Origin of the sequence: Lentzea sp. NPDC004782 (genome assembly GCF_040609115.1) — a bacterium.
Lineage (GTDB): Bacteria > Actinomycetota > Actinomycetes > Mycobacteriales > Pseudonocardiaceae > Lentzea.
The window spans coordinates 167,915-223,273 of record NZ_JBEXJN010000004.1 but is presented as its reverse complement, the minus strand read 5'-3'; the positions used below and the strand labels follow the sequence as shown (position 1 = coordinate 223,273).

The following is a 55,359-nucleotide window of genomic DNA, read 5'->3' as shown; positions in this document are numbered from 1 at the left end:
GCCGATGGCGTCCGCGCTGTAGTCCAGGTTGGTGTCGAGCTGCTCGTACCGCTCGCGTCGGGTGTGCAGATCGACGATGCGCACCGGGACGTTCGCCGGAATGCTGCCTCCCTGCTCGCCGACCACTGTCGTGATCCGCATGATGTCGAAGTCGACGTTCACCTGATCGGTGACTGCCTGCCGGTAGGTGTACTGGCTGACCAGGTTCTCGTGGAAGAAGCCGAACGTCTGGGCCACCGGCGTGGCGGTGAGACCGACCATGTGCGCGTCGAAATACTCCAACACCGCACGCCACTTGCCGTAGATCGACCGGTGGCACTCGTCCACGATCACCAAGTCGAACGTCTCTGGCGGCAGCGCGGCGTTGTACTCGACCTCGACAGCGTCGTCGACCTGGTAGTCGTCGTCACGCTCGTCTTCCGGCACTTCCTCGCCACGGAGCATCGAGTACAGCCGTTGGACGGTGCTGATCACGACGTGGGTCGAGTCGAGCACAACACCGCTGCGCAGCCGCTGCACGTTGTACAGCTCACCGAACGGCGTCCCGTCCTCTGGCGTCCTGAAGTTCTCGAACTCGCCCTGCGCTTGGCGACCGAGGTTGTTCCGATCCACCAAGAACAACACGCGCTTCGCCCCGGCGTGGCGGAGCAGCCGGTAGGTCTCAGTGACCATCGTGAACGTCTTGCCCGCTCCGGTGGCCATTTGGATCAATGCCCGCGGCTTGTCGTCTGCGAGGGACGCCTCCAGACCGGTGATCGCTTCTGATTGCGCGTTTCGCAGATCCTCCGCGATCAGTTCCGGCATACGACGGAGCCTGTGCCGATAGGTCGGAGCCTCCGCGTTGGCCTCGGCCTCCCTGATCCATCGCGCGATGGTGGTCGGCTGATGGAAGGAGAAGACCCGTCGCGGTCGGGCGACCGGGTCGAGGGTGTTGGTGAACCTGGTCTCCACCGCAGTCGACTCGTAGCGGAACGGCAGTGGTGTGCGCCAAGCCGCGAGTTGCTGGCCGGCATCTAGTCCGGACGCGTAGCGCTCAGTCTGCCAGTTTACTGCGCCCAGGCTCACGCCTTCCCGCTTCGCCTCGATAACACCGACCAGCTTGGCCCCGACGTACAGCAGGTAGTCCGCTCGGCCTGTAGCCGTCGCCATCTCCCTGACGGCAACACCCAACGTTGCGTGTACGTTCATCTCGGCGTGGTCCTGCACCACCCACCCGGCGGCGGCGAGCATCCGGTCGATAATCCGTCGAACCTGGGCCTCGCTGAGCAGTGGACGACTCGCAATCGCCGCACGCTCGACGTACTCATCCCGGAGGGCGGAGTCGATGGGCGCCGCGTCGGAAGCCCTCTCGTTGAGCTGGCGCTGCAGCTCGTCCACCTTGGTGGAAAGCTGCCGGACCAGATCCTGCAACCCGGCCTGTGCCTGCACCGTACGCAGAATCTCCTGGCTCGCAGCGGACTGAGCGGCCGCTTCGGCGGCGGCCCGAGCCGTCCGGTCGTCGATGGTCGTCTTCATCTCGACCAGCTCGGCGTGGTATTGGCTCAGTAGCTGACGCAACTCCGCCAGCGCTTCCGACTCCTCGGCAACCACTGGCTCCGGGGTGACGGGAGGTTGCGGCGGCACGAACGGCGGCGCTGCATCGCGGCTCCCGCTGACCGTACGACCGAACCAAGCGCCAAGTTCGTAGCACGCCCTGACCAGAACCAGGGCATCGCGCTGAGCGGCATACCCCTCATGTACTGCCTGGTTGCCGATGGTGCGAACTTGTTCAAACCAACCATGAACGCGTTGGTTGATGAATCCTTGGTCACTGAGCATCTTGAGGCGTTTGAACTGCTTGTCCGGCATATTGGGTATGCCGAACTGAATGAATGCTCGCGCCGCCAGCGCTTCGCCGAACAGTCGACATTTGAACATCGCTGTATTCGGATCGGCGAAGACTGCGGCCTCAGCAGCCGCGCCGTGCACAACCAACACAGGCTCATGAGTCAACAAGTGACCGAAGTTCGCTGACCGTTGAGCCAGCTCATGAACCTGCTGGTCCACACCCATAACGCCCCCTGCCTGACTCCGCGCTCCTGCCGCGCCTGGCTCAGCTAAAGATCATCGCGCAACGCGGCGACGATGTTACAACTCGAACGCACCAGTTCGCCGCGGAATAACGAGACGGGCATCGGCCAGCCACCCGACAGAGTGGTCAATAGTGCCACCACCTGTGGCTTAGCGTGCCTTAGCCGGACCTGCGCACCCCTTCACAGGCCCACAAAGTCCACAAAGGACATGCAACAAACCATTCGCCTATGGCTTGTGGCCGGCAACCCGAACCTGCTAAGCGATAGATGCTCTCGCCCCTTATCCAAGACACCGATAAGCACCGTGGCCGACACAGACGGCCACGCCAGCTAGCCTGACGCGGCGAGAGGTGCTGTTCAGGGCCATCAGCCAGGGGTACCTCAGCTGACAAGAGCTCTCCGACGAGAGGCAGGTGGCAGTGGACGAGACGCACGTCGGTCGGCGGGTACGTGAGATCCGTTCGTTCCGGGGAATGAGTCTGACCGCGACAGCGCAGCTCGCGGGCATGGCGCCGAGCTACCTGAGCATGATCGAGCGAGGGCTCCGGCCGGTGAACCAGCGGGCCACGCTGGAAGCGCTGGCCAACGCGCTGCGCGTGTCGCCAGCCGAGCTGACCGGCAAGCCCTACGCACCGACCGATGCGGCCTCTGAAGAGGCTCACAGCCACATCTTCGAGGTCGAAGACGCCATGACCGCTTGGCGGATCGGCGAGGTACCCGACGCGCCGGCTCGGCCGTGGCAGCAGGTGAGCGCTGAACTGGACCTGCTCAACCTCACCCTGCGGCCCAACGCTGACTACGCCGCCCAAGGCGCGTTGCTGCCCTCGCTGATCCGGGACCTGCTCGTCGCAGCGAACGACCCGAAGCGGCGCATGGCTGCCCTGGTGGGACTCATCGCGACCTATAAGGCGGTGGCCTACTTCGCCCACGACCTCGGCGTGGCGGGGCTACCTGTGCTGGCGGTGGAACGCATGCGTGAGGCTGCCGAGGAGCTCGACGACCCGGTCTGGTTGAGTTATGCCGCCTACCAGCGCGCACAGCTGATCAGTGGCACCAACCGATCTCGCCAGTACGACCTCGCCGTGCAGACCGCGCAGCTTCCTGGTGCGCGGGTAGAGGTGCACGGCCTCGCGCACCTCACCGCAGCCCTGGCGTGCGCGTCGCGGGGAGACGCCGACGCCGCCCAGACCCACCTGACCGAGGCCACGGCGCTCGCGGATCGGATCGAGCCGGACGTCAGCCCGTGGATGCAGACCAACTTCGGCCGCACCAACGTCGGCATCTGGAAGGTCTCCATCGGCCTAGAGCTCGGCGCGGGCGCGAAGGTCCGCGAGATCGCCTCCACCGTGCGACCAGCCGGTGTGTCCAAGTCGCGTCAGGCCCAATTCTGGATCGACGTGGGCCGCGGTCTGCTGACCGAGCGCAAGCATCGCGATCAGGGCCTCGCCGCAATTCTGGAGGCGGAGAAGCTGGCTCCGCAGAAGGTTCGCAACAACGTCTTCGTCCGCGAGTCCGTGACTGGTCTGCTCGCTCAGGCCAGGCGAGAGGCCGGCGGCCGTGACCTTCGCGGCCTGGCCTACAGGGTCGGTGTAGCCCCATCCGGGTGATCCACGCCGCCCGTTCACAAGTTGTGAAATAGCGATCCAGGGTCCCACCTAGCGTCACTTTCCAGATACGGGAGGTGACACCAGGTGGGATCTTCGCTGTTGACGAGGTTGCGGCATCAGGTCGCGCAGGTCCTCACCTTCCGTTCGCATGCTGCGGTGTCACGACCGGTTGCTCCCCGACGCTCCGGCCGTGACGCCGCGTCCACCGCATCCTGCGCCCTTCTCAATGCCGACACCGTGCTGATCTGGTCGGCCATTCCGGCGCAGAGCCCTACGAGCAGCGACCCGCATCCCTCTTTCTCGGGTATGCGGGGCGCGCCGTACGTGAACGGAGACGCCGACCATGTCCTTGCCCAACGCCGATCCCGCTCGATCGCCCGGTGGCGGCGGGGCACTCGAATCGCTCGCCACCGATCCGAGCTGGCTGGCCGCCCGTGACCGGCTCGCCGCGTCGATCCGCGCAACCAGCCTGCCGACCTACGGCGGGCAGGCTCGCCTTCGCGTTGCTGCGCGCCAGGAGAACCGGTGAGCGGCCACGTCTGGTGGACCTCGCCGCTGGACAACCTGACCCACGCGATCGGGGACAGCACCGGTCCTGGCGACGGCACGGTGGACACCGAGTGCGGCCGGGTGCTCGACATCGAAAAGGCGGCCAAGTCGCCGAGCGGCAGCTTCTGCGACGACTGCCTGCAGAAAGTCGGGACGAAGGTGGACGACAGCAGCCGCTGGCGGTGAGTGCCGTGGCAGCTCAGCACGCCTACCGCGAGGGCAACCAATGGGGCATGACGGTTCCCGAACTGCTGGAGGACGCCGTCGCCGAAGGACGACCGCTGCATCTGGAGTGGAGCGAGGACGGCACCACGTGGGACTGGCCGGGCAACAACTTCGACACCATCGAGATGCCCGTCATCACCCCCGAAATGCTCGCGGCCACAACGCCAGAACCGGCGCCCGACACGGACGGTGACACCGAGGAACTGGCCACCGCCACCGCCGTACTGCAGGTCGACCAGAGCTGGTGGTTTACCGGCCCAGCGGGGCCGCGATGACTTCCGGGTGCTCACCCATGAGTTCATCCGGCAAGCCCTGACTCGAATGCCGTTGCACCACAACGCCTTCTAGTCAGGTTGATGTTGAACCGACGAACAAACAGGGGATGCCATGTCATTGATCATGCTCGACGGGCCCGTCGCCGCAGACGATCTGTTCGCCTTGGAGCACTTGGAGTTCATCACCGATATCCCGGCTGACGCCGCGATGAACCCCTGCACCAACGGAACCGACGACGGCTGCGACCCGACCTGCGCGTCAGCGTGTGTCACCGGAGGGGTGTGACACCAGAAGTTCCCGATGTGCCTTGGGGACCAGGCGGCCCTGGTCCCCAAGGCACTCATTCTCGTTGTCACGTCTGGAGGAACGGATGCGTCACGCTGACCACAAGCCGCTGTATCGGCACACCGGAGTCGCGCTGCTGCGAGCCTCGGCTACACCGCTGAGCAGCGCTCCCGACCAGTGGCCCGACCTGACCGACATCGCTTCCTGCCGGGCATGGCTGGACCGGATGTGGGCACGCGATGGCTTGGCCGCGGCTGTGCGGCAGGCCAGCCCGTCGCTGGCCGACCGCGTCGACGACATCTGCGCCGGGCACGCCGTGTCCGACAAACAGGTGCGCAGCGCCACCGTGTCCGCCGTGCGCTACGTGCTGCGCAGCATCGGACGGCCCACGCCCTTCGGGCTGTTCGCCGGCGTCGCTCCCGTGACGCTGGCAGAGGCCGGGCATGTCGAGTTGCGAGCGGGGCACCGGGCCGCGGCAAGGACCGACGCACAGTGGCTGGCCGACATCATCACGCGGGCCGAATCCTGCCCGCAGTTGCTGGAGCGCCTGCACGTCACGGTCAACGACCTCACAGTGCGCCGGGGTGACCGGCTGGAGCTCCCGCAGGGAACGGACCGGGCAAGGGTGCTGTGCACCTCCGCGATCCTCGCCGCGTGGCAGGCCGCTGCAACACCGATGCGCTTCGGCGACCTCATCGACAAGCTGGCCAACGACTTCACCACCGACCGCCTCAAGGTCCGCGACAACATCACCGCGCTACTTGTGCGGCCGGGGTTCCTGCTGACCAGCCTGCGCGCGCCGTTCACCATCACCGACCCGTTCACCCACGTGTTGAACGTCTTGAACGACGCGGACGCCGCCGAACTGCCCGAGATCGCAGACTTGCTGCACGATCTTGACGCGATACACGCCGAGTTGCGCCACCACAACGCCCCCACGACTTCGGCCATCGAACAGCACGAGACCCGCACGGCACTGATCAGCCACATGCGCACGCTGTCTCCGGCAGGGCGAACGCCCATCGCCGCGGATCTGTTGCTGGACAACACAATCGAGCTGCCGAGCAAGATCGCACAGGAGATGGCCGCCGCCGCGAGCGTACTACTGCGCACCACCCGCCACCCTGCCGGTGACCCGGCCTGGCACGAGTATCAGGCCGAGTTCACCGATCGCTACGGCGTTGGGACGCTGGTACCGCTACTTGAGGTCGTGTCGCCCGATGCCGGCCTCGGGTTTCCCGCACGCTTCCATGGCAGTCTGCGCTCCGCTCCCGCCGTCGCGCTCGGACAACGCGACGAACGGCTGCTGGCAATGGCGTGGCTGTCGATAGCCGACGGCAGCCGCGAAATTGTCTTGTCCCACAACGACGTCGCTGCGCTCACCGACCCGGAGCTCGACGAGCGTTTCATCCCGCCGCACGTCGAACTGGCAGCGCGCGTGCACTGTTCCAGTGTGGACGCGCTGAACCGGGGCGAGTTCACGCTCACCGTCGCTCCCGCCCGCTCAGCCGGAACCCTCACCAGCCGGTTCACCCCGATGGCCACCGGGTCCGGTCTCGCCGAGGCCTACCGGGCGCTTCCAGCCTCGACTGAGGGCGCGCTTCGTGCGCAGCTGAGCTTCGGCCCGAAGTTCGTGCCCGCCGAGAACGTCTGCCGGGTACCCGCCTACCTCGATCACGTGATTCCGCTGGGTGAGCACCGCGGCCACGATGACCCCTCGACTTTGATTCCACTGGAGGACCTGGCCGTCTGCGCGACCCGTGACCGGCTCTACCTGGTCAGCCGATCGCGGCGCCGGGTGGTTGAGCCGCAGGTATTCCACGCTCTCGCCCTGGACAAGCAGCCGCATCCGCTGGCGCGGTTCCTGGCCGAACTGCCGCGCGCGTTCAGCGCCTCCTGGTACCAGTTCGATTGGGGTCCGCATGTGACGCTGCCGGTTCTGCCTCGGGTGCGCTACGGCCGCACAGTGCTGTCCCCGGCGCAGTGGCGTCTGTCCACTACCGACTTGCCGCCAGAAGGCACCGGCCCGCGGGGCTGGCGCGCGCTGCTCGCCGCTTGGCGGACACGCTGGAACTGCCCGGACGTGGTGGAACTGCGCGACGCCGACCGCACACTGCGGCTGAGTCTCGACGAGCCTGTCCATGCCACGCTCCTGCACACCCACCTCGTAAAGCACGGCCAGGCCATCCTCTACGAAGCCACCGACGTGGCCGATTACGGCTGGATCGATGGCCACGCCCACGAGATCGCGCTGCCACTGGTCACCACCCGTCCAGCTGCTCCCGCCCCGTTGTGCGGTCCGCTACCCGAGGTGACCAACCAGCACGGGCAACTCCCCTGTTACCCCGGTACCACCTGGCTCACCGCGAAGATCCACACCCACCCAGAGCGTCTGGACAGCATCCTCGCTACCCGCCTTCCGCAGCTGGTCAACACCCTTCCCGAAGGCACCGCATGGTGGTTCGTGCGATACCACAGCCACCACGAGCCCGATCACCTCCGGCTGCGCCTACGCCCCACGCCCGAGCACTACTCTGCGTGCACGATCACGGTCGGGGAATGGACGCAGCGGATACGGCAGGCAGGCTTGATCACGGACGTGCGGTTCGCTTCTTACCAACCCGAAATCGGCCGCTATGGGCCCGGCGCAGCGCTGGAAGCGGCCGAGGAAGTCTTCGTCGCCGACTCGCGGTTGGTCGCCGCCATGCTCCGTACCCTGCCCGCCAAGTTGGTCAACCCCACTGCGCTGGCCACTGCGAACATGGTCGGCATCGTCCGCGGATTTCTCGGCACGCCTGGCGCCGCAGCCAACTGGTTGATCAACCGCACTGCGCCCGCGGTCACCATCGCTCGGCACATCCTCGACGATGCGATGCGGCTCTCGGTCGACCTGACCGCCCTACGGCAGCTGCCGGGCTGGACGGAACCGGTCGAGCAGGCCTGGCAGGCCCGCGCCGAGGCCCTGGCCGCCTACCGAGGGCACCTGCGCCCCGGCACCGGCATCGACATCAACTCCGCGCTGGAGTCGTTGCTGCACATGCACCACAACCGGGCCATCGGCATCAACCCCGACCACGAGCGCCTGTGCAAGCGCCTCACCAGGCACGCCGCGTTGGCCTGGCGGGCACTGCACCAAGGCGGCGATTCCCAATGACGCCAATAACCTCACCCACCGCGCCGCCACAGCACGACCCCACTCCCGCCTGGGGACAGTCACTGTCCTACGGCGCGGCCGGGACCGCACTGTTGCGCGTCGGCCAGGCCCGCGCCGGCCTAATCGGCTGGCCAGCGGCACGCCAGTGGATCACGACGATGACCCGCAGCCCGCTCGCCGCCCACCCCGACGCGTGCCTGTTCAACGGCGCGCCCGCGGTCGCATTCGTGCTGCGCACCACGGGAAACCCTGCCTATGCCCGCCCGCTGCACACTCTCGACGCACACATCTCACGCCTGACGCGGCGTCGCCTCGACGCAGCACACCAGCGCATCGACGACGGACTCCCTTCACGTCTACGCGAGTTCGACCTGATCAACGGACTGACCGGGATCGGGACCTACCTGCTGCACACCGGCCACGACGCGCTGCTGCACGACGTGCTGTCCTACCTCGTGCGGCTGGTGTGCGAGCCGATCACGTTCGACGATGAGCAGCTGCCCGCCTGGTGGACCGGCAACGAACCTGCCGACAGTCCTTGCCCGCAGTGGCCTGGCGGACACGCGAACCTTTCGATCGCTCATGGTGTCACCGGGCCGCTGGCCTTGCTGGCGACTGCCAAGATCAACGGCATCTCCGTACCAGCACACGCCGAGGCGATCGAGAACATCTGCGGGGTGCTCGACCGCTGGCAACTCGGCACCCGCACCACACCGTGGTGGCCTGGCACCATCAACCTGCACGAGTGGCGCACGGGCACCACCAGCCAGGTTGGTCCGCAGAGGCCGTCGTGGTGCTACGGCACGCCCGGCATCACCCGCGCACAGCAGCTTGCGGGAATCGCCCTCGGCGACCAACAGCGGCAGCGCGCCGCCGAGAACGCGCTCGCGTCGTGCATCACCGACCCACAGCAGCTCGATCAGCTCGACGGCGCGTCGCTGTGCCACGGCTGGGCCGGACTGGTCCAGACTGTCCGCCGCGCCGCGGACGACGCCGGACCCGGAAGCGAACTCGCCACGCTCCTGCCGCGGCTGCACAAAGACTTCCAACAGCACCTGCGCGATCACCGGCCACCGGCCGGGGACGGCCTGCTGGAGGGCGCGACCGGAGTCGCGCTGGCCCTGTACTCGGCGACCGAACCCGCGTTCCACTGGGATGCGTGCCTGCTCCTCGCCACACCTGACCGCAGTACCGAACTTGAGAGGAACGGGATGACCACCACGGAAACCCAGCCCGAAGACCTGCGCAACCGGATGGTCGACCACATCGTGGAGAACAGCCAAGCGCTGTCGGCCGAGGTCGAACGGGTCCTGCGCAAGGTTCCCCGCCACCCGTTCGTGCCGGACGCGAGTATCGAGGACGCCTACGCCAACCGGGCCATCACCATCAAGCCCGGCCCTCCCGGCGGCAGGCCCGCCAGCTGTATCTCCGTACCCACCGTCGTCGCGATGATGCTCAACCAGCTCGACGCCCGCCCCGGCCAGCGCGTCCTGGAGATCGGCGCCGGCACCGGCTGGAACGCCGCCCTGCTCGCCGAACTCGTTGGCGAGACCGGCCACGTCAGCACCATCGACATCCATCCAGACGTCACCGAGCACGCCCAGCGAGCGCTCGCCGCCACCGGCTACGACCGCGTACACGTCATCACCGGAGATGGCGTGCTCGGCGACCCCGAGAACGGCCCGTTTGACCGGATCATCGTCACCGTCGGTCCCTGGGACCTGCCCCCGGCCTGGTTCGACCAGCTCGCTGCCGGTGGTCGGCTCGTCGTCCCGTTGACCTGGCGTGGCCAGACCCGCAGCGTCGCGTTCGTCAACGACAACGGCGTACTGCGCGCCACCGACAGCCAGCTGTGCGGCTTCATCCCGATGATCGGCGACGGCCAGAACAGCGAACAGAAGGGCAAGATCGCCGACGACGTTCTGCTGTACTGGGACCCTGACCAGCCCGTCGATCTCGATGTCCTGCAGGGGGTTCTGGCAAAGCCTGCGAGCACCGTGTGGTCCGGCACGTCGATCGTGGCCATGGAGTCCACCGACCTCATCTGGCCGCTGGTCACCGCCGTTGAGCCGGGGACGGTGCGCTTCTGCGCCGGTAACGACGCTGTGGAGGCCGGACTGGCCAAGCCCGCCTTCCGGTACAGCAGCGTAGCCCTCGTCGAGGGCGAATCGTTGGCGTACATGACGTTGAAGAACCCCGAGCCTGACGCGCAGGACAAGCGCTGGGAACTCGGAGCGATCGGCCACGGCCCTGCTGGAGAGCAGCTCGCCGAACGGCTGTGCACCGTGATCCGTGCCTGGGGCGAGGATCGCGCCGCTCAGCCGACTATCGCCGCCTATCGCGCGGGAACACCGGACGACGCGCTTACCGCCGGCCAGGTCATCGACAAGCAGTTCATCCGGCTCGTCATGTCACGCTGATCACCCTTCGGACGCATCGATACGGCCCCGCCTTCTGCTGGACACTGTCCCGCAAGAGTCGGGGCCGCTCCACGTGCTCGACCTTCTCCACGTCATGCCGACGACCCCGATGGCCACAGCACGGCCTGGCGACCGATCGAACAATGACTAGTGAGTCAACTCGCCGAACACAAGCCCCTGAACTGCGCGTTTCATGCTACATGCACACTGAGAGGAGCCAGAGTGTGGACATCGTTCACATCAACACATAAACTTCGTGAACGTTATCCACAGCAAGAGGAGATGGCTTGGACCTCCCCGAAGGGCAGCTTGTCGGCCTGGCCGAGATCGCCGAGATGGCAGGCGTTGGGCGGACCGTGGTCGCCAACTGGCGGGTCCGAGACCTGAAGTTCCCACGCCCGGTAGCGGATTTGCGCTCCGGTCCTGTGTTCCGCCTTGATCAGATCGAACGCTACTTGGCACGAAGGAGAAAAAGCATGACGTACGTCGTCTCAACGATCAACCTCAAGGGAGGGGTCGGCAAGACCACCACAACCGTCGCTTTGGCGGAGTTTCTTTCCGGCGAGTTCGGCCAGAAAGTCTTAGTCGTGGACTTGGATCCGCAGACGAATGCCACCACGATCCTTATCAGTGAGAAACGTTGGTCTAAGCTGAACGAGAAGGGCCACACTCTGGCGACGCTTTTTCAGGACGCGCTACGTCCGGATAACGAGCCTGAGAAGTTCGATCTGAAGGCCACGCTACAGAAAGGCGTTTCCCCGGTCAGCGCGGTCGGCACGGTAGATCTTCTGCCGTCGTCTCTTGATCTTATCGATGTCCAGGATCGACTCGCGACTATGCCATCAGGCCGGTTCTATGCGTCAAGGCCGGTAGACCTGCTGCACAAGGCGGTGCGCCCACTCCTCCCGAACTACGACTACGTCCTAATCGACTGCCCCCCGAATCTCGGCATCGTCACCTTGAATGGCTTGCGCATCTCTAGCGGTTATATCATCCCCACGATCCCAGACGTGCTGTCGACGTACGGCATCCCCCAAATTCAATCGCGGGTCGCAGATTTCGCTCGGGACATCGGCGAAGATATCGTCGAACTCGGGATCGTGGTGACGAAATACCGGACGGGCACGACAGTGCACGAAAACACGCTTGCACGGATGAAAACTGATGAAAACTTGCCAGAACTCTTTGATGAAATGATCCCCGAAGCGAATCAGGTGGCATCGGCGGCTGAGCATGTGGCCGTGTCCACCCTGCGGCAGAAGTACGGGTATGCGGGTATGTTCCCGTTGCTACGGAATCTGACCGAGGAGTTCATCAAGCGCGCCGAGGCGTCGTTGTGACCGCCGAAGAGACGGCGAGCCGAATCGACGCGACAGGACGCACTCCAATGAACAACGACGACGGGACCGTAACTTTCGCCGTGGAGTCCGCGGCAACAGCCCTGCTCGACCTTGCCCACCGTGACGCCTCCCTTGCAACGCGACTAGCGCGCTTGGTGGGCGTCATCGCCAGCGAGGCTGCCGAAAATAATCGTCTAGCCCATTCCCTGACTAATGCACTCGATACCGCAAGCGACATCACAGACACCCCGCACGCTGCGAGGTCACGGACCACCGATAAGCCGTCACGTACACACACCAGGCGGACAAGATCGAATCGCCGTAATCCTGGCCCGTGGGATCCGTTCGCCGTTTTCAACGAGGTAGGTGCCGATGGACTACGTGAACGCCTCCTGAAACTAGATCTGGAACAACTCCGCGATATCATCGCCGAGCACGGAATGGATGCAGACAAGCTCGCTATGAAGTGGAAGGACACCTCACGTGTTGCCGACCGCATCGTGGAGCGCGTGATGTCCCGTTCCGAGAAGGGGTCCGCGTTTCGCGGTACTGAGTGACCTTGTGGATCGACCACGTCGGGGGGCACGCACCCTCAGCGGCAAGCGGTAGGTTCGCAGACGAACCACCATTTTGACTGCTTGGACAGCCGACCTCGACTGTAAGGGCACAGCGGGTGCGGAGTCGTTGAGTGACTGAGTTACAGAGGCGGGCGGCGCCGCTGAAACTTTGTCCGGCACGAATCCAGCCATGGCAACGCCTAAATACCACCGCCAGACGATGCACGGAGCCACGCCGCGGCCATGATCAACAAACATCAGAAGCCTGCTGATCCATATCCGAGCAAGAAACATGCGAGCGGGCGAAGGTTTCAACGGTCCGGTTTGCAGACGACGAACTTGATCTTAAGTTCGTCTGTGCGTGCGATCGCTCCTCACAGAAGCCGATTGACGGTTTGGGAGCGATCCGAGCAAGGGTCTCGTGGCGAGTTCTCGACGTAATCTCGAGGGCGCAGCCACTGGCGGCGTGAGACCTTGCGGTGGCACGCGGTTTACTTGCCCTGCCACCATCTGATCCAGCACACCGCGGGTCGCCCGCGCATGCCGAGCCGCGACGTGGCGCTGATGTGCCTCATGCCACGCCGCGATCTCGGCGACAAGCGTCGCCACCGCTATCAAGAGCACGATGAACTGGTCGGGTGTGGCCCGTTGGCGTGCTGGACCACGGACAGACGCTCTGATCAGCTGGTTGGCAGCTGAGCGCAGATCGCGCGAAACCTTCGCCCATCGACGTGGCAAGACCTGCTCGGGCACACGGCCGGCCCGCGCGTATGTCTCCCATGCGTCGATCAGCAGTGCCACTCGATCCGCATCCGCGACAACGACAAGAGCCAACAACATGTCGCCTGTCGCATGAGCGATGCCCTGCATCGCCTGCTGTCCGAACTCGGTCTTGTTCAATGGTCCGCGGTGCCGCATCCGCTCACATGCAGGCAGAACAACCTCATCGACGATCCCCTGCACCGAGGCGGGCACGGTCGTCTCCACCGATTCCCACCGGCTCATGAGCTTCGAGTAGGTGAGATCCGGACCGAGCTTTCCTCCGGCGAAGTACAGCGGATCACCCGAGGCGGTGCGGCACGCCGGGTCGGAGGCGTCCGTGACCGAGTAGCCGAGAATCTGGCCGTGGTGACCTTGACGGACGCGTACCGTCGCATTGGCCAACGCCAGGTACTCCACGAACTCGTCCCAGTTCCGCGCGGCAGCAGCGGCGCTGGAGACCTGGCGACGCAGCTTGTTGCGAACCGCGACGTCCGTCTGTCTCTGGCCATCGGCGTAAAGCCTGGAAGCCTTCTCGTTCTCAGCGCGAGTCGGACGAGGCGTCGCCGTCCGATCCGCGGCACCGGTGCTTGTGAGGCCGTACTGGTCCTCGGCCGCGTTGCACACCTCCTTCACACGCCGGAAGTCGTAATTGCGGTGAGGGTGCACGAGTTCGCCGGTGTCTTGTCGAACCAGCACTGCGGCGATGTGCACGTGGTCAGGCGCGTGACGGATCGCGACCCATCGGCAGCCGCCAGGATCATCGCGCTCGGCGATCCCAGTGCGGTGCAGTACGTCCCCCACCACGTCTGCCCACTGCTCGTCCGTCAGCAGCGGGTCGTCAGGATGGTTGCGCAACGAGCACTGCCACACGGGGCCTTTCGGGATCCGGCTCACAGTGCCTGACCAGTCATCCTCACGCGGACGGCGCTTGGGCATCCCGGCGAGCGCTGCAGGTGCCCGAAGAGCTGCGACCAAGGCACCGACGTCGAACCGGTCGGTTCCGAGTTGCTCGGGCTGGTGCGCCTCGGGACGACCGTCCCACGTCGCGAAGACGTGCTGATCCGTGTGCGCCGACTGCTCGGTGCTTCCTGGTCCCATCAGGTAGCGGATCAGGCCATAGACGTTCCAGCCGCGCGTCACCTTTCCGATCATGTCGACTCGAAGCGATCGACGATGCGCGCGAGGAGTGCGTCGACTGCGGAAAGGCGCTCATCCAGTTGAGCCACGACTCGATCGATGTTCGCGATGACGCGAGACGAAGCGATGCCGACTTCGCCGGTCGTGTTCGCCGCAGCCGCCAACTGGTTCAGGTTGTTGCCGTGCAGGACGCTCGCGCGACGCAGCTGCTGAAGCTCCGTCTGCACCTGCATCAGCTGCTGCCCGATCTCCTTCGCGGCTACTCGCCGCGGGTTGTTGTCAGCGAGTGCCGCTTCAACGGCTGCCTTTGCGATCCACGCACCGACTCGGAGCTGTGCTCGCGCTGCGGCCGAAACGACTGCACTCATCTCGGGCTCGTTGAAGCGTGCTGTCTTCGCGATGTCACGTCTCTGCATAGCGTGCGGTCGGTATCCCCCGGTACTTCCGTTACGCGCCATGCCATCCCCCCGGATGAGCCAAGCTTGGCGGCCGCCGGCCAGCAAGGCCAAAGGCTGCTTTTTGTCTACCTTGCTCCTGTCGCCACTCCTGCTGGGAGCGGCGGGGTGCCGGTGTCACAACGCGCACCGGCACCCCGAAAATCAAGCCGGTCAACGACATCCGCCGCGCGGACTTGAGTCGTCGCCGGTCGACAAGATCGCGGCAATCCTCAGCCGCTGCCGCGCGCTGAACGGCGGCGCGCTACGCACGATCTCTTCGACGTAGTCGTCGATGTGGCGGGCGGGTTTTCCACGTGTCCTTCTACTGCGGGTCACGGGTCACCCCCGCTACCCGATGGGCCGCAGCGAACGCGTCGAGGTCGTCGACGGCGACTCGCACGAGCCGTCCAAGACGGATGTGCGGGAGCTTGCCGGCCCTGATCGCCCGGCGGATCGTGACCTCGGAGACGGACAGATGTGCGGCCGCCTCTGACACAGGGAGGTAAGCAGGTGGAGTCTTGTCTGCCACGGTGTGGCCCTTCCTGAACAGGAAGGCCAGCGACGCGCTATGCGGCTACAGCGTTCCCCCGAACGCGCACAGCCCATCCCGGCCCTCGCTGCAACGAGCTGCGAGGGACGCGGCGTCCTGGAGCACGGGCAACGCGCGGCCCGGCGACGACAAGTCGACCTGGTGGACGCGCTCGACGCGTGGGTGGCGCGTTCTGCAACGGCTCGGTAGCCGGCGGCGCGACGAACTCACCGGCGAGGAGGTCAAGCAGCCACAGCAGGACCGACACAGGAAACTTCTGCTCGGCAGCCCTGGACAGCAACACCAAGAGCCGGATGAGTCGCACCGCCGCGTCGACCTCAAGCGCGATCGCCGGTCGATCCGCAGGCTTCACGCCGAGGCCATACGCACGGCCGAAGTCGCGGCTGACGGACCGCTTGAACGGGTCATGTTCGCTGAGGATCATCAGCTCTTGGTGGACCGTGAACGGTAGATCCATCGCCTTCGCGAGCAACCTGAGTCGCTTCGGATGACTCGCGGCAACCCTCGTGTTCGCCGCGTCGATGCGGTCGGCGAAGGCCTCGAAGCCCGCGAGCAGACCGCGCGGCAACGCTGTCTCGATGCCCTGCATCTCTTCAGGAGGGAGGGACTTACGCAACTCGCGAACGAGGTGCACTCGTCGATGGATCTCACGAGCGGAGTAGCACTCGGCACGAGCTGCGGGCGCGGTTACCTGACGCACCACTGCGTCCCGCTGTGCCTCTGAGCTCCCCCGAGTACTCATGTGACCACAGTAGACAGCTCAGGAACGGGCTTCCAAGAGATTTGCGGGCAGATTGCGAACCGCTTCGGGCGTGGCTCGATCGTCGTCCCGTTCGAATTGGATTTTGACCGACTCGGGCTTGAAGCCTGGGCCACCTCGGGACGGCATGATCGTGACCGTGACGCCCATCGCCGTGAGGAGTGCCCGGCGCTGAAGAACGGTCAGTTGCTTCCAACGCTCCTGCGCTTGAGGCCCAACCATCTCGGTGACCATGTCGCTGGGAACACCCACAACCAGCCGCATGGCTTCTCGGTCAGCCTCCTCCAGGGCCGGCCGAAGCTTCGCGTTGATCCTGTGGAACTGATCGCGGTCAAGGAGGTCATCCGCGTAGTCGTCGGCTGCGGCCTGGAGCCGGGCACGGATGCCAGCGGCATGCTCTCGCGCGGCCTGCGCGGCGACGTCGTCCCGAGTAAGCAGGTCGCGGGCATCTGGTTCCTGGAGCCGCCGCACGACCACGCGCTCCACCAAATCGTCCACCCACTCCTGACGCCGCCCGACGCACGAGGACGCCGCATCACAGACGTAGAGCGGTGTCTTGCCGAGCTCCTTGCGGCGCTGGTTCACCCACCTGTTGGAGACTCGAAGAGCTGAACCGCACTTGCCACAACAGCCGATTCCGAACGTCAGGAGGTGCTGTCGGGCACCGCCACGCGTCTGCACTCGCGAAGGATCGGTGAGAAGAGCGACGACCTGATCGTGCTTGTCCTGATCCACGATCGGCGGCCACGCTGCTGGCCCGAAGTCCTCTCCTCCACGCTTCCGGCGAGCGATGTTGGACAGCCGAAGCGCCAACTTCCGGACTGAGCTTGTGCCCCACGATCGGTCGCCGCCGTACGGCGTGGGTACCTGGCGGGCGTTCAGATCCGCGGTGATGACGTTCAAGGACTCGCGTGCGAGCAGGCGATCGACGATCTCGCGCACGATGGCCGCTTCGGCCTCGTCCACCTCGTCGGTGAAGCCCAAGACACGACCGTTTTTGTCCTGCTCGTAGATCCGCCGCCACCCATATGCCACCGCACCGTTGGCACGGCCCTCCTCGGCGCGCTGCAGGGCGGCACGGGCAACGCGTTCGCCCTTGAGCTCCGACTCCAACGTGTCGGCTTCGCCGAGGATGCCCGCGACCATGCGGCCGGCTGCGCTCGTGAGGTCGATGTCGGAGCCCTTCACCAGCGAGATGGATACGCGGGCGGCTGCCAACCGCTCGATCGCGTCTACGCGTTCCTTGCGATTGCGCCACAGCCTCGCCATGCCGTAGGCGACGATGCGGGTGATCTCGCCACGCGAAGCCGCTTTCATGAGCGCCTCGTAAGCAGGTCGCGGTCCCCCGCGCAGTGCGCTGAGGTCGTTGTCGACCCACTCGTCGAGAACGGTCCACCCACGGGACTGCGCGAGTGCGCGGCCGTCCTCAAGCTGGCGGGTGACGCCCTTCTCCAGCTGCAAGGGGTCCTCACTGATGCGCGCGTAGATCCCCACGACCTCGGTCATGAGAAGACCCTACCGATGTTCACCGCTAGTGTGATTTACTCTTTCCGGGGGGTGTGGGAAAGACCACGTCGACCGACAACTTCGCATCCCTGATCAACGACGTGGAGGACCGCCTGTTCGCCGTCCTGCCCGACGACACGTGGTTCTACCCCGGCCACGGCGACGACTCGACCCTGGGCAAGGAGCGCCCGTCCCTCGCGGAGTGGCGCGCCCGCGGCTGGTGAGCCCGGCCGACCGCGGGAGCCCGGTCACAGCGGGCTCCCGCGATCAGACTTCGATGACCGTGGCCATGTCGTCGAGCCCCAACTCCGACGCTTGCCGCGACGTCGTCGCGATGGCGGCGAATCGAGATCAGAGGCCCCGGCGGACGGACCTGATGATCGCCGCCGTCGCGTCATCGCGAGGAATGCCACAGGGCCACACACACTCGGTGCACGAGCCGACAGCCGTTCAGCGCACCGCTCGCTCCACCAGCGCGGCGATCTTCTTCTCCACGGCAGGTGTCACGTCGGTCAGCGCGAAGCCGGTCGGCCACATCGGGCCGTCGTCCAGGGCGGCCTGGTCGCTGAAGCCCAGGGTCGCGTAGCGCGACTTGAACTTCTCCGCGCTCTGGAAGAAGCAGACGACCTTGCCGTCGAGCGCGTAGGACGGCATGCCGTACCACAGCTTCGGCTCCAGAGCCGGCGCGTGAGCCGTGACGACCGCGTGGACGCGCTCGGCCAGCACCCGGTCCGCCGGGGCCATCTCGGCGATCTTCGCGAGAACGTCCCGCTCCGCCTGGGCCGCCTTGTCGGCCTGGGAGGCGCGCCTGGCGGCGGTCTTCAGCTCCTTGGCGTGCTCCTTCATCGCGGCGCGCTCTTCGGCCGTGAAGGTGCTCATGTGGATCCTCCTCGCACTTTTCGGCACGGTGCGTGCCGTTAGGCGGCCATCATGATCGGCGGCCGGTGGAGTGTCAATGGCACGGTGCGTGTCGATAAGGTCGGGGCATGGCCGAGGAACCGCGGCGGCGAGGCGCCGCCCGCACCGACGAGCTCCTCCGGACGACGCTGGAGCTCGCCACCGAGCGCGGCTACACCGGGCTGAACATCGAGACCGTCGCGCGCCGGGCGGGCGTCGGGAAGCACACGATCTACCGGCGCTGGCCGTCGATGGCGGCGCTGCTGCTGGACGCGCTCAGCCGCGTGTGGACCACCGACCTCGACTACCACGACACCGGCGACGTCCGCGCCGACCTGCGCGAGCAGTTCCTGCGGTCGGTCCCCGCGCTCGCCGAGCCGCCGATCGGGCCCGTCTACCGCGCGCTGATCGCGGAAGCCCAGGCCGACGAAACCCTGCGGGCCACGCTGCACGACCGGTTCCTCCGCACCGTCGAGGAACGCACGCTCGCCCGGATCGTCCAGGCCCAACGGGCCGGAGAGCTCGTGGCCGACGTCGACCTGACGTTCCCGGCCGAAGTCCTGTGCGGCACGTTGTACTACCGCTACCTGCTGTCGACGCGTGTCGCCGATGAGAAGACCGTCGACGCGTTGCTGGACATGTTCATGGCCGCATACGGTCGTCAGCCGAGCGCGTCCAGCAGGTCCAGGTAGCCCGTGGTCGTGCGCCACAGGGCGTCCGAGTACGGGGTGAGCTTGCCGGGACTCCAGCGGCGGTCGGTGTAGTCCTGGTTGGCCCGCCGCAACGCCCGCAGGCTCACCGCGAGCTCGTCCTCGAGCCGCCTCCGCAGCTCCTCCGGCGTCGGCGCGGCGGTTCTGACCAGCTCACCCGTGCCGTCGCTGACCGCGACCAGTGCTTCCTCGTGGATCCCGTCCGCCGCGCTCCAGATCAACGCAGGTCGCTCGATCCGGTGATTCCAGACCGGTGCCTCGCTGGACCGCCACACCGCCGAGATCGGGTTGCGCGACAGCCGCGTGGAGTTCGCCCAGTGCTCAGCGCCGGCCGGTTCGCTCAGCCACGGCACCTCGTCCACCGGCAGGTCCGTGACCAGCGCGACCTCGATGACCTCGACGTCGCGCGGCACGTCCAGCAGCTCGCCGAACGCCCAGAGCTCGACCACCTGGAACCGGAAGAACGAAGCCGGCAGGTCGCCGCACTTCTCCGCGAGCTCAGCCAGGTGGTGCACCGCGCGAGTCCATTTCACGGGTGGATCATGCCTGATCCGATGCTCACGTGACGGGGGAGGACGACATGTCGCAGCTGACCGAGGCGCTGGCCCGGCTGCACCAGGTGGAACCCGTGCTCTGCGCCTTCCACGAGGTCTTCTCGACGTTCCCCGAGGTCGATCCCGCCCTGCCTCTCGCAGGCATGCCCATCGCGGTGAAGCGAGGTGAACGCCGCAGCCACCGCGCCGCCCTGACGGCCCTGGGCTGCATACCGATCGGGTTGACCACCACACCCGACGGCACCACCCCCTGGCAGACGTGGGGCCGCAACGCTCGGGGCGTCACACGGAACCCGTGGAACCTCGACCGGACACCCGGCGGCTCGTCCGCGGGCTCCGCGGTCGCGGTGGCCGCGGGGATCGTGCCGCTGGCCACGGGCGTCGACGGCGCGGGCTCGATCCGCATCCCGGCCGCGTGGTGCGGGGTGCTCGGCCTCAAGACCACTTCGTCCGAGCGCGCCGCGGTCGGCGTCTTCACCCGTGACCCCGCGCTGCTCGCGAGCTACCTCGGCACGTCGGAGGTCAGTTCTCCCACCGCGCTCTGGTCCGCGGACCTGGGCTTCGCGGCGGTCGACGCCGAACAGGCCGAGATCACCCGGCGAGCGGCGTCAGCGTTGCACCCGCGCGACGTCTCGCTGGTGCTGCCGGATCCGGCGGAGGACTGGTTCGCGGGCCGCTGCGGGCCGAACCCGGTGCTGGACGAACTGTTCGAGACGACGGACCTGCTGCTCACCCCGACAACGCCTGGGCCGCCGCACGGGCACGACGGACCGGGCTCGCGCATCAACACGTCGCTGACCTGGGCGTTCAACCTGAGCGGGCATCCGGCGATCAGCATCCCGGCCGGTTTCGACTCCGAAGGCCTGCCGGTCGGCCTGCAGGCCGTGGCGCGGCACGGCAGGGAGGCGGACCTGATCGCCGCCGCCCGCGCGGTTCTCGGAGCTACGCCGCCACCAGCTCGTCGAGCATGGCGTTGAGCTCCTGTTCCTGCTGCTCCTGCCGGAGGACCTGACGGCGTTCGGCAGGGCCATGGCCGCCCAGCAGGGGCACGCCGAGCTCACCCACATCCCCGCGGACGCGATCGAGGTGTGGCAGGAAACAGGGCCACGGCGGGTGCGGCAGGCCCTCGCAGCGGAGCTCGAGAAGCTCGGCTTCCAGAACCCGCGGCTCGCGGCGATTCACCTGATGGTGCTCACGCAGCGGGTGTCCGCGGCTTTCTGCACGGGCACGATGTCGAGAAACGGCAAGGGGCTGCGACATAGGGCTATGCACACCGACACGCGCGTTGACGACTACATCGCCGGGCTGCCCGAGTGGCAGCAGGACATCTGCCGCGAGGTCCGCAGGCTCGTGCACGAGGCCGACCCGGACGTCGAGGAGACGATCAAGCGCACGAACCGGCCGTACTTCGTGCTGGACGGCAACATCTGCGCGTTGCTCGGCACCAAGGACCACGTGAACGTGATGCTCTACGACAGGGCGATCGTGCCGGACCCGCAGAACATCATCACCAGCGGCCACGGCAACAAGACCGCGCGGATGATCTCCGTGTACCGCGACCAGCCCATCGACGCGCCGGCGTTGGTCGAGTTGTTCCGCCACATCATCGCCGACAACCGCCTGCGGAAGAGTGTCGGACCCCGTCGGTAGCCTCATGTCGCATGGAGGTCGAGATCTACACCGACGGCGCCTGCAGCCCCAATCCCGGTCCGGGCGGCTGGGGCGCGGTGCTGCGCTACGGCGAGCATGAGAAGGACATGTACGGCGGTGACATCGGCCCGACGACGAACAACCGCATGGAACTGATGGCGCCCATCGTGGCGTTGGAGAGCCTCACGCGACCGTCCACCGTGAAGCTCTACACGGACAGCACCTACGTCCGCAACGGCATCACCTCGTGGGTCCACGGGTGGAAGGCGAACGGCTGGCTCACGAAGACCCGTGAGCCGGTCAAGAACGCCGACCTGTGGCGCCGCCTGGAAGAAGCGGCCACCAGGCACGAGGTGGAGTGGCACTGGGTCAAGGGCCATGCGGGCCACCCGGAGAACGAGCGCGCCGACCGGCTGGCCGTGCGCGGAGTCGAGGAGGTGACGGGGCGGGAGATCACGCAGCCCCGGGCAAAACCGAAGAAGGCCAAGCCGAAGCAACCGCGTGAGCTGACCGGCGAACCGTGCGGCGCGCCCACGAAGAAGGGCACGCCGTGCCCGATCACCGCCGGGCCGAGCGGACTGTGTCACGTGCACGACCCGGCGTTGCAGTGCGGTGCCCTCACGAAGAAGGGCACGCCCTGCACGATCGCGACCGGCGGCGGCCGGTGCGAGTACCACCAGGACTCGCTGGAGCTGTTCACCTGACGGGCGGGGTCGCAACGCCTCTCGGCGACCTCACCCGGCCACGCGGGGACAGCGGGACCTGCAGCCGCAACCCGGCTACGTGACGGCGAGCGAAGCCAGCAGTCGCAGGGCTTCCTCCGACGGGCTGCCGGGCGCGGCCACGTAGGTCACCAGCACCTGCCCCGCGTCCGACCTCAGCGGTTCCGCGGCCAGTTCCAGCGGCCCGAGCTGCGGGTGGTTCATTCGCTTGAACCTGGGTTCCCGCTCGCGCACCGGATGCTCGGCCCAGAGCGTGCGGAACAGCGGTGACGCCGCGGACAGCTCGTCGACCAGCGCGAGCAGCGCCGGGTCGTCCGGGTGCACGCCGTAGTCCGCGCGCAGGTAGCCGACGTTCTCGCGCGCGCAGTCCATCCAGCCGACGAACAGCTCCTGCGCGGCCGGGTCGGTGAACATGTACCGCACCATGTTCGACTGCTCGCGGAAGTCCGTGACGAGCGCGGCGGCCAGCGGGTTCCACGCCAGCACGTCGAGCCGCCGGCCGAGCACCATGGCGGGCACGCCGTGCAGGGCGTCGAGCAGCCACCGCAGTGCCGGGCGCACCTCCTCCGACGAAGCCGCGACCCGCGCGGGCCGGGCCAGCCGGTAGAGGTGCGTGCGCTCGGCGCCGTCGAGGTCCAGGGCCTGTGCCAGCGCGTCGAGGATCGAGTCGGACGCGTTGGCGGCGCGCCCCTGTTCCATGCGCGTGTAGTAGTCGACGCTGATTCCGGCCAGCTGCGCCAGCTCCTCGCGGCGCAGGCCGGGAACGCGCCGCCGGGACGCCCGTTCCGGCGGATCCAGTGCCGCGCGGCGGGCGCGCAGGAACTCCCCCAATTCGTTCACGGCTCCCATCATGCCGGGATCGCCCCGACCAGGCCGCCGTCGACCACGAAGTCCTGCCCCGTCACGTACCCCGCGCGGTCGGACAGCAGGAACGCCACCACGTGCGCGACGTCCTCCGGCTCGCCCAGCCGCCCCATCGGCACCTGCCGACGGAACGGCTCGGCGTCGTCGACGTTCGACCGGAACATGTCCGTCGCGATGTAGCCGGGGCTCACGGTGTTGACGCGAACACCGTCGCTCAGCTCCGCGGCGAGTGTGCGCGCCAGGCTGTGCACGGCTGCCTTGCTCGCCGTGTAGAGCGAGGCGCCGGGGAACCCGCGGTGGACCGTCCACGACGCGTTGATCACCACTGACGCGCCGGGCTTCAACCGCGCCCGCTGCACGGTGAAGTAGACGCCCTTGAAGTTCGTGGCCAGCACCCGGTCCACGTCCTCCTCGGTCACCGTCCCGAACTCGGTGAACACCCCGACGCCCGCGTTCGCGAAGATCCCGTCGACCTCGCCGACCTGTTCCATCAAGGCCTCGACGTCGGCGAGCTTCGACACGTCCGCCACCACCGTCTCGACGCCGAGCTCCTTGCGCGCCAACGCCAACCGCTCCTCGTTGCGCCCGGTCACCACGACCCGCGCACCCTCTTCGACCAGCACCCGCGCCGTCGCCAGCCCGATACCGCTACCGCCACCCGTGATCAGAAACGTCTTCATGGCCCAAAGCCTGCGGTGCCCGCCGCAGGTGAACCAGACCCGCTGTTTCCTGGGTCTGCCAAGACCAGGCTGAACCCCGCGAACCGGCGTAGCGTCACGGCCATGCTTCCTGAATCCGCCAGGGCAGTGCTGGAGTCGAACGCGCTGGCCCACCTCGTGACGCTCGGCAGCGACGGTGCGCCCCAGGTGACCATCGTCTGGGTGGGCCTCGACGGCGACGAGATCGTCTCCGGTCACCTCGCAGAGCACAAGAAGGTCCGCAACATCCGCAACGACGGCCGCGTGGTGCTGTCCCTGGAAACGCCGAACGTCAACGAGCACGGCCTGCAGGAGTACCTGGTCGTGCACGGCACCGCGCGCATCACCGAGGGCGGGGCGCCGGAGCTGCTCCAGCGCCTCGCGCACACCTACCTCGGCCCGGACGTGAAGTTCCCGCCCATGGACAACCCGCCGCCCGGGTTCGTCACCCGCATCAAGGTCGACCGCGTGACCGGCGTCGGCCCCTGGGCCTCCTAGTCCGAGTAGCAGGAGTGGACGGCGGGCTGGCCCGTGTAGTTGGGGCCGACCCGGTCGTCCGCGCCCAGATACGTGAACGGCAGCCGCGGCCGTCCCGTACCGGCGTGACCGATGCGGCGCTTGCGGTTGTCGTAGGTGAAACCCGCCTCGCGCAGGGCTTTGGTCAGCGTGCGGCCGAACGGGGTGCCGTCGGCGCGGCGCACGCTCGCGACGTCGAAGCTCGCCACGAACCGCCCGCCCGGTGCGAGCCACGACGCGGCACGTACCAGCAGTCCGAGCTTGTCGCCCACGTAGTGCAGACCGTGCACACAGGTCACCAGATCGACGGGCGCGTCCGGTTCCCACTCCTCCACCGGCGCGTTGACGAAGCTCAGGCCGGGCGGGGCGGCGACGTGGTGGTCGACGAGGTCCACCCCGACGATCGTCACGTCCTCCCGCGCCGCCTCGGCCAGCGCCCTGCCCGCGCCGCAGCAGAGGTCCACCCACCGCGTGCCGGGGCGCAGGACGAGATCGAGGCCCAGCTCGCGGCGGTAGCTCGCCAGGCCTCGTTCGCGGTTCATGTCGCAGTTCGCGACGACCGACGAGCGCCACAGCGACTCGTCGTCGAGCAGGTTCACCGCAGGACCTTCGCCAGGCGTGCCATGCCTTCCACGATCTCCGCGGGCGTGTTGGTGGTGAAGGACATCCGGAACGTCGCCCGGTCCGGCGTCGTCGCGAAGAACGGTGCACCGGGGACGAACGCGACGTAGTGGGCCAACGCCGACTTCAGCAGCTCGGCGGTGTCCACGTCACCTGGCAGGCGCAGCCACACGAACATGCCGCCGTCCGGATCGGTCCACGTGGTGCCGTCGGGCACGGTGCCGGGCAGCGCCGCGATCATCGCGTCACGGCGCGCCCCGTACTCGACGCACAGGCGGGCGACGTGCGCGTCGAGGTCGTTGTGCGCCAGGTAGGCCGCGGCGGCCGCCTGGTCCACAGTGGACGTGTGCAGGTCGGCGGCCTGTTTCACGATCACCAGGGTGCGCAGCAGGTCCGCGGGCGCCCGCAGCCAGCCGAGCCGCATGCCGGGAGCGCCGATCTTCGAGAAGCTGCCCAGGTAAAGGGTTCTGTCGCTGATCGATGCGAGCGGCGCGAGCGCCGCACCCCGGTAGCGGAGCTCGCCGTAGGGGTCGTCCTCGACGACCCAGAACTCGTGTTCGGCGGCCAGCGCGGCGATCTCGGCGCGGCGTGAGGCCGAGAGAGTCCGCCCGGTCGGGTTGGCGAACGTCGGCACGAGGTACAGCATCGTCGGGCGCGAGGCGGCCACGACGGACCGCAACGACTCGACGTCCAGGCCGTCGGCGTCGCTCGCGACGGGCACGATCCGGGCTCCCGCCATCTGGAAGCACTGCAGTGCGGCCAAATAGGTCGGTTCCTCCACGGCCACGACGGCTCCCGGCTCCAGCAGGGCGGTGGCCACCAGGGTCAGCGCCTGCTGCGAGCCCGTGGTGACCAGGACGTCCGAAGTGGGCAGTCCGCGACCGGTCAGCCGGTCGCAGATCAACGACCGCAGCGCCGGATTCCCTTCCGTGGGGGCGTATTGCAGCACCGAGCGGTCCCGCAGGGCGAGGTCGTAGGCGGCGCGCAGACCGTCCTGGTCGAACAGTTCGGGGGCGGGAAGCCCACCCGCGAAGGAGATCACCTCGGGACGCGAGGTCAGCGCGAGCAGGTCGCGCACCGGGGAGCTGGCCACGGAGAGGGTGCGGTGCATGAACTTCACGTTAACCGGCAGGCGTTCCAGCCGGACGCGGATTTCTCGGGCGCGCCGTTCTTCCGGTATCCGCGCGTCACGGGCGACGAGAGCCTGGCGTTCGACCGCGCCGGCGACCGGTGGGGTGCGCGGCTGGAGACGTACTTCACCGACCCGTCGGTCGAGCCGGCCCCCTCCAGGCGGACGACGGAGGTGGCCATCAGGCTCGCCGACTGAGGTCGACCCTATATGCCGAGTGGGCTATATTGCTGGTATGGCATCTACCTTCGCCGTGCTGGCGGACCGGAGTCGCCGGGAGATCCTCGACCTGCTGCGTGAAGGCGAGCGGCCGGTCGGTGACCTCGTCGACCGGCTGACGCTCACCCAGCCGACCGTCTCGAAGCACCTCAAGGTGCTGCGCGAGGCCGGCCTGGTCGAGGTGCGCACCGACGCCCAACGGCGCTGGTACCGGCTGTCCCCCGGTCCGCTGGCGGAGATCGACGCCTGGCTCGCGCCCTACCGCGGCATGTGGGAGAAGAGCCTGGACGCGCTCGAACGACGACTCGACGAGATCGAAGGAGACTGACCCGTGGACGCCGAACTGCGGATGATCGAAGGCAAGCCCGTCCTGCGCTTCGAACGCAGGCTGCGGCACTCGCCGGAGAAGGTCTGGCGAGTGGTCACGGAACCCTCCGAGATGAAGCACTGGTTCCCGGCCGAGGTGACGATCGACGGCCGCCGCATGCGCTTCACCTTCCCGGACACCGCACCGGTCGACACCGACGGCGGCGAGGGCGAGCTGCTCGAGTCCGACCCGCCGAGGGTCTTCGCGTTCCGCTGGATCAACGACGTCCTGCGCTTCGAGATCCTGCCGCGCGAGGACGGCTGCCTGCTGGTCTTCACCGCCGTGGTCACGAACCGGCTCTCCGTCGGCCGCGACGCACCCGGCTGGGCCACCTGCCTCGACGCCCTGGTCGCCCGCGCCGACGGCACGAAGTTCGAGCCGCCGACGGAGTGGTTGTCGCGCATCGAGCACTACGTCGCCGAGTTCGGACTCGACGAGGGCACCGACGAACCCGAAGGCGTCAAGTTCGTCCGCGACCTCGTCTGGAAGCCGCTCGACGAGGTCTGGCAGCTGCTCACCGAAGGCACCGAGGACGCGGTCCCCGTCCGCGCCGCCCACCCCGGCCTCACTCCCGGCAAGCTCACGAAGGTCGAGGCACCACACCTGCTGGAGTACGAGTGGCTCCAGGACGGCGCACCGAAGGGTGTCGTGCGCTGGGAGTTCGACCACGTGCCGTTGCAAGGCACCACGGTCACGTTGTTCCAGGAGAACGCTCACGGCCCCGAGGCACTCGCCGCGTGGCATGTGCACATGGAACTGTTCTTCGCCGCCACCCAGGGCGAGATCCGTTGCCCCTGGCCGAAAGACCGAGAGGAGGAACTGACGAAGCGCTACGCCGAACGCTGACCTCAGAGCGTCGCGAGCCGGTCAACGCCCACGCCGCTGATCAGCAACCGCTCCTTGCGGTTGCCCGTCAGCCGTTGCGTCCAGTCGGTGAACCCGCCGTCGCCGATCTCCTCGCCGTGCAGGTAAACCTTGTAGCACAAGCCTTGGTAGTACCCGGTCCGCCGCGACGGGTCCGAGGGGAGCTCGCCGCGCACCACCTCGAACCGCGGATCCAGGACCGTCACGCGCACCTCGACGTCCCCGCACGCCTCGCGCAGGAACGCCACGTGCTCGGCGAAGTGTTGCCGTTCAAAGGCGAGCGAGCCACGATCGCGTCCGGCCGACACAGCGGCGAACAACGTGAAGTGCGCGAAACGGCCGGCGCCCTCGAAGAGCTGAGACCGCACCACGCGCTGCACCGCGGCGAGCCGCACGTCCTCAGCAGTTGCCTGCCTGCGCACCGCTGCTTCCAGAGCGAGGGAGTTGGTCACGTCCGCCGCGACCTCGGTGCCGCGAATCGTGGACAGCACGTTGTTCTGGTCCAGCTCGGCCACCGCGGAACACGTCCCCAGCGGCACCACCGGCGCCAGCCCCACCACGTCGAACGCCGGGGGCAACGCGCCGAGCAGCCGGTCCTCCACGGCCCGCAGCACCCCGAACGGCACCTGCGCCGGGCCCACGAACCGGTCAACCTTGTACTGCCGCAACACGTCCGGTCCGGTCACCGCGCCCGCACGCCGCCGCGTCAACGCGAGCAGCAGAGTCGTGAGGTCACTGCCGGACAACTGCGCGAGCCGGTCCAGCACGTCCTCGCCGCCCACCGCCCGCAGCACCCTCGCCAACACACCCATGCCCATCATGATCCGAGTACCGGCCAGCGGTTTTCCGTGAGCGCGCCGGTGGATCCCCTGGTTGGAGCGCATGGCCGAGGCGGTCAGGGCAAGCCGGGACCACGAGATCGTGTGCGATTGGCACCCGGACCACCCGAGCCGCCCGAGAAACTCTCGATCGACATTCGCAGCACCACCCCGATGAGGACACGATGCCGCGCGCCTTCTTGAGCACACGCGGTTACCAACGGCTCATCAAGAGCGAGGTGAAGAAAGTATCGCGGAGAAGATCAGGGCCGCGGCCGAACCGTTCCGCAAGAACGAGATCCCCAGAATGTGAATCAGGCAGCGGCGAGCAGCGCGTAGCCGGCCGTGGTGAGGGCAGCGGGGCCCGGACGGGTGCTGATCAGGCCCGCAGTCCTCAGGCGCAGGCCGGCGAACTGGTCGGCGCAGCACAGCCCGTCGACGAGCAGGGTGCTTCCGGTGATCTCGCAACGGCCGTCGGCGACGGCTTTGAGAACCGCGCGGTCGCGGTGGGTGAGCGATGAGGCGGTCATCTTCTTCTCCTAGCGGTGAAGCTTGTACTTACTGATACGTCGAAGGAGAAGGCTTCGGTTCGACATCATCGGCAGAGAATTCTGCGCGTACCCCCAAAAGACGTACGGCGCGCCCGTGTTCGAACCGGTCCAGCACGGTCAGCGCGGCCTCGGCCAGGTCGTCGGCGGACGACGTCGGCGCAGGCAGCTTCATCAGCCGCACCTTCGTGAAGAACGGCACGAACCGCACCTTCACGCCCACGCGCACGACCGGGCGTCCCTCGGCGACGACGTCCTCCGCGACCTGGTGGGCCAGCGCCACGACCTCGCGCCGGAGGTCCTCCAGCGACACCAGGTCCTGCTGGAACGTCTTCTCGTGCGACCGGGACTTCACGACCCACGGCGTCGCGCTCACGACCGTGTCGCCCGCACCCTGCGCGACGGTCCGGTAGTACGGCCCCATCCGCGGGCCGAACCGGGCGGCGAGCACGCCCGCGGACGCCGACGCCAGGTCCGTCACGGTCGAGATGCCGAGCTCGGCCAGCTTGCGCTCGGTCTTCGCGCCGATGCCCCACAGCGCGGACGTCGGCCGGTGTCCCATCACCTCGACCCAGTTCTCGCGGGTGAGCTGGAACGTCCCGGCGGGCTTGCCGAACTCGGTCGCGATCTTGGCGCGCAGCTTGTTGTCGCCGATGCCCACCGAGCAGTGCAGACCGGTCTGCGCCAGCACCGCCGCCTGCAACGACCGGGCGAGAGCCAGAGGATCGTCGACGGACGCCCCTACGAACGCCTCGTCCCACCCCATCACCTCGACGACGACCGGGAACGACCTCAGCACGGCCATCACCTCTGTTGACGCCGCCTCGTACAACGCGTGGTCAGCGGGCAGGAACACCGCGTCCGGCAGCTTCTTGAACGCGGTCCGCAACGGCATCCCGGAGCGCACGCCGTGCTCGCGTGCCTCGTAGGACGCCGTGGCCACGACCGCGCGCTCGGTCGGGTCGCCGTTGCCGCCCACCACCACGGCCTTGCCACGCAACGACGGGTCGCGGAGGACCTCCACGGCCGCGATGAACTGGTCGAGGTCCACGTGCAGGACCCAGTCCGCCATGCTGGACAGTATGAAACGCAGCGCCGGAATTCTGCTGTTCAGACGAACCACCCAGCTCGAAGTGCTGCTGGGGCACATGGGCGGCCCGTTCTGGGCCCGCAAGGACGCCGGTGCGTGGTCCGTGCCGAAGGGCGAGTACGCCGACGACGAGACGCCCGAGGTGGCCGCGCGGCGCGAGTTCACCGAGGAGCTCGGGCTGCCGGTGCCCGACGGCGAGCTGATCCCGCTCGGCGAGGCCAAGGGCTCCGGCAAGGTCATCACGGTCTGGGCGCTCGAAGGTGATCTCGACCCGGAAACGGTCGTGCCCGGCACGTTCGAGCTGGAGTGGCCGCCGAAGTCCGGGCAGAAGAAGACGTTCCCCGAGGTCGACCGCGTGCAGTGGTTCAGCGTGGAAGAGGCGAGCGCGAAGATCGTCTCCGCGCAACGCCCCTTCCTCGAACGACTCACGGCCAGATAGCGGCGACCCACTCCGCCACGGTGAGCGGACCTGCGGCAACAGCGGCGGTCGACCCGTACAGGCCGACCGCCGCGAACAAACCGACGACTAACGCCAGTGGACTCCACCGCGCCACGCGCTCTCCCCGATCGCATGAAAGTTGCGCACACGATCGGTGTACATGGTCAACGCGCGGTTACGGCACCAGGACGACCTTGCCCGTGGTCCTCCTCGACTCGACGAGCTCGTGCGCCTTCGCGGCGTCCGCGAGCGGCACGATGTGATCGAGCTGCACCCTGAGCTGCGGCAATGCCGTGAGGTCGGTCCCGGACGCGGCCACACTGCCGAAGAGCTCGAACCGGACGCCGAGGTCCACAGCTCGGTCAACGTCAAAACCCGGATTGCTCGGGATGATCGACACAAGCACGCCACCGGGCTTCAGCACCTTGGCGGAACGCTCGGCGTACTCGCCGCCGATCAGGTCGAACACGACGTCGACCGGGTCGATCTCGGTGAAGTCCTGGTGCCGGTAGTCGATCACCTCGTCCGCGCCGAGCGAGCGCAGGAAGTCGTGCTTGGCCGCCGACGCCGTGCCGATCACGTACGCACCGCGCGCCTTGGCGATCTGCACCGCCACGTGCCCGACACCGCCCGCCGCCGCGTGGATCAGCACGCGCTGACCAGCGGCGACACCGCCCCGTCCGACGAGCGCCTGCCACGCCGTCAGCGCCACCATCGGCACCGCGCCCGCCTCCTCGACGGTCAGGTGCTCCGGCCGCGCGGCCAGGTCGGAGGCGTTCGCCACGACGTACTCGGCGTAGGCACCGCCCGTGCCGGGGAACGGGAGCAGCCCGTACACCTCGTCGCCCACCGCGAACTCCGCGCCCTCACCGGCCTGCTCGACGGTGCCCGCGACGTCCCAGCCCAGCGTGAACGGCGGCTCGCCGAGCGCGGGGAAGCCACCGGCGCGGATGTAGGTGTCGACCGGGTTCACGCCGGCCGCACCCACCTTGACCAGCACCTGGCCCGGTCCGGGCACCGGCTTCGCGACCTCCGCGACCTCCAGCACGGACGCGGCCCCGACGGTCTTCTGCGTGATGACTCGCATGATGGTGATCCCCTTCGATGTTCTCGATGGACACCATCTTGCAGTTAGCGCCAACTCATAGAAAGTAGGCACTTTCAGGTAACTAGCTCTCCCTCAGATACAGATCACGCAGCAGTGAGATCTCCGCACCGTGGTGAATGACCTCGCGGTTGATGTGCAGCACGAGGGTCGCCATCGGTTCCTCTGCGAACAGACCCTCGGCAGGACCGACCGCAAGAGAGAGGTCAGCCTTGCGCACACCTTCCGTCCACGCCGCATAGGCGTCATCCAGCTGTTTCAACGCCTCGTCCGCGCCCACCGCGTACTGCCACGTCGTGTAGTCGGCCGGCGGTCCACCGAAGTGCGAGGCCACCCGCATGCTCAGCACTCCCACGATGATGTGCGCCATCCGCCACGCGATCGTGGTGACCGGGGCCGGGGTCGGCTGCGGGTACTCCCAGTCGATCGAGCCGTCCCGGTGCACGTTCCAGGCGCCGGGCACGGGCTCCCAGAAGTACTCGTCGTCGGTCAGTCCCTCCAGCCGCGGCCGCAACTGGGCGTTCCAGTGGAAGTCGAGCTGGTCGGTCAACTGCTTGTTCCAGTCCATGCCGACGACGGTAAAACCCTTTGCGGACAACCACTGCCCTGGAAACACTCGACCGGTGGAGATTCGCACCTCGCGGCCGGAGGACCTCGACCGGATCGAGAAGCTCGTCGTCTCGCGCATGGACCCCAGCGACGGCGTCGACGCGCGTCTGCTGATGACCGACCCGGACGCGGGCTGCGAGTGGGTCGCGGTGGCCGTCGACGGCGACCGGATCGTCTCCACGGCCACGCTGATGGACGAGACCTTGACGCTCGCCGGACTCGACCTCCCCGCCGGGCAGGTCGAGCAGGTCGCCACCGACGTCGAGTACGAGGGCCGCGGCCTGGTGCGGCAGCTGATGGGCTGGGCGCACGACCGGTCCGCCGAACGCGGTCACCTGGTCCAGGTGATGATCGGCATCCCGTACTTCTACCGGCAGTTCGGCTACACCTACTCGATCCCGCTCAAGCAGGCCCGGTCGCTGGTCGTGAAACCGGAACGCGTTGCGGGGCACACGATCCGGCGCGCGACCGAGGCCGACATCCCAGCGCTCGCCCGCCTCCAGGACGACGCCCAGCAGGGCGCCGACCTGCGCATGGGCCACAGCACGCCGTGCTGGCGGTGGTTGGTCAACCGCACCGGCTCCACCACGTGGGTCGTCGAACGCGACGGCGTCCCGGTCGCCACCGGCCGCAGCACGCCGCCGGAAGAAGGCGAGGTCGTGCTGGGTGAGGTCGCGGGCGACGACGACGCCGTCACAGCGCTGGTGCACCTGGTGAACCCGGACCACGTCGTCGAACGCCTGCCGGTGCTGGAGGAGTACCTGGAGGCACGGCGGCCCGGCCTGGGGCAGTACCTGGTGCGGATCCCGGACGTGCCGAAGCTGTTCGAGCACCTGCGTCCGGTCTTCACCCGACGCCTGCAGGGCCAGGAACCCGCCGACGTGCTGCTCGGCTTCTTCCGCACCCACGTCCGCTTCCGCTGGGACGGCGCGGAGATCGGACCGTACCGGTGGGGCGGCACGATGAACCCGGCCGGGGAGGGCGGAGCGGGCATCGCCCCGGACCTCCTCGCACCGCTGCTGTTCGGCCCGCACGGCATCGACGGGCTGCGCCGCCTGCACACCGACGTCTTCCCAGGCCCGGACTTCGACCTGATGAACGCGTTGTTCCCGCCGGTGACCAGCGACCTGTTGACGTTCTACCTGCCTTAGGGCAAGCCCCAGAACCGTTTCGTGTTCGCCCCGGACGGCCCGATCACCAGCTCCGGTGACGTGCCACGCGTCGTGATCACCACGTCGTCGTTGCGCGCCAACGTGATCGTCAACGTCCCGTCGGCGTTGGCCTGGAACGGAACCGCGGTGCCGTCGAACCGGCGCACGTCGAACGGCCCGGGCAGGTTGCCGGGATGCAGCCGCAACGGCTCCCCCGCCAGCGACTTCACCCGCACGAACTGCCCGCGACCGGCCTTGCGCACCGCGCTGACCAGGAACGCGCCCTCGGTGCGGACGTTGTGCACGGTCACGCTCGCCCACGCCGCCGGCACGGCGGGGAAGACCCGCACGACCCCACCCCAGCTCTGCACCAGCATGTCGTGCACGGTCTGCGCGCCGGACAACGGTGTCTCGATGACCGGTCCGGACTCCTTGTACATCGTGTTGGGCTGCACGTACTTGTCCAGCAACGTCACGAGCTGCCCGCGCGCCTTGTCGCCGTCGCCGAGCAGCGCGTACATCGAGCCGGAGCCCGTGAAGGTGTAGCCCTGCAACGCTCCCGTGAAGCTCAGCCAGTGCTGCAACGACTTCTGCAACGCGTCCCGGTTCGCCGGCACGGCCGGATCCAGGTTGTACAGCGGGTAGAACCACAGCAGGTGCGAGTAGTGCCGGTGCGACTTGGTCAGCTTCAGGTCGGCGCCGATCCAGAAGCCCTGCGTGGCGTCCTGCGGCGGCTTGACCAGGTTGTCCAGCACGTCACGCCACTTGGCGAGCAGCGGATCGTCGAGCCCCAGCCGTGCCTGAGCCCAGATCAACGTGCGGCAGCCCCAGTGCAGCAGCGCGAGGTCGTAGTTGCAGTCCTTTGTGGACCCGTACTCCGGCGAGAACGTCTTCGGCAGGTGGTAGACGCCCTTCGCGTCCTTGGTGAGGAAGTGCAGGTGGTAGTTGACGGCCCGGCGCAACAGGGGAAACACCAGGTCGCGCAGCACGGCGTCGTCCATCTGATGGCGGTAGGCCAGGAACGCGTTGTGCAGGGCCCACAACAGGTTCCCGCACTCCGGATCGCCGTCGGCGCCGGGCTGGGCGACACCGCCTCGGAGGTCTTCCTGCGTCGTGCGGGCGATGCCGGCCGAGTCCGACCGGTACTGCGACGGCGCGTTCTGCACCAGCGCGTCCTGGCTGCGGTCCAGCGACGCCGTCAGCGAGTCCAGCTCCCAGTGGCTCGTGGCGTTGAGGATCCAGTACTCCAGCTGCACGTTGAGGTTCCACCACGTGCCCGGCCACGGCGTCGGCTCCAGCCACGGGCCGCACGTGCCGAGCACCGGACGGTCGCGGCGGGTCGCGCAGGCCAGTTTGTAGAGCTGGATCCAGTAGAAGCTCTCCAGGCGGGTGTCGGCGACCGACACGAAGCTCTTGGGGTAGAAGGAGTTCCACCACGCACGGTGTTCCGCGCGGAGCTGGTCGTCAGTCAGCGCTGAAGCGTTGGTGAGCGTCGCGGACGCCATCGAGTCGGCGTTGCGCGCCGGGAAGCTGTGCGCGACCGTGACCAGCAAGGTGCCGGACCGGCTCTGCCACCGCGTCGCGGTCTGCCCGCCCGCCGCCAGGTCCTGGGTGCAGGCGGTACCGTCGACCTGCGGATCCGGGTTGGTCTTCAGCCCGGACGGCGCGGGCTTGAAGTCGAGCCGCGGACTGCGCGCCTTCGCCGGCACGAACGTCCACCGCACCCGTTCCGCACCCGAGCGGACCGATGCCGAGACCAGCAGGACGTCCCGCGTGGCGTGCACGAACGCCCGGACGTCCAGCACGCCGGCGGAGGTCGTCACGGTGCCGGTGAGCTCCGCGTTCCACAACGAAAGACGCAGGTCAACACCGGTGATGTCGCCGGCGGTGTCGAAGAGGAAGTGGCCGATCGGCAGCCGCGCGTTGCCGAAGTTCGTGCCGCCGGTGCCCTGGTGGTCGCGCACGCGGGTGTCGCCGATCTTGAACGCCAGCCGCTTGCCGATCCGGTACACGGCGGCGCCCAGACCTCCGTTGCCGAGGAACGGACCCTCGTAGAAGGTCGTCGGCACGGACGCCCACACCGGGTCGAGCCCGCCGAGATACGACGGCCAGTCGACCCGATCCTCCAAAGCGATGAACGGCGCTTTTGTCGACCTGAGGTGGACAAAAGCGCCGTTCATCGCAGTTGCGGCGGTGGCTGACAAGAGGGTGCGACGGGAGAACAGCACGACGACTCCATCCCTCGACATCGGAGGCGGCGGCCGATTCATCGGATGTCTAGTCCTCCACAGCGTTTCCTGTCAACAAACCGGACGGTTGATCCTTTCCCGTTTCGCCGGTGCTCAAGCACCATGAGGGCATGGCTTACGACGTCGCAGCGGTCCGCGCCCACTTCCCCGCGTTGCGCGAGGGTGCCGCGCACTTCGACGGACCGGGCGGCTCGCAGACCCCGGACGTCGTCGGCGAGGCCGTTCGCGAGGCCCTGACCTCGGCGATCTCGAACCGCGGCAGCGTGACGGCCTCGGAACGGCGGGCCGAGGAGATCGTCCGGACCGCGCGCCGCACGATGGGCGAGTTCCTCAACGCCGGCAGCATCGTGTTCGGCCGCAGCATGACCCAGCTGACCTACGACTTCTCCCGCACGCTGGCGAAGAACTGGCGGCCGGGCGACGAGATCGTCGTGACCCGCCTCGACCACGACGCGAACATCAGGCCGTGGGTGCAGGCGGCCGAAGCGGCACGGGCCACGGTGCGATGGGCGCCGTTCGACCGCACGACCGGCGAACTGCCCGTGGAATCCATCACGAACCTGCTGTCCGACCGCACGCGGGTCGTCGCGATCACGGCGGCGTCGAACCTGCTGGGCACGCGTCCGGACGTGGCGACGATCGCGGCCGCGGCGCACGAGATGGCGGCATTCGTGTACGTCGACGGCGTGCACTACACACCGCACGCACCGGTCGACGTCGAAGCGTTGGACGCGGACTTCTTCGTGTGCTCGCCGTACAAGTTCCTCGGCCCGCACCTCGGCGTGCTGGCGGCCGCGCCGGAGCTGCTGGAGACGTTGCGGCCGGACAAGCTGCTGCCGTCGACGAACGCCGTGCCGGAACGGTTCGAGCTGGGCACGCTGCCGTACGAGCTGCTGGCCGGGACGACCGCGGCGGTGGAGTTCATGCGCGGCCTGGAGGGGCTGGAGGAGCACGAACTGGGCCTGCGCGACCGGCTGGAGAACGGGCTGCGCGAGCTGGGCGTGCGGATCTACAGCAAGGCGTCGCTGCGCACGCCGACCGTGCTGTTCTCGGTCGACGGGCTGGACCCGGCGGAGGTCTACCGCAGGCTCGGCGCCGAAGGCGTCAACGCCCCCGCGGGCCACTTCTACGCGATCGAGTGCTCGCGGTGGCTCGGTCTGGGCGACAAGGGCGCCGTGCGCGCGGGTATCGGGCCGTACACCGACGAGTCCGATGTGGACCGTCTGCTCAAGGCCGTCGCGAAGCTCAGATGAGCAGCAGGAGCAGGACGTAGGCGAGCCCGACGAACACGCTGACGTTGAGCTTGCGGCTGACGTGCTCGCCGGGGTGGTCGGCGATCAACGACCGGGCACGCGCCCACATCAGCTTCTCGCCCGCCTGCCGGTCCGGCAGCTGCGGTGTCGTGATCACGTCGCCGTGCGGGCCGAACGCGAGCATGAGCTGTGGCCCGGCGCGGCGGACCCCGTGCAGCTGCGCCCACGGCACGCGGTAGGTCCAGATGCCGGTGTAGAGCACGACCGACCGGTGGTCGAGGCGCAGCAGCGGCTGGAACCGCGTCACCGCCGACAGCACGCACTGCACGCCGATCAGGCCGAGGATGAGCAGGTCCGGGTAGTACTTCAACGCGACCAGCGCCCCGGCCGCGCCGAGCAGGAGCAACACGCCCTCGCTGCGCCGCCGGTCGCCCGGCCAGATCGCGTGCGGCAGCTCGACGGGCGTGCCCGCGGTGACCGGTTCGCCCGGCAGATGTGCACTGTGGACGGTGTGCCGCGGGCGCACCCGGGACAGCGTGCTGGTGGCCACGACCTCACCCTCCACCAGCAGCGCGACCTGGCCGCCGTGGTGCCACTCGCCCGCCACGAGGATCTCGGCGGGGTCGAGCTGCACCGGCGGGTCCTCCTCGCCGCGCCACACCCGGCCGAACTGCTCGGTGTCGTGGTAGAGCGGCTCCTCCAGCCCGAGGTCGGCGAGCGTGGCGACCGTCGCGATGTTCTCCTTGTGGTGCCGCAACAGGATCCGTCGTGGCCCGACCGGGTGCGCCTGCAGCCTGATGGCCTTGACCGGGCCGGTCCACAACGCGCGCCGGCGGCGTTCGCGGACCGCCAGCAAGATCGCGAGGAACACCGCCGCGCCGCCGAGCGTGAGCCACCACGTGACGTCCTCGGGCTCGTTGACCATCTGCACCCACGAGCCGTCCGCCAGCACCGGCACCTTGTCGCCGACCCGGTACGTCTCCGGGGCGAGCGGCTGGAACGAGGTGCGCTGCCGGTCCGGCAGCTGGACCCACACGTCGTAGGTGTTCTTGATGTCGACGACCTCGGCCTCGACCCGGCTGGCCTTCGCGACGTGCTGCTCGATCTCGCTGTTGGTGAGGTCGTACTGCACGAATGTCAGGAAACCGAAGATGACGAGCAACACCGCGATGATGCGCAGCACGCCGCGTGGGGGTGGCATGTCCGGCAACGAGACGATGGTGGCGCCCGCCGCCGCGTGCTGGTCCACACGTGACCTCACGGTCCACGCCGCCACGATCGCACACGCGGCACCGTGCAGCCCGAACGCGAGGTTCGCGGTCGCTGAGCCGTCGAGCAGGATGTCCAGCACGCCGAACAACACACCCATCGCGCAGCCGGTGAGCACACGGCCGAACAACAACAGCAGCGGTGTGGCCAGCAACGGCACGACGGCGAGCGAGAACAACGGGTCCGGCTCGCACGGCTGTGCGGCCGTGCACGGCACCTCGTTCGCGCTCGCGGCGAAGTAGAAGGCGATGATCCAGCCTCCGACGAGCCCGACCTTGGCCACCCACCACGGAACCGCGGCCGCTTGCCACCGCTGGACGTCCATGACGCGGATCATGGCACGACCATTGCTCCGAACGGTGCGGTTCCCCGCTAACGAAGTGGGTATCCGCAGCTCATCGACTACGGAGGTGGACAATGCTGGCCCTCATCGCCGCAGTGGCGTTCGGCCTCGCCCTGATCCTCGACCTGGCGAAGACCGCGCTCGGTGACGTCATCACCGCCAACACGCTCGTGGTGCTCGGCCTGCTGCTGGTCGCCCTGCACCTCGCCGGCATCGGTTCGAGCACGCGTTCGTGGAGCTGGCGCCGTGCCCGCAGGTGACGACAACGCCGTCGATCGCCCCACCGAGCTGCCCCGGCAGGCCTGGTGGGGCGTTCTCAAACGGACGGTCAAGGAGTTCAACGACGACAACCTGACCGACTGGGCCGGTGCGCTCACCTACTACGCGGTGCTGTCGTTGTTCCCCGGCCTCATCGTGCTGACGTCCGTTCTCGCGCTGTTGGGCGACTCGACGACGCAGGAGCTGCTGAAGTACGTCGACCAGGTCGCCCCCGGCCAGGCCGGTGACCTGGTCAGGTCGTCGATCGAGGACCTGCAGAAGGGCCAGGGCGCGGCCGGGCTGCTCGGCATCATCGGCCTGCTGACGGCGTTCTGGACCGCATCGGGATACCTCGGCGCGTTCATGCGCGCGTGCAACGCCGTGTACGACGTCGAGGAGGGCAGGCCGTTCTGGAAGACCGTGCCGCTGCGGCTGCTGCTGACGCTCGGCTCGGTGGTGCTCGTGTCGCTCACGCTCGGTGCCCTGGTGCTGACCGGCGGGATCGCGGACACCGTCGGCAACTGGCTCGGGCTCGGCGACACCGTCGTCACCGTCTGGGACATCGCCAAGTGGCCGATCATCCTGCTGCTCGTGAGCCTCGCGTTCGCGGTCCTGTACTGGGCGGCGCCGAACGTGCGGCAGCCCGGCTTCCGCTGGGTCACCCCCGGCAGCCTGCTCGCGATCGCGCTGTGGGCGCTCGCGACCGTCGGCTTCGCGATCTACGTGGCGAACTTCGCCTCCTACAACAAGACCTACGGCTCGCTCGGCGGCGTCATCGTCTTCCTGGTGTGGCTGTGGATCTCGAACATCGCCGTCCTGCTCGGCGCCGAGTTCGACGCGGAGCTGGAACGCGGCCGCCGCCTCGCGGAGGGCGACCGGGACGCGTCAGCCGAGCCGCGTGATCTCCCCAAGAGCCGCGAGGACACTCACGACAGTTCGAAAACGGGGTAGTCACCGGCCCGCGCCAGCAGCTTCTCGGGCGGCGTCGAGGCGTCGAGACCGGGGAAGAACTGCTTCACCTGGCCGTGCCAGCGCTGCAGGTAGGCTTGGATGATCACCGGCTTGACCTCGTCCGGCAGCTCGACGGCGGTGAACGTCTCGACGGACCGGCCGCGGCGCAGCTCACCGGTGCCGGCCACGCGCAGGTTGCGGACCCACTGCGTGACACCGCGCGGCGCGAGCAGGTAACGGGTGCCGTCGAGCTCCAGCAGGTTCACCGGCGCGCTGTACAGCTTGCCGCTCTTGCGGCCGCGCACGAACAGGGTGCGCATGTTCCTGGGGCCGACCCCGAGCTTCACCAGCCCGCCCACGAGCTTGTTCGCGAACTGCTCGAACCCGGTGGGCCGGGAATTGCCGTGCGTCATGCCGCACAAGGTAGCTACTGTGCCCGTCCGTGTGGGACGTTCTTGAAGAGTTTTACGACTCCGTGCCCCGAGCGGGAGCTCGCGTCGAGGAGCACGGCGAGCTGGTGCTGTTCCTCCAGGCGGGCGACGGCTACCCGTACTACGCGCGGCCGCGGTTCCCAGGCGGGCGGCCGGCGGTGGCCGACGTGCTGAAGGTGCGGGCGCGGCAACGCGAGCTCGACGTGCCGGAAGCGCTGGAGTGGGTGCACGAGACCACGCCGGACCTGCTCGGCGCGGCCGTCGCGGCGGGCATGGAGGTGCTCCAGGCACCGCTGATGGTCCTCGACCCGGACCGGCTGCCCGAACCGCACCCGCACGTGCGCGTGCTCGACACCCGGCCGGTCGAGGTGTCGGTGGTGGCGCAGCTCGCGTTCTCCTCGCCCGGCACCGCCGCGGGCGACGTGGGTGTCGCCGAACGGGACGCGGCGCTGGCCGATGCGACCCCGATGAGCACCCGCCACCGTCACGCCGTGGCCGACCTGCCAGGCGAGGGCGTGCTGGCGGTAGGTACAGCGCAACGGGCGGGCAACGTCGTGGAGATCGCGGGCATCGGCACGTTGCCGGCGGCACGGCGACGTGGCCTCGGTGGTGCGGTCACCGCGGCGCTCGCGCGAGACGCCGTGGAAAGGGGCGCGGAGCTGGTGTTCCTGTCGGCCGGAAGCCTCGACGTCGCGCGCGTTTACGAGCGGGTCGGGTTCCGGCGCGTCGGCACGGCCTGCATCGCCTCACCAGTCGTGGGCGCCTAGTTCCTCGCTGCGCGGCATCGGCACTCTGAAGAGACAGCCGACGCACGGCATTCCGGACGGCTGGGTGAGCAGCTCCGCCTCACCGCGGTGGATGAGCTCGCCGCAGTAGGCGGTCAGCGCCAGCGGCGTGCGGCCGTCGTCGTCGGGCACGGGTACGAGGTGGCACGTGCGTTGTGTCTCTCCTACGACACCCGCACGCTTGCGGACCAGCAACACCGGCATGCGCGCTTCCGTTTCCCGAATGCTCATGCCTTCACCTCGGCGTCGTCGACCACACACACCACTGCGTGTGTGGTCGCGTAGAACTTGAGCCGGTAGGGGCCCGCGTTCCGCTCTGCCACTGCCGCGCAGAACCCGTCGGCGCTGACCTCTTCCGATCGCGGCGTTCGTTCGGCTAGGTCGATCACACCTAGATCGTGCGGGCTGCAGCGCGAAATGGGGAGGGTTACATACGATTTACAGGCCGCGTATGCGGAACTCGCATACGTGCTCAGCGCAGCTGGGTGACCTCGGCCGCGAGCTCCGCGATCGCGGGTGTCTCGTGCCACGGGTCGAGCCGGTTCAGCTCGTTCACGATCAGCTGCGAGCCGGTCGCACGGGCCAGGTCCAGCGCGGCGAACCCCAGGCCGACGGCCTGCTCGACGTCACCGCTGGCAGCGTGCGCGTAGGCGAGCCTGGCCGTGTGGACGCCCTGCTCCCACTGGCAGATGCCACCCCATCTGGGCATGAGGTCCGTGTAGGCGTTGATGGCCCGCTGGTGGTCGGCGAGGTCGACCATGCTCGCGGCACGCTGCATCTGCACGTGCACCTCGGTGAAGCAGTAGCCGATGGAGTACTCGTCCGACTGCGGCCGTTCCGCGCTCGCCAGCAGCGACTCCGCGAGGTCGAACCGCGGCATGCACGCGTCCTGGCCTGCCCGCGCGAGACCACGGGCTTCCTGCCGCAACGCCATCGCGCGCACGATCGGGTTGACACCGGTCTCGCGCTGAGCGGCGCGCGCCAGGCCGATGACGCGGTCGTCGTCGCCGTCGACCTCGGCCAGCTGGCTCATCCGCACGTAGCAGTACGCGACCACGTCCCGGTCGTCCGCGGCCTGCCCCTGCTCCAGTGCCCGGGACGTCCACAGCCCGGCGCCGCGCATGTCGCCGATCTCCTCGTGCAGCCAGCCGTAGAACTCCGCGTACATCGCGCCCGTGCCGAGCAAACGGCGACGCACGTCGCCACGCGCGTTGCGGCGCAGTACGTCGATGAAGTCGTACATGTTGCGGACGGCGGGCATCAGCGCGCCGGTGCTGCGCCAGTTGTGCGCGTCGTTGACGATCCGGCGCAGCACGAGCAGCTGGCTCACGGCGTCACCGGTCAGCACGCCGTTGCCGTTCGCCGAGCCGAAGACCGCCGCGGCGCACAACGCCATCAGCGCCTTGCCCTCCATGCCGACGACCAGGTCTTTCGCCATGCCGTCCAGCCCGGCGAACTCCGGCACGCCCCCGCCCAGCCGGCGTGCCTCGCCCGAGCGCATGGGCACCGTGCGGTCCGTCAGGCCGAGCAGGTGGGCGGGGATGCCGAGCAACCGCTGCAGCGTCCTGAGCACGCGCATGTCGTAGGCGATGTTGCTGCCGGCCTCCAGGCGCGAGATCGCCGACTGGGAGAACCCGGCCAGCGTGCCCAGCTCGTCCTGCCGCAGGCCGTGCGCCTTGCGCGCGATCGCGACCACGGCGCCGGGCGAGTCCGCGGCCACCGCGTCCCGCACTTCCTTCGACTCCCAGATCGCGGGCGGCAACATGGGCAGCGGCCCGTCCGGGACGACGACGGCGTTCTCAGCCGGTGTGCTCACCCTCAACGCCTCCCGCAGTCAGCTCGCATGGTGGCAGCGGGTTCACGTGCGCAACGACCGCCATCCGGGCTAGCGGTCCGATCATGCCCGCCCGAACGAGTTCCTGCCTCCCCGTATCTCATATGGGTCACGCCGGAAACGACTATCCTGCGCGCGTGATCAAGGACTTCGGGGCCGGTGTCGCACTGCTGCTGCGCGGGTTCAGGCTGGTGTTCAGCTCGCCCAAGCGCGTGCTCGTCGGCGCGCTGCCCGCGGTCATCACCGCCGTGCTGATGATCACCGGCTGGGTGCTGCTGTTCGTCCACATCGACTCGGTCGCCGAGTGGCTCACCGGGTTCGCGGACTCCTGGAGCGAGACCGGGCGCAAGGTCGTCGAGGTCGCCGTCGGCATCTCGGTGATCGCCGTGACGCTCGGCCTGAGCGTGCTGCTGTTCACCGCCATCACGCTGATGATCGGCGGTCCGTTCTACGAGTACATCGCCGAGGAGGTCGAGGACGAGCTCGGCGGTGTCCACGAGGCCGAGCAGGTCGGCTGGTGGCGCGGGTTCGTGGTCGGGCTGCGCGGCACGGTCCTGCTGGTCGGCGTCTCGGTGCTGTTCGCGGTTCCGCTGTTCTTCTGCGGGTTCATCCCCGTCGTCGGGCAGACCGTCGTGCCGGTGCTGGCCGCGTTGGTCAACGGGTACCTGCTCGGCATCGAGCTGACCGGCATCCCGTTCACGCGCCGCGGCAAGTCGTTCAGGGAGCGCAGGAAGCTGCTCGCGACACGGCGGTCGATGGTGCTCGGGTTCGCCGTGCCCGCGTACCTGCTGTGCCTGATCCCGCTGGCCGCGCTGATCGTGATCCCGGCGGCGATGGCAGGCGGCACGGTCCTCGCGCACCGCCTGCTCACCGCTGAGCGTTCCGCCGCCTCAGGTGGATGAAGGGCGCCTTCATCCACCTGAGGCCGATGAAGGCGCCCTTCATCCACGACGCGAGCGGGCTCAGAAGGGCAGCCAGGCCTGCTGGGCCAGGCCGCTGCGGGCGTTGACCTGCACACCGGACTGCGAGATCGACCACAGCTGGTCGCCGATCACCACGGTGCGCCTGGCGCCGCCGTAGTTCTGGCTCGACGGTTCGACGATCCGGCCGGTCTCCTCGATCTGGTTGCCGTCGACGCGCAGCACCAGCGAGGAGACCTCGTAGGTCGTCCGGTACCGCGCCACGGGGATGACGAGCGTGCCGTCGGGCGGCCAGAACAGGAACGCGTGCGGGTCGAACTGGGCCTCCGAGTTGGAGTCCGGCAGGTGGTACTGCGCGAGCCGTTGCGGTGCCGCGGGATTGCTCACGTCGAACAGCGACACCTGCGTTCCGGTGACGCGGCCCTGGTCCGTCGCCTCCTGGCCGACGCCGATCAGCTTGCCGTCGCCCGCGGGGTGCAGGTAGGCGGAGAAACCGGTGATCTTCAGCTCGCCGGTCACCTTGGGTTGCTTGGGATCGCTCAGGTCCAGCGTGTAGAGCGGGTCGGTCTGCCGGAACGTGACGACGTAGCCCATCTTGCCGATGAACCGCACGCTGTAGATGCGCTCACCCTTGCCGAGACCACCGGTCTGGCCTTCCTTGGTCAGCTCGGTTCCGTTGCGGCGCAACGTGGTGACGAAGCTTTCCGACGGTTGTTGTTGCTGTTGCTGTGGAACGACATCGCCCGGCATGCGCCAGCAGCAGGGGGCGGCGGTGCCGGTCGTGGTGGCCACGCGCAGGACACCGTCGTGTTCGGACAGTGAGTACTGGTTCAGCAGCGAGCCGTTGACCTCACCGGACGCGACGTGCTTCGGCGGGCCCGCCTGACTGATGTCGAACTGGTGGATCGCCGTCGTGACCGGACGCGACACCGTCGGCTTGCCGGGGAGTTCGGGCAGCAGGTGGTGGTCGTCGGCGATGTAGAGACTGCGGTCGGTGCCGTAGACGGTGTCGCCGTCGGCCATGATCGAGACCGCCTGGCCGGTGCCGAGCTGACCGGACAGCTCGAACGTGAGCACGGTCAGCATCGACGTCGCCGAGTGCACCGCGGGGTGGCTGACGTTCGCGCAGTCGACCAGGCTTCCGCTGCTCTTCGCGCCGTTCTGGTCCAGCTCGTAGCGCGGCAGCCACGACGTGATCGGCTCGCTCTGCAGGATCTCCCTGTTGCGGCGCAGCGATCCTGCCTCGTTGGTCGTCATGTCCGGGTAGACCCACGGCAGGCGCGGCTGCGAGCGGACGACGACGCGGGCGGTGCCGCCGACCTGGCGGGCGTCGAGGTAGGAGCCGTCGGTGCGGAGGCTGCCGATCTGCTTGAGCGCCTTGAGGTCCACGAGGATCAGCTCGGTGCCGTACTCGGGGGCGAACTGGCGGTCGGGTACCACCTTCTCCGTGATCGGCCCGGAGTTCTGCGCGACCACCAATGCGCGGTCACCGGAGACCAGCAGCTGGTTGGCGTAGCGCTGACCGAGGTCGACCGTGCCGGTGATGCTCCTGCTCGCGACGTCGATCACCCGCAGCTTGCCGTCCGCGACGGAGACGACGCGTTTTCCGTCCGTCTTCACGATGTCCGGCTCGTCGACGCCCTGTTCGTGGACGTTCGTCGTCGAGTGGTCCTGCTGCTGCGCGGGCGGCGTGGCGGCGCTCGTCGCGTCGGGCATGGCCTTCGGTGCGACGCCCGCGCTGTTGGCGTCCTCCATGGCGAGGATGCGCGGCCGGCCTCCGAGGCCGTACGCGGTGACGTACGGGGCCATGGCGTTGCGCAGCTCGGTCAGTGCGTGGTCGCACGAGTCGAACGCGACGAGACGCACCGGCCCGTAGTCCACGATCGGTTGTGGTGCCGGGGTTTCGTCCCGCACCGCGGAGCTCACACACGCTCCGGCGACGGCCAGCACGGCGGCGCCGGCCAACAGCTTTCTGCCGTTCATGCCACCAGGACGTAAACAGGGCCGGGAAGGGTTGCGCGCAACCTTTCCCGGCCCTGCCACCACTTACAGCTGGGCCTGGATCTGCGCCGCGTAGGTGGCGACGCGGGTGTAGACGCCGGGGACGCCGGGGTCGGCGCAACCGTCACCCCACGAGGTGATGCCGATCAGCTTTCCACCGGCCACGAGCGGGCCACCGGAGTCGCCCTGGCAGGTGTCGGTGCCGCCCTCGGGGTAGCCGGCGCACACCATGGCCGTGGCGATGAAGCGGCTGCCGTACGCGCCGGCGCAGGTCGAGTTGCTGGTCAGCGGCACGGTGGCCTTGAGCAGGTAGCGCGAGGCCGAACCACCGGACGAGGTGTCGCCCCAGCCGAGGATCGTCGAGCTGGTGCCCGCCGCGTACAACGCGCTGTCCGCGCTCGTCGCGAACTTGAGCGGGGTCTGCGACAGGTTGCGGTCGAGCGTGAGCACCGAGACGTCGTAGCCCCGGGTCGCGTCGGTGTAGCTCGGGTGGATCCAGATCTTCGTGACGCGGGCGACGGTGCCCGCGGAGGAGTTCTTGTCGTCCCGGCCGGCCACGACGCGGACCGCGGACGCCGAGTCGCCCACGGTGCAGTGCGCCGCGGTGACGACCTTGTTGGGAGCCACGAGCGTGCCACCGCAGTACTGGAACCCGCTGCTCGTCGCCAGGTAGACGACCCACGGGTAGGTGGACGTGCTCGCGCGCGTGCCGCCGACGACCTGAGTGCCGAACTCGCCGTCGGTGGTGGGCGTCGGAGCTGCTTCGGCCACGCTGACGCACGCCATTGACAGCGTCGCTGCTGCCAATGCCGCGCCGAGCCATGACCGGAGGCGGTGCAGGGATGCCGCCATGATCATCTCCTTCTTCTGTTGTGTGCTCCCGGTGCAGGGGTGGGAGCCCATATAGATCAACACGGCGTTTCGGGACCGGCAAGGGCTGTTCTGCGTAGGCCATTCGGCCGCGCCCGGCCGCGCGTGATTGGATCGAGTGCGAACAATCCCGTTCCGAGAGGAAGTTGTGATGGCCCCCACGAAGCCTGAGGTCGACCCGCACGACGGCCCGGCGCCCGCCGACCTGGTGATCGAGGACATCACCGTCGGCGACGGCCCGGAGGCCACGGCAGGCCAGTTCGTGTCCGTGCACTACGTCGGCGTCTCCCACTCGACGGGCGAGCAGTTCGACGCGTCCTGGGACCGCGGCGAGGCCTTCCAGTTCCCGCTCGGCGGTGGCCGGGTCATCGCCGGCTGGGACCAGGGCGTCCAGGGCATGAAGGTCGGCGGCCGCCGCAAGCTGGTCATCCCGCCGCACCTGGGCTACGGCGCGCGCGGCGCCGGTGGCGTGATCAAGCCCAACGAGACGCTGATCTTCGTCGTCGACCTGCTGGGCGTGAACTGACAGCACCGGCCTCGCGGCGTTCCACTGGTCCGTTCAGTGGAACGCCGCTGGTCTGCGCGGCCGATTTGCTCCATCGGTGGAACTGGATCACCACCGGCTGCGTCATCCTTTGAGTCCGCTGCCGCCGTAGGAGGGAATGTTTCGGTGCCCGAGGACATCGCCGGGTCGGAGCAGATGCTCGCGAACTGGAACCAGAACATCCAGGAACGCGCCGCTCGCTACCAGGAGATGGCGACGCGCGTGCAGGGCATGACGATCTCCGAGCGGTCGTCCGACGGTTCCGTCCAGCTGACCATCGGCTCCAACGGCATCCTGCAGAACCTCGTGATCAACGAGTCGGCCGCCGGCCGGCGCATGGCCGAGATCAGCGGCGAGATCATGAAGCTGTTGCAGCGCGCGCAGTCGAAGATCCCCGCGTTGCTGCAGGAGGCGATGGCCGAGACCATCGGCACGCAGGACGAGACGGCCAACGTGCTCTTCAACGAGGCCAAGAAGAACTTCCCGGCGCCGCCCGCGGACGACCCGCCCGCGCGTTCGCCGTACGACAACAACGAGATGAACTTCCGCGTGGAGGACGACACCCCACCGCCGCCACCTCCTCCCGTGCGCCGCCGCCCACCGTCGGATGACGACGACGACTTCGGCGGGAATTCGGTGCTCCGCTGATCTTCTGTCCGTTGCCCGAACTTGAGGGGGTTCGATGACCGCCGGTGGTTTCAACGTCACCTCGGACGTGCTGGAAGCGCACGCCAAGGCCCTGGAGGGCCTGCACGGACGGTTGCAGGCGGCCGTGGACGCGGCCGGCACCGTGTCGATGCCCACGGACGCGTACGGGATCATCTGCCAGCCGTTCCGCATGCTGCTCGACCCGGTCGAGAACTGGGGCCAGAACGCGCTGAAGGGCGTGGCCGAGGCGATGGACTCCACCGCCAAGCGCGTCACCGAGACCGCCAAGCACTACCAGGCCGTCGAGGACCAGATCGCCACCACGCTGAAGGGCTTCTGATGTCCACACCGAACCCGTTGGTGGCACAGGCGCCCAAGGAACCGTCCGGTTTCTTCAACGCCGGCACCGGTGACAACGGCTGGGCGACGGGTTTCTCGATCGCCGACTCCGCGGTCGACGCCTACAAGGGCATCTCCGAGGGCAGCTGGATCGAGGGCGGCCTCGGCGTGGTCGGCCTGGTCGCCGACGCCGCGTCGATGGCCATCGACCCGTTCGGCACGCTCATGTCCTCCGCTGCCTCGTTCCTGATGGAACACATGCAGCCGTTGAAGGACGCCCTCGACTGGCTGGCCGGCGACCCGCCGGTGATCCAGTCGTACTCCACGACGTGGGGCAACGTCTCGCAGGAGCTCGGCAAGGTCGCGGCCGACTACAAGGCCGCCGTCGACGCCACCGCGTCGTGGACCGGCACCGCCGGTGACGCCTACCGCAAGGCCGCGGGCGAGCAGCTGGACGCGTTGTCCGGCGCGGCGTCCACCGCGGGTTCGGTCGGCACCGTCGTCGGCGTCATGGGCATGGTCGTCGGGTTCGTGCGCGAGATGGTGCGCGACCTGATCGCCGACCTGGTGGCCAAGCTCATCACGTGGGTCCTGGAAGCCGTGTTCTCGCTGGGCTTCGGCACGCCGGTGATCGTCGCTCAGGCCGTCACCGCCATCTCCAAGTGGGCCACCCGCATCGGTGAGCTGATCCAGAAGCTCATCAAGACCATCAAGAAGGTCTCGCCGCTGCTCGGCCGTCTGACCGAGATCTTCACCAAGATCATGAAGGTCGTCGGCAAGCTGGCCGGCAAGGCGACCGGTCTCGACGTGATCTCCACGAAGTCCATCAAGCCGGGCGGTCTCCTCCACCGCACCGGCACCCCGGACCTCTCGCCTTCCGGCGGTCACGGCACCCATTCGTCCACACCGGACTCTTCACCGTCCACTCCGGACGGACCGTCGCACACCCCGGACAGCCCTTCACACACCCCCGACAGCTCGTCCACTCCCGACGGTCCCTCGCGAACCCCGGACAGCTCGTCCCCGTCGGCACCCGGCGGCCCTTCGCACACCCCGTCGCGCACGCCGGACAGCTCATCCCCGTCGTCCGCCCCGTCGCCGTCGCGAACCCCCGACAGCCCGTCGAGCCCTTCCCACGCGCCGGACAGCTCGTCTCCCGACGCACCGTCCCCGTCGCGAACCCCGGACGCCTCCCCGTCCACCCCCGCGGCCCCGCACACGCCGCCCGCCCCGCACCCCTCGTCCGCTCCGGACGCCCCGCCCCCACTCCGCAACACGGGTCAGACCGTCTCGTCCTCGGTGGCGCCCCCGGTGGACGCTCCGCACCGCCCCGACGCCCCACACGCTCCGTCCCGGACACCGGACACCGCGTCCACCCCTCCCCAAGCCACCCCCACGGGCGGCGGCGGAACCCCGAACACGCCCGGCAACGCCCCGTCCACCCCATCGGCAGCCCGCCCGTCGCCAGGCGGTCAGGGCTGGACCGGCACTCCTGGCAGCCGAGGCGACCTGGGCTCGGGCACCCCGGCCCCGCGCTCCCCCGACATGTCGACGTCGGCCTCCCGCGCCGACGCCCCTTCCCGCCCGTCCTCGATGCCGTCCACCCCCGCGGCTCCGTCCACGCCGTCCTCGCCGTCGATGCCCTCCGCTCCGGGCGCCCCGGCCGCGGGTATGCCGCACGCCCCGTCCGCAGGCACCCCGCACGCGGGCTCCCCGACCCCCGGACGCCCCGGCGCGACCTCTCCGAGCCGCTCCACCGCCCCTTCCGCAGCGGCCCCGCACGCACCGTCCACTCCGAACACGCCCTCGGCAGGAGCGCCGCACACCCCGTCGTCAGGCGCTCCGATGCGCGCACAGCCGTCGGCCCCGAACGCACCACACGCGCCGTCGGCTCCGACGCGCCCGAACACTCCGCAGGGTGGCCCGTCCGCCCCGCACAGCCCGAACGCCCCGTCTCACGGCCCCAACACGCCGTTCCGACCGGACGGCGGCCCCTCACGTCCTGGCGCACCGCACGGCGGTCCGTCGGCCCCGTCACGTCCCAACGCTCCCAACGCTCCGTCACGTCCGGGCGCACCGCACAACAACACGATGCCGTCGGCGCGAACCGACGCTCCCCACGCCCCGAACGCTCCCCACGGCGGCCCCAACGCGCCGCACGGCGGTCCGAACGCACCACACGGCGGCCCGAACCGTCCCGACGCCCCCAACCGTCCGGATGCGCCACGCCGGCCGGACAGCCCGCACCACCCGGACCGCGGGCGCCCCGGCGACCGTCCCGACGGCACGAGGCCCGACGGCTCGCGGCCCCACAACCCGGCCGACCCCCGCTCCCGCGGCACCGACACGGCCAAGGCCCCGCACTCCACCAGCCCGGAAGCCGCGACCCCGCACCGTCCCGACGCCGACAAGCCGCACCACGGCCCAGACGCGGACAAGCCGCACGACAGCCCAGACGCGGACAGGCCGCACGACGGCGACACCGACGCCCCGAACAGCCACGACCCGGACGCCGACCGCCCGTCCCCGGAGGAAGCGCACCAGCGGCACGCCGAAACCACCCCGGCCGGTGTGTCCCACCACGGCGGCGACCCGGACATGGGCGACCTGCCGCACAAGGTGCCCAACGACCCCCGCTTCTTCACCGCGGACGTCCACATCACCCCGGACGGCAGGGCCCGCATCGGCGGTCACGACTACACCCCCGCCGAGTACGCGGACATGCTCCGCCGCTCCGGCTACGACGGCAGCAAGCCCGTCCGCCTGATCGGCTGCGACGCCGGCAGCAACGACTTCGCCAAGCAGCTCTCCAAGCACCTCGACGCACCGGTCGTGGCCCCCACCAAGCCCGCCTGGACCGACAGCCACGGCCGCGTCTTCACGAGCGACCCCGAGATCCGGCCCGACGGCACCCGCCAGCCGAGGATCCCGCCCAACGGCGAGTGGGAGACCCACCACCCGGACGGCTCCAAGACCAAGGCGAGTGACGACGGCTTCGCTCCCGGCACTCACGACAAGGACAAGGACCTCGACCCGCACGACGCCAAGGACCGCGCGGCCGACGGCACCGACACGTCGGGCAGCCAGCCGGACAACGACCCGCGTCCCAAGGTCACGATCGACGCGAACCACCCGGACGCGCCGCTCAAGAGCAAACCGTTCGGCCGTGAACCCGACGGCACGCCCAGCGTGCTGCAGCCGAACACCCGGTACGAGGTGACGGACAAGGCGGGCCGCGAGCGCGGCACCTTCATCACGGGCGACGACGGGCGCATCAAGGAGGTCCACACGACCTCCGGGGAGAAGGGCAACTGGCGGCCCGACAGCCGGAAGCCCTTCCCGGACGCCACGTATCACGTCACCGGCCAGCACGGCAGCGTGTACCACTTCCACACCGACGCCGACGGCCGCACCCACCGCATGGAGGGAGAGCTGGTGCACACCGGCTCGGACGACGCGCGCCGCAGCCCGGACCAGGGCCCGGTCGGCCACGAGGGCCGCGACGAGTACCGCGAGCACAACAAGAAGACCATTCAGGAGTTCCGCGACAAGCACGGCCGCGACCCGCAACCGCACGAGGTCACTCTCTACGAGGACGTCGGCTGGAACGGCGGCCACCTCGCGGGCACCGAGTTCGACGGTCCCGGCGAGTACGTCAACATGGTCCCGATGCTGGAGGACCTCAACCAGCGTCAGGCCGGCACCACACTGGCCAACAACTTCCGCGCGCTCGAAGAGCACTGGGGCGACCTGCTCAGCCAGACGCCGAAGCCGAAGCTGGACGTGCAGATCGACATGACGTACCCCGATGGTAAGAAGACCCCCACCAAGATTCGAGTGCAGTACTGGGTCGACGGGGTACCGGAGCCACCTCTGGTCTACAAGAACATCCCGCCCCGGAAGATGTAGCCAACGGGAAGGAACTGTCTCGTCATGTCGGAACCCGGTCCGCTCTCCCCTCCCGAGCAGGAGGAAGTGGTTCAGAACGTCTGCGCGGCCCTCGTGGGGGAAGCTCCCGCCGGCTGGCAGCAGATCCGGTTCGAGTTCTACTCGACGGTCGGCATCGACAGCGCCAGGTTCGAGATCACGGCGGAGGACGGGAGCGAGGTCAAGCTCGCTCCCCCGATGAGCGCCATGGACCCGCTCGGCGACCTGCGGACGGAGATGTACGAAGAGGGCAAGGGGAGCTGGTTCACGGCCAGGATCGTGATCAACCCGCCCGGCAGCTACTCCGTCGAGTACGACTACGACAACGAGCCGGCCTTCAAGCCGCCGCTGCAGGCCGACGTGTACGCCCTCGACTTCGAGCACTTCCCGCGCTCGGAGGAGAACACGCCGGAATGGCTGCGCGCGAAACTCGCCGAAGCGGCCAAGACCGAGTGACGGAACCGGCTCCGCCGGGCGCTGATCAGCTCCTGGCCGAGCTGCCCGGGACCTCACCGGCCGGATGTTCCAGTGGGCACCGCCGCAGACCGTGACCGAGCGGTTCCGCGAGGTGCGCCAGTCGATGACGGGTCCGCGGACCACCTGGTGCACCGCGCGACTCGACGTCGAGTACAGCGGCGGGGAGAACCTGAAGTCCGGCCGGACCGCCGAGCCGCGGTGGATCACTGCGCCGCCACCCGAGGCGTACCGGGAGGAGCTGCGCCGGGCCGGTTCTGCCGGCGTCCTGCCGGACTGGTTGCGCGCGAAGCTGGTCGAACTGGGCATCTGAGGACTCGGTCCACCCACGCGGACATCGGCCGCCCGATAAGATCAGCGGGGTTTGCACGGGGAAGAGGGGCGAGGACCACATGAGCCAGCCGGCGACACCGCTGAGCGAGCAGGACCAGCAGCAGCTGGTGCGGCAGATCGGCCGTGCCATGCTGCCGGCCGTACCGCAGGGCTGGCAGCGCATCCGGGCCGAGTACCGCGCCGCGGGCAGGCACATCGAGGTCGACCTCGCGTTCTCGGGTCCCGACGGCCAGCTGCGGCCGGTGCGCCCGCCGATGGACGTGGTGCAGATGTTCGGCCAGCTGCGCGGTGGCATGTACCACCCCGAGCGCGGCACGTGGCTGAGCGCGACGTACGAGATCGAGGCGCCGGCGGCGTTCACGGTCGACTTCAACGCCGAGGACGAGCCGCGCTGGCGCAACGTGCCGCCGCCCATCGGTTTCCGCGACGAGCTGCAGACGTTCCCCCGCCCCGACCGGCTGATCCCGGACTGGTGGCGGCAGCGCGTCGGCCTGCCGCCGCTGCCCGCGCCCGAGCCGGAACCCCAGCCGCAGCAGGAGTACCAGGTTCCGCCGCCGAGCCAGGCACCGCAGCCGGACCAGCCGCAGACGGGCGAGCTGCGGACCGCGCGCGTGTACGACGGCAAGAGCGACGACGGCCGGATCGTGGTCAACCGCCAGCCGATCGACCCGCAGCTGGTCGACGGCCTGCTCGCCTACCTGGAGTCGGCGCCGGTCGTGCTGGCCGCGCGCAGCTACGACCTCGACGAGTTCTCGCAGAGCGGTGAGCAGGACGTGCCGCTCAACTTCCGCACCGACGGCACCTGGATCTGGGCCGGCGCCGTGCCGCACTACCTGCGCAAGTACGGCCTGCCGCCGGAGCCGGAGCTGGTCGCGCACGTGGTGGCGCGCGGTTTCCAGGTCGGCGAGGTCAGCGACCAGACGCAGGACCGCGCGGTGTCGATCATCACCGGCCAGGCCTGAACGGATCAGTGCCGAACGGTGGGCTCGGGTTGCCGAGCCCACCGGGAGCCGAGACGATCCAGCCATGCAACGGTGGTGGCTCTTCACGGTGCGCGGGGTGTTCGCTGTCCTGTTCGGCCTGGCGGCCCTGATCTGGCCCGGCCTCACCCTGCTCGTCCTGATCATCCTGTGGGGCGCCTACGCGTTCGTCGACGGCGCGATGATGCTGTACCTGACGCTGACCCACAAGGAGTGGCCCGCCCGCTGGGCGCTCGGCCTGATCGGCCTGCTGGGCCTGGTCACGGGTCTGATCGCGTTGTTCTGGCCGGGCATCACCGCGACCGCGCTGCTGCTGCTGATCGCGGCGTGGGCGCTGGTCACGGGCGTGCTGCAGATCGTCGACGCCATCCGCCTGCGCAAGGTGATGACGAACGAGTGGTTCTACGTCGTCACCGGTGTGCTCACGGTGCTGCTCGGCATCATCCTGGTGGTGAACCCGGCCGCGGGCGCGCTCGCGTTCGTGATCACCATCGGCGTGTTCGCGATCCTGTGGGGTGTGGTGCTGGTGCTGTTCAGCTTGCGGTTGAAGCAGCTCGACGGCGGTCTCGCACAAGCCGCACCGCGAGTGTGACCAGCACGGCGATCCCGACGAACACGTAGAGGTTGCCGATCGCCTGCTGCCACCAGGCCCAGTTCCGTTCGACGTCGTTGTCGTTCGGGAACAGCCAGTGCGGCCCGACCACGAACACCGCCACGATCGCCCACGGCGCCCAGTGGCGGCGCAGCGAGGCGCGCGACAGCAGCACGAGCGCGGGCCCGATCCAGATCCAGTGGTGGCCCCACGACACCGGCGAGATCAGCAGAGCGCCCACCGCCACTACGAAGAACGCCTCGATCTCGCCCAGCCGTGCGGCCAGCCACCACACCGTCGCCACCACCAGCAACGACACCACGAGCCAGACCGCGACCTGGGCGCCGTTGTCCAGACCGAAGCGCGCCAGCGTGCCGCGCACCGACTGGTTCGCCGTGTAGGTGAGCCGTCCGACGCGGCTCGGGTCGAGCAGCGCGTGCGTCCAGTACTCCTTCGCGTCGCCGAACGCGATCACGAACCCGAGCAGCCCGAAGACCAGGAACGACGCGATCGACACGAGCACGGGCTTCCACTGCCGCCGCGCCACGAAGTACAACGCGAAGAACGCCGGCGTCAGCTTGATCGCGGCCGCCAGCCCGATCAGCGCGCCGCGCGGCCACCACCGGGTGCGTTCGAGCAGGCAGTCGGCCATCACGAGCACGCCCAGCAGGAGGTTGATCTGTCCGAACCACAGCGTCTCGCGCAGCGGGTCGAAGACCGACGCCACGGCCGCCGCGCCCAGCCCCCACTTCACGGCCTCCGGCCCCCAGCCGACCACGCGCTGCGCGGCGATCAGGCACAGCGCGGTGAGCATCGCCAGGTTCGCCGCCGCCACCACGAAGATCGCGACGACCAGCGGCACGAGCGCCAGCAGGCTGAACAGGGCGGCGGCGATCGGCGGGTAGGTGAACGGCAGGTCGGGACCACCGAGCGGCTTCGCGAAGCCGTCGACGTAGAGGGGGAGGCCCTGCAGCAGCGCGTCACCGCCGGTGCGGTAGACGCGCAGGTCGAGCGACCACTCCGGCGGGCGGAACATCACGTACGCGAGCGTGGCGGCCATGACGGCGGCCCACGCGAAGACGACCCGCTTGGAGCCCCGGTCCAGCTGCATCGGGAAATGGTAGCGATGTGCCAGATGAGGCCCACGTCA

General features: G+C 68.6%; 56 protein-coding genes and 3 pseudogenes (1 of these 59 running past the window's edge). 34 read left to right on the top strand and 25 right to left on the bottom strand.

Annotated elements, in window-relative coordinates:
- A protein-coding gene (locus ABZV40_RS05890; protein WP_355436441.1) for a DEAD/DEAH box helicase family protein crosses the window boundary here: on the bottom strand, positions 1–2,052 show its 5' portion. It extends 1,458 nt beyond the left edge of the window; only the first 2,052 of its 3,510 coding nucleotides appear in the window; the start codon lies at positions 2,050–2,052; its stop codon lies beyond the left edge, outside the window.
- A 433-nt stretch (positions 2,053–2,485) separates the two neighbouring features.
- Here ABZV40_RS05890 and ABZV40_RS05885 point away from each other — a divergent pair, with 433 nt between their 5' ends.
- The 9 genes from ABZV40_RS05885 (at position 2,486) to ABZV40_RS05845 (ending at position 12,485) form a co-directional block, all read left to right on the top strand.
- Positions 2,486–3,679, top strand: coding sequence for a helix-turn-helix transcriptional regulator (locus ABZV40_RS05885; RefSeq protein ID WP_355436438.1), 1,194 nt, complete (start codon positions 2,486–2,488; stop codon positions 3,677–3,679).
- 343 nt (positions 3,680–4,022) lie between these two features.
- The gene (locus ABZV40_RS05880) at positions 4,023–4,208 is read left to right on the top strand and encodes a hypothetical protein (RefSeq protein WP_355436436.1); all 186 of its coding nucleotides are present in this window, start codon (positions 4,023–4,025) and stop codon (positions 4,206–4,208) included.
- Complete coding sequence (locus ABZV40_RS05875; RefSeq protein WP_355436433.1) at positions 4,205–4,414, top strand: hypothetical protein; 210 nt, start codon at positions 4,205–4,207, stop codon at positions 4,412–4,414. Before ABZV40_RS05880 ends, ABZV40_RS05875 begins: the two co-directional genes overlap by 4 nt.
- Positions 4,415–4,419: 5 nt before the next feature.
- On the top strand, positions 4,420–4,728 hold the full coding sequence (locus ABZV40_RS05870; protein WP_355436430.1) for a hypothetical protein: 309 nt from the start codon (positions 4,420–4,422) through the stop codon (positions 4,726–4,728).
- A gap of 112 nt (positions 4,729–4,840) precedes the next feature.
- On the top strand, positions 4,841–5,014 hold the full coding sequence (locus ABZV40_RS05865) for a hypothetical protein (RefSeq protein WP_355436428.1): 174 nt from the start codon (positions 4,841–4,843) through the stop codon (positions 5,012–5,014).
- An 85-nt stretch (positions 5,015–5,099) separates the two neighbouring features.
- On the top strand, positions 5,100–8,168 hold the full coding sequence (locus ABZV40_RS05860; protein WP_355436425.1) for a lantibiotic dehydratase: 3,069 nt from the start codon (positions 5,100–5,102) through the stop codon (positions 8,166–8,168).
- Positions 8,165–10,588 (top strand): methyltransferase, FxLD system, encoded by a 2,424-nt coding sequence (gene fxlM, locus ABZV40_RS05855; protein ID WP_355436601.1) that lies wholly within the window; start codon positions 8,165–8,167, stop codon positions 10,586–10,588. Before ABZV40_RS05860 ends, fxlM begins: the two co-directional genes overlap by 4 nt.
- A 287-nt stretch (positions 10,589–10,875) precedes the next feature.
- Positions 10,876–11,928 carry an AAA family ATPase gene (locus ABZV40_RS05850; RefSeq protein ID WP_355436422.1) on the top strand — a complete coding sequence of 351 codons (1,053 nt, stop codon included), beginning with the start codon at positions 10,876–10,878 and terminating at the stop codon, positions 11,926–11,928.
- Between the two features lie 47 nt (positions 11,929–11,975).
- Entirely contained in the window at positions 11,976–12,485 is a 510-nt protein-coding gene (locus ABZV40_RS05845; protein ID WP_355436418.1) for a hypothetical protein, read from the top strand.
- 345 nt (positions 12,486–12,830) lie between these two features.
- On the opposite strand, the gene ABZV40_RS05840 is transcribed toward ABZV40_RS05845, so the two are convergent.
- From ABZV40_RS05840 to ABZV40_RS05820, 5 genes are all read right to left on the bottom strand, one after another.
- Positions 12,831–14,399, bottom strand: coding sequence for a relaxase/mobilization nuclease domain-containing protein (locus ABZV40_RS05840; protein ID WP_355436415.1), 1,569 nt, complete (start codon positions 14,397–14,399; stop codon positions 12,831–12,833).
- The gene (gene mobC, locus ABZV40_RS05835) at positions 14,396–14,752 is read right to left on the bottom strand and encodes a plasmid mobilization relaxosome protein MobC (protein ID WP_355436412.1); all 357 of its coding nucleotides are present in this window, start codon (positions 14,750–14,752) and stop codon (positions 14,396–14,398) included. Before mobC ends, ABZV40_RS05840 begins: the two co-directional genes overlap by 4 nt.
- Positions 14,753–15,143: 391 nt before the next feature.
- Positions 15,144–15,350 carry a helix-turn-helix domain-containing protein gene (locus ABZV40_RS05830; RefSeq protein ID WP_030476773.1) on the bottom strand — a complete coding sequence of 69 codons (207 nt, stop codon included), beginning with the start codon at positions 15,348–15,350 and terminating at the stop codon, positions 15,144–15,146.
- Positions 15,351–15,387: 37 nt separating this feature from the next.
- On the bottom strand, positions 15,388–15,960 hold the full coding sequence (locus ABZV40_RS05825; protein ID WP_355436409.1) for a hypothetical protein: 573 nt from the start codon (positions 15,958–15,960) through the stop codon (positions 15,388–15,390).
- Positions 15,961–16,131: 171 nt separating this feature from the next.
- Positions 16,132–17,637, bottom strand: coding sequence for a recombinase family protein (locus tag ABZV40_RS05820; protein ID WP_355436406.1), 1,506 nt, complete (start codon positions 17,635–17,637; stop codon positions 16,132–16,134).
- 32 nt (positions 17,638–17,669) lie between these two features.
- Here ABZV40_RS05820 and ABZV40_RS05815 point away from each other — a divergent pair.
- Positions 17,670–17,861: pseudogene (locus ABZV40_RS05815) on the top strand (MBL fold metallo-hydrolase); the annotation flags it as partial.
- Between the two features lie 226 nt (positions 17,862–18,087).
- Here the strand turns inward: ABZV40_RS05815 and ABZV40_RS05810 are convergent.
- Complete coding sequence (locus ABZV40_RS05810; RefSeq protein WP_355436403.1) at positions 18,088–18,516, bottom strand: DUF1801 domain-containing protein; 429 nt, start codon at positions 18,514–18,516, stop codon at positions 18,088–18,090.
- 107 nt (positions 18,517–18,623) lie between these two features.
- On the opposite strand from ABZV40_RS05810, the gene ABZV40_RS05805 reads away from it, so the two are divergent.
- Positions 18,624–19,226: a TetR/AcrR family transcriptional regulator gene (locus ABZV40_RS05805; RefSeq protein ID WP_355436400.1), complete on the top strand. Its 603-nt coding sequence runs from the start codon at positions 18,624–18,626 to the stop codon at positions 19,224–19,226.
- On the opposite strand, the gene ABZV40_RS05800 is transcribed toward ABZV40_RS05805, so the two are convergent.
- Entirely contained in the window at positions 19,196–19,777 is a 582-nt protein-coding gene (locus ABZV40_RS05800) for a hypothetical protein (protein WP_355436397.1), read from the bottom strand. The two genes, ABZV40_RS05805 and ABZV40_RS05800, sit on opposite strands and share 31 nt — an antisense overlap.
- Before the next feature lie 47 nt (positions 19,778–19,824).
- On the opposite strand from ABZV40_RS05800, the pseudogene ABZV40_RS05795 reads away from it, so the two are divergent.
- From ABZV40_RS05795 to rnhA, 4 genes and pseudogenes are all read left to right on the top strand, one after another.
- Positions 19,825–20,244: pseudogene (locus tag ABZV40_RS05795) on the top strand (amidase family protein); the annotation flags it as partial.
- Positions 20,224–20,775, top strand: a complete 552-nt coding sequence (locus ABZV40_RS05790) for an amidase family protein (protein ID WP_355436598.1) — start codon at positions 20,224–20,226, stop codon at positions 20,773–20,775. The pseudogene ABZV40_RS05795 and the gene ABZV40_RS05790, both read left to right, overlap by 21 nt.
- Before the next feature lie 52 nt (positions 20,776–20,827).
- Positions 20,828–21,448, top strand: a complete 621-nt coding sequence (locus ABZV40_RS05785; protein WP_355436394.1) for a DUF1801 domain-containing protein — start codon at positions 20,828–20,830, stop codon at positions 21,446–21,448.
- A gap of 11 nt (positions 21,449–21,459) precedes the next feature.
- A pseudogene (rnhA, locus tag ABZV40_RS05780) lies at positions 21,460–21,885 on the top strand (ribonuclease HI); the annotation flags it as partial.
- Between the two features lie 342 nt (positions 21,886–22,227).
- Here rnhA and ABZV40_RS05775 read toward each other — a convergent pair.
- Both ABZV40_RS05775 and ABZV40_RS05770 read right to left on the bottom strand, forming a co-directional pair.
- On the bottom strand, positions 22,228–23,019 hold the full coding sequence (locus tag ABZV40_RS05775; RefSeq protein ID WP_355436595.1) for a helix-turn-helix transcriptional regulator: 792 nt from the start codon (positions 23,017–23,019) through the stop codon (positions 22,228–22,230).
- Positions 23,019–23,714, bottom strand: coding sequence for an SDR family oxidoreductase (locus ABZV40_RS05770; RefSeq protein ID WP_355436391.1), 696 nt, complete (start codon positions 23,712–23,714; stop codon positions 23,019–23,021). The genes ABZV40_RS05775 and ABZV40_RS05770 overlap by 1 nt, the downstream gene beginning before the upstream one ends.
- Before the next feature lie 102 nt (positions 23,715–23,816).
- Between ABZV40_RS05770 and ABZV40_RS05765 the strand changes: the two genes are divergently transcribed.
- Entirely contained in the window at positions 23,817–24,230 is a 414-nt protein-coding gene (locus tag ABZV40_RS05765) for a PPOX class F420-dependent oxidoreductase (protein WP_355436388.1), read from the top strand.
- Here ABZV40_RS05765 and ABZV40_RS05760 read toward each other — a convergent pair.
- Entirely contained in the window at positions 24,227–24,847 is a 621-nt protein-coding gene (locus tag ABZV40_RS05760; RefSeq protein ID WP_355436385.1) for a class I SAM-dependent methyltransferase, read from the bottom strand. The two genes, ABZV40_RS05765 and ABZV40_RS05760, sit on opposite strands and share 4 nt — an antisense overlap.
- Complete coding sequence (locus tag ABZV40_RS05755) at positions 24,844–25,980, bottom strand: PLP-dependent aminotransferase family protein (protein WP_355436382.1); 1,137 nt, start codon at positions 25,978–25,980, stop codon at positions 24,844–24,846. Before ABZV40_RS05755 ends, ABZV40_RS05760 begins: the two co-directional genes overlap by 4 nt.
- Between ABZV40_RS05755 and ABZV40_RS05750 the strand changes: the two genes are divergently transcribed.
- Genes ABZV40_RS05750 through ABZV40_RS05740 form a run of 3 tightly spaced genes read left to right on the top strand, consistent with a single transcriptional unit; the run spans position 25,975 to position 27,430 of the window.
- Positions 25,975–26,196 (top strand): hypothetical protein, encoded by a 222-nt coding sequence (locus ABZV40_RS05750; RefSeq protein ID WP_355436379.1) that lies wholly within the window; start codon positions 25,975–25,977, stop codon positions 26,194–26,196. The genes ABZV40_RS05755 and ABZV40_RS05750 overlap by 6 nt on opposite strands.
- A 37-nt stretch (positions 26,197–26,233) precedes the next feature.
- Positions 26,234–26,545, top strand: coding sequence for a metalloregulator ArsR/SmtB family transcription factor (locus tag ABZV40_RS05745; protein WP_355436376.1), 312 nt, complete (start codon positions 26,234–26,236; stop codon positions 26,543–26,545).
- Between the two features lie 3 nt (positions 26,546–26,548).
- Positions 26,549–27,430, top strand: a complete 882-nt coding sequence (locus tag ABZV40_RS05740) for an SRPBCC domain-containing protein (RefSeq protein ID WP_355436373.1) — start codon at positions 26,549–26,551, stop codon at positions 27,428–27,430.
- Between the two features lie 2 nt (positions 27,431–27,432).
- Here ABZV40_RS05740 and ABZV40_RS05735 read toward each other — a convergent pair whose 3' ends face one another.
- The 3 genes from ABZV40_RS05735 to ABZV40_RS05725 form a co-directional block, all read right to left on the bottom strand.
- On the bottom strand, positions 27,433–28,260 hold the full coding sequence (locus ABZV40_RS05735; RefSeq protein WP_355436370.1) for a hypothetical protein: 828 nt from the start codon (positions 28,258–28,260) through the stop codon (positions 27,433–27,435).
- A gap of 320 nt (positions 28,261–28,580) precedes the next feature.
- Positions 28,581–28,796, bottom strand: a complete 216-nt coding sequence (locus ABZV40_RS05730) for a hypothetical protein (RefSeq protein ID WP_355436368.1) — start codon at positions 28,794–28,796, stop codon at positions 28,581–28,583.
- Between the two features lie 28 nt (positions 28,797–28,824).
- Positions 28,825–29,886 (bottom strand): DNA polymerase IV, encoded by a 1,062-nt coding sequence (locus ABZV40_RS05725; protein ID WP_355436365.1) that lies wholly within the window; start codon positions 29,884–29,886, stop codon positions 28,825–28,827.
- Between the two features lie 10 nt (positions 29,887–29,896).
- Here ABZV40_RS05725 and ABZV40_RS05720 point away from each other — a divergent pair, with 10 nt between their 5' ends.
- The gene (locus ABZV40_RS05720) at positions 29,897–30,343 is read left to right on the top strand and encodes an NUDIX domain-containing protein (RefSeq protein ID WP_355436362.1); all 447 of its coding nucleotides are present in this window, start codon (positions 29,897–29,899) and stop codon (positions 30,341–30,343) included.
- A 175-nt stretch (positions 30,344–30,518) separates the two neighbouring features.
- On the opposite strand, the gene ABZV40_RS05715 is transcribed toward ABZV40_RS05720, so the two are convergent.
- Positions 30,519–31,430 (bottom strand): NADP-dependent oxidoreductase, encoded by a 912-nt coding sequence (locus ABZV40_RS05715; protein WP_355436359.1) that lies wholly within the window; start codon positions 31,428–31,430, stop codon positions 30,519–30,521.
- An 82-nt stretch (positions 31,431–31,512) separates the two neighbouring features.
- Positions 31,513–32,016 carry a DinB family protein gene (locus ABZV40_RS05710; protein WP_355436356.1) on the bottom strand — a complete coding sequence of 168 codons (504 nt, stop codon included), beginning with the start codon at positions 32,014–32,016 and terminating at the stop codon, positions 31,513–31,515.
- Between the two features lie 55 nt (positions 32,017–32,071).
- Here ABZV40_RS05710 and ABZV40_RS05705 point away from each other — a divergent pair, with 55 nt between their 5' ends.
- The gene (locus ABZV40_RS05705) at positions 32,072–33,208 is read left to right on the top strand and encodes a GNAT family N-acetyltransferase (RefSeq protein ID WP_355436353.1); all 1,137 of its coding nucleotides are present in this window, start codon (positions 32,072–32,074) and stop codon (positions 33,206–33,208) included.
- On the opposite strand, the gene ABZV40_RS05700 is transcribed toward ABZV40_RS05705, so the two are convergent.
- Complete coding sequence (locus ABZV40_RS05700) at positions 33,205–35,337, bottom strand: Tat pathway signal sequence domain protein (RefSeq protein WP_355436350.1); 2,133 nt, start codon at positions 35,335–35,337, stop codon at positions 33,205–33,207. The genes ABZV40_RS05705 and ABZV40_RS05700 overlap by 4 nt on opposite strands.
- Before the next feature lie 230 nt (positions 35,338–35,567).
- Here ABZV40_RS05700 and ABZV40_RS05695 point away from each other — a divergent pair, with 230 nt between their 5' ends.
- Entirely contained in the window at positions 35,568–36,710 is a 1,143-nt protein-coding gene (locus ABZV40_RS05695) for a cysteine desulfurase-like protein (RefSeq protein ID WP_355436347.1), read from the top strand.
- On the opposite strand, the gene ABZV40_RS05690 is transcribed toward ABZV40_RS05695, so the two are convergent.
- Positions 36,703–38,316 (bottom strand): hypothetical protein, encoded by a 1,614-nt coding sequence (locus tag ABZV40_RS05690; RefSeq protein ID WP_355436344.1) that lies wholly within the window; start codon positions 38,314–38,316, stop codon positions 36,703–36,705. The genes ABZV40_RS05695 and ABZV40_RS05690 overlap by 8 nt on opposite strands.
- A gap of 80 nt (positions 38,317–38,396) precedes the next feature.
- Here ABZV40_RS05690 and ABZV40_RS05685 point away from each other — a divergent pair, with 80 nt between their 5' ends.
- Both ABZV40_RS05685 and ABZV40_RS05680 read left to right on the top strand, forming a co-directional pair.
- Positions 38,397–38,582 carry a hypothetical protein gene (locus ABZV40_RS05685; protein WP_355436342.1) on the top strand — a complete coding sequence of 62 codons (186 nt, stop codon included), beginning with the start codon at positions 38,397–38,399 and terminating at the stop codon, positions 38,580–38,582.
- Positions 38,569–39,531 carry a YihY/virulence factor BrkB family protein gene (locus ABZV40_RS05680; RefSeq protein WP_355436339.1) on the top strand — a complete coding sequence of 321 codons (963 nt, stop codon included), beginning with the start codon at positions 38,569–38,571 and terminating at the stop codon, positions 39,529–39,531. Before ABZV40_RS05685 ends, ABZV40_RS05680 begins: the two co-directional genes overlap by 14 nt.
- Here ABZV40_RS05680 and ABZV40_RS05675 read toward each other — a convergent pair.
- Complete coding sequence (locus ABZV40_RS05675) at positions 39,507–39,944, bottom strand: nitroreductase/quinone reductase family protein (RefSeq protein ID WP_355436336.1); 438 nt, start codon at positions 39,942–39,944, stop codon at positions 39,507–39,509. The two genes, ABZV40_RS05680 and ABZV40_RS05675, sit on opposite strands and share 25 nt — an antisense overlap.
- A 62-nt stretch (positions 39,945–40,006) precedes the next feature.
- Here ABZV40_RS05675 and ABZV40_RS05670 point away from each other — a divergent pair, with 62 nt between their 5' ends.
- Complete coding sequence (locus ABZV40_RS05670; protein ID WP_355436333.1) at positions 40,007–40,729, top strand: GNAT family N-acetyltransferase; 723 nt, start codon at positions 40,007–40,009, stop codon at positions 40,727–40,729.
- Here ABZV40_RS05670 and ABZV40_RS05665 read toward each other — a convergent pair.
- On the bottom strand, positions 40,709–40,978 hold the full coding sequence (locus ABZV40_RS05665; RefSeq protein WP_355436330.1) for a hypothetical protein: 270 nt from the start codon (positions 40,976–40,978) through the stop codon (positions 40,709–40,711). The two genes, ABZV40_RS05670 and ABZV40_RS05665, sit on opposite strands and share 21 nt — an antisense overlap.
- 241 nt (positions 40,979–41,219) lie before the next feature.
- Positions 41,220–42,563, bottom strand: a complete 1,344-nt coding sequence (locus ABZV40_RS05660; RefSeq protein WP_355436328.1) for a helix-turn-helix transcriptional regulator — start codon at positions 42,561–42,563, stop codon at positions 41,220–41,222.
- A 155-nt stretch (positions 42,564–42,718) separates the two neighbouring features.
- On the opposite strand from ABZV40_RS05660, the gene ABZV40_RS05655 reads away from it, so the two are divergent.
- Positions 42,719–43,483, top strand: a complete 765-nt coding sequence (locus tag ABZV40_RS05655) for an EI24 domain-containing protein (RefSeq protein ID WP_355436326.1) — start codon at positions 42,719–42,721, stop codon at positions 43,481–43,483.
- Positions 43,484–43,543: 60 nt separating this feature from the next.
- Here the strand turns inward: ABZV40_RS05655 and ABZV40_RS05650 are convergent, their stop codons facing one another.
- Both ABZV40_RS05650 and ABZV40_RS05645 read right to left on the bottom strand, forming a co-directional pair.
- Positions 43,544–45,484 carry a beta-propeller domain-containing protein gene (locus ABZV40_RS05650; protein WP_355436323.1) on the bottom strand — a complete coding sequence of 647 codons (1,941 nt, stop codon included), beginning with the start codon at positions 45,482–45,484 and terminating at the stop codon, positions 43,544–43,546.
- 63 nt (positions 45,485–45,547) lie between these two features.
- On the bottom strand, positions 45,548–46,354 hold the full coding sequence (locus ABZV40_RS05645; RefSeq protein ID WP_355436320.1) for a serine protease: 807 nt from the start codon (positions 46,352–46,354) through the stop codon (positions 45,548–45,550).
- A 169-nt stretch (positions 46,355–46,523) separates the two neighbouring features.
- Between ABZV40_RS05645 and ABZV40_RS05640 the strand changes: the two genes are divergently transcribed.
- From ABZV40_RS05640 to ABZV40_RS05605, 8 genes are all read left to right on the top strand, one after another.
- Positions 46,524–46,898 carry an FKBP-type peptidyl-prolyl cis-trans isomerase gene (locus ABZV40_RS05640; RefSeq protein ID WP_355436317.1) on the top strand — a complete coding sequence of 125 codons (375 nt, stop codon included), beginning with the start codon at positions 46,524–46,526 and terminating at the stop codon, positions 46,896–46,898.
- Positions 46,899–47,042: 144 nt separating this feature from the next.
- The gene (locus ABZV40_RS05635; protein ID WP_355436314.1) at positions 47,043–47,564 is read left to right on the top strand and encodes a YbaB/EbfC family nucleoid-associated protein; all 522 of its coding nucleotides are present in this window, start codon (positions 47,043–47,045) and stop codon (positions 47,562–47,564) included.
- A 34-nt stretch (positions 47,565–47,598) separates the two neighbouring features.
- Positions 47,599–47,904: a type VII secretion target gene (locus ABZV40_RS05630; RefSeq protein WP_355436311.1), complete on the top strand. Its 306-nt coding sequence runs from the start codon at positions 47,599–47,601 to the stop codon at positions 47,902–47,904.
- Positions 47,904–51,812, top strand: coding sequence for a DNA/RNA non-specific endonuclease (locus ABZV40_RS05625; RefSeq protein ID WP_355436308.1), 3,909 nt, complete (start codon positions 47,904–47,906; stop codon positions 51,810–51,812). Before ABZV40_RS05630 ends, ABZV40_RS05625 begins: the two co-directional genes overlap by 1 nt.
- 24 nt (positions 51,813–51,836) lie before the next feature.
- On the top strand, positions 51,837–52,286 hold the full coding sequence (locus tag ABZV40_RS05620; RefSeq protein WP_355436306.1) for a hypothetical protein: 450 nt from the start codon (positions 51,837–51,839) through the stop codon (positions 52,284–52,286).
- 64 nt (positions 52,287–52,350) lie between these two features.
- Positions 52,351–52,617 carry a hypothetical protein gene (locus ABZV40_RS05615; protein ID WP_355436303.1) on the top strand — a complete coding sequence of 89 codons (267 nt, stop codon included), beginning with the start codon at positions 52,351–52,353 and terminating at the stop codon, positions 52,615–52,617.
- A 79-nt stretch (positions 52,618–52,696) separates the two neighbouring features.
- Positions 52,697–53,599: a hypothetical protein gene (locus tag ABZV40_RS05610; RefSeq protein WP_355436299.1), complete on the top strand. Its 903-nt coding sequence runs from the start codon at positions 52,697–52,699 to the stop codon at positions 53,597–53,599.
- A 64-nt stretch (positions 53,600–53,663) separates the two neighbouring features.
- Positions 53,664–54,209 carry a DUF308 domain-containing protein gene (locus tag ABZV40_RS05605; RefSeq protein WP_355436296.1) on the top strand — a complete coding sequence of 182 codons (546 nt, stop codon included), beginning with the start codon at positions 53,664–53,666 and terminating at the stop codon, positions 54,207–54,209.
- Here ABZV40_RS05605 and ABZV40_RS05600 read toward each other — a convergent pair.
- Entirely contained in the window at positions 54,151–55,320 is a 1,170-nt protein-coding gene (locus tag ABZV40_RS05600) for a glycosyltransferase 87 family protein (RefSeq protein WP_355436293.1), read from the bottom strand. The genes ABZV40_RS05605 and ABZV40_RS05600 overlap by 59 nt on opposite strands.
- Positions 55,321–55,359: the final 39 nt, after the last annotated feature.

What these genes read in the sequence shown, in the direction of transcription:
- ABZV40_RS05745 (WP_355436376.1), top strand. Translation starts at nt 26,234, where the DNA reads ATGGCATCTACCTTCGCCGTGCTGGCGGACCGGAGTCGCCGGGAGATC.
- ABZV40_RS05825 (WP_355436409.1), bottom strand. Translation starts at nt 15,960, where the DNA reads ATGCAGGGCATCGAGACAGCGTTGCCGCGCGGTCTGCTCGCGGGCTTC.
- fxlM (WP_355436601.1), top strand. Translation starts at nt 8,165, where the DNA reads ATGACGCCAATAACCTCACCCACCGCGCCGCCACAGCACGACCCCACT.
- ABZV40_RS05675 (WP_355436336.1), bottom strand. Translation starts at nt 39,944, where the DNA reads ATGACGCACGGCAATTCCCGGCCCACCGGGTTCGAGCAGTTCGCGAAC.
- ABZV40_RS05610 (WP_355436299.1), top strand. Translation starts at nt 52,697, where the DNA reads ATGAGCCAGCCGGCGACACCGCTGAGCGAGCAGGACCAGCAGCAGCTG.
- ABZV40_RS05640 (WP_355436317.1), top strand. Translation starts at nt 46,524, where the DNA reads ATGGCCCCCACGAAGCCTGAGGTCGACCCGCACGACGGCCCGGCGCCC.
- ABZV40_RS05720 (WP_355436362.1), top strand. Translation starts at nt 29,897, where the DNA reads ATGAAACGCAGCGCCGGAATTCTGCTGTTCAGACGAACCACCCAGCTC.
- ABZV40_RS05710 (WP_355436356.1), bottom strand. Translation starts at nt 32,016, where the DNA reads ATGGACTGGAACAAGCAGTTGACCGACCAGCTCGACTTCCACTGGAAC.
- ABZV40_RS05840 (WP_355436415.1), bottom strand. Translation starts at nt 14,399, where the DNA reads ATGATCGGAAAGGTGACGCGCGGCTGGAACGTCTATGGCCTGATCCGC.
- ABZV40_RS05625 (WP_355436308.1), top strand. Translation starts at nt 47,904, where the DNA reads ATGTCCACACCGAACCCGTTGGTGGCACAGGCGCCCAAGGAACCGTCC.
- ABZV40_RS05685 (WP_355436342.1), top strand. Translation starts at nt 38,397, where the DNA reads ATGCTGGCCCTCATCGCCGCAGTGGCGTTCGGCCTCGCCCTGATCCTC.
- ABZV40_RS05860 (WP_355436425.1), top strand. Translation starts at nt 5,100, where the DNA reads ATGCGTCACGCTGACCACAAGCCGCTGTATCGGCACACCGGAGTCGCG.
- ABZV40_RS05605 (WP_355436296.1), top strand. Translation starts at nt 53,664, where the DNA reads ATGCAACGGTGGTGGCTCTTCACGGTGCGCGGGGTGTTCGCTGTCCTG.
- ABZV40_RS05695 (WP_355436347.1), top strand. Translation starts at nt 35,568, where the DNA reads ATGGCTTACGACGTCGCAGCGGTCCGCGCCCACTTCCCCGCGTTGCGC.
- ABZV40_RS05620 (WP_355436306.1), top strand. Translation starts at nt 51,837, where the DNA reads ATGTCGGAACCCGGTCCGCTCTCCCCTCCCGAGCAGGAGGAAGTGGTT.
- ABZV40_RS05880 (WP_355436436.1), top strand. Translation starts at nt 4,023, where the DNA reads ATGTCCTTGCCCAACGCCGATCCCGCTCGATCGCCCGGTGGCGGCGGG.
- ABZV40_RS05865 (WP_355436428.1), top strand. Translation starts at nt 4,841, where the DNA reads ATGTCATTGATCATGCTCGACGGGCCCGTCGCCGCAGACGATCTGTTC.
- ABZV40_RS05665 (WP_355436330.1), bottom strand. Translation starts at nt 40,978, where the DNA reads ATGAGCATTCGGGAAACGGAAGCGCGCATGCCGGTGTTGCTGGTCCGC.
- ABZV40_RS05805 (WP_355436400.1), top strand. Translation starts at nt 18,624, where the DNA reads ATGGCCGAGGAACCGCGGCGGCGAGGCGCCGCCCGCACCGACGAGCTC.
- ABZV40_RS05630 (WP_355436311.1), top strand. Translation starts at nt 47,599, where the DNA reads ATGACCGCCGGTGGTTTCAACGTCACCTCGGACGTGCTGGAAGCGCAC.
- ABZV40_RS05615 (WP_355436303.1), top strand. Translation starts at nt 52,351, where the DNA reads ATGTTCCAGTGGGCACCGCCGCAGACCGTGACCGAGCGGTTCCGCGAG.
- ABZV40_RS05735 (WP_355436370.1), bottom strand. Translation starts at nt 28,260, where the DNA reads ATGGGTGTGTTGGCGAGGGTGCTGCGGGCGGTGGGCGGCGAGGACGTG.
- ABZV40_RS05765 (WP_355436388.1), top strand. Translation starts at nt 23,817, where the DNA reads ATGCTTCCTGAATCCGCCAGGGCAGTGCTGGAGTCGAACGCGCTGGCC.
- ABZV40_RS05785 (WP_355436394.1), top strand. Translation starts at nt 20,828, where the DNA reads ATGGCCGCCCAGCAGGGGCACGCCGAGCTCACCCACATCCCCGCGGAC.
- ABZV40_RS05775 (WP_355436595.1), bottom strand. Translation starts at nt 23,019, where the DNA reads ATGGGAGCCGTGAACGAATTGGGGGAGTTCCTGCGCGCCCGCCGCGCG.
- ABZV40_RS05770 (WP_355436391.1), bottom strand. Translation starts at nt 23,714, where the DNA reads ATGAAGACGTTTCTGATCACGGGTGGCGGTAGCGGTATCGGGCTGGCG.
- ABZV40_RS05820 (WP_355436406.1), bottom strand. Translation starts at nt 17,637, where the DNA reads ATGACCGAGGTCGTGGGGATCTACGCGCGCATCAGTGAGGACCCCTTG.
- ABZV40_RS05650 (WP_355436323.1), bottom strand. Translation starts at nt 45,484, where the DNA reads ATGAACGGCAGAAAGCTGTTGGCCGGCGCCGCCGTGCTGGCCGTCGCC.
- mobC (WP_355436412.1), bottom strand. Translation starts at nt 14,752, where the DNA reads ATGAGTGCAGTCGTTTCGGCCGCAGCGCGAGCACAGCTCCGAGTCGGT.
- ABZV40_RS05725 (WP_355436365.1), bottom strand. Translation starts at nt 29,886, where the DNA reads ATGGCGGACTGGGTCCTGCACGTGGACCTCGACCAGTTCATCGCGGCC.
- ABZV40_RS05645 (WP_355436320.1), bottom strand. Translation starts at nt 46,354, where the DNA reads ATGGCGGCATCCCTGCACCGCCTCCGGTCATGGCTCGGCGCGGCATTG.
- ABZV40_RS05810 (WP_355436403.1), bottom strand. Translation starts at nt 18,516, where the DNA reads ATGAGCACCTTCACGGCCGAAGAGCGCGCCGCGATGAAGGAGCACGCC.
- ABZV40_RS05845 (WP_355436418.1), top strand. Translation starts at nt 11,976, where the DNA reads ATGAACAACGACGACGGGACCGTAACTTTCGCCGTGGAGTCCGCGGCA.
- ABZV40_RS05600 (WP_355436293.1), bottom strand. Translation starts at nt 55,320, where the DNA reads ATGCAGCTGGACCGGGGCTCCAAGCGGGTCGTCTTCGCGTGGGCCGCC.
- ABZV40_RS05755 (WP_355436382.1), bottom strand. Translation starts at nt 25,980, where the DNA reads ATGCACCGCACCCTCTCCGTGGCCAGCTCCCCGGTGCGCGACCTGCTC.
- ABZV40_RS05715 (WP_355436359.1), bottom strand. Translation starts at nt 31,430, where the DNA reads ATGCGAGTCATCACGCAGAAGACCGTCGGGGCCGCGTCCGTGCTGGAG.
- ABZV40_RS05690 (WP_355436344.1), bottom strand. Translation starts at nt 38,316, where the DNA reads ATGATCCGCGTCATGGACGTCCAGCGGTGGCAAGCGGCCGCGGTTCCG.
- ABZV40_RS05730 (WP_355436368.1), bottom strand. Translation starts at nt 28,796, where the DNA reads ATGACCGCCTCATCGCTCACCCACCGCGACCGCGCGGTTCTCAAAGCC.